We start from the raw sequence: 49,685 nt of genomic DNA, 5'->3' as shown, positions 1-49,685 counted from the left end.
CCGGGTGCTCTCGCCGTCCCACGTCGATCAGGTCGGCGCCGGCGTCGACCATCGCCTCGCGCGCGCGACGGCGTCCTCGACGCGCTCGTACTCGCCGCCGTCGTGGAACGAGTCGGGCGTGACGTTCAGCACGCCCATCACCGCGGTCCGGTCCTGCGGCCACGGGAACTCCCGCTCGGGTGGGCTGTGCTGGATCCCCAACTGCTGGCGGATCTCCTCGCCGAGCCCCGAGAGCCCCCACGGCTGACCCTGCAGCTTCTCGGCCAGCCGCTTGAACTGCGCCATCGTCCCCGAGAGCACCACGTCGTGGAGCTCGCCGCCGGCCCGCAGCGCCGACGCCGAGCACTCGCCGTCGAGCGACAGCATCTCCTGTTTGAGGTACTCGGCCTGGCGCTGCTGGACGCGCGTGTGGAGCACGCGGTGGTCGGCCTTCCCGCGCATCCGCCAGATCCCGGGCTCGGACACCTGCGCCCCGCGCAGGACGGTCTCGGCGTCGTCGATGGAGTCGACCTGTTTGGGGATCTGCACCCGAGTCCACGTCGCCCGAGCCTCGGCGACCGCGTACAGCGACCCGGTGACGAGCAGCGCGTCGTCGTCCGCGGCGTCCTCGCGGGCCAGCGAGAGCGCGTTCGCCACCGAGCCCGTCGAGCGCACGTCGTCGTAGCCGGCGCTCTCGAACGTGCGCGCGAGCACCTCCGGGTCCTCCGCGCGGTCGGTCACGGGCGCGCAGGTCGTCACCCTCGCGCCGTCGGGCAGCGCCGCCGCCATCGCCGCGGTGTCCTTGTCGTGCATCGCGGCGACGACGAGGTGGCAGTCGTCGTAGTCGAACGTCGACAGCGTCTCGGTCACCGTCCCACAGGCCTCGGGGTTGTGGGCGCCGTCGAGCACGGTCAGCGGCGACTGGCTCATCACCTCGAACCGCCCGGGCCAGTCCGCCTTCGCGAGCCCGCGCTCCAGCGCGCCGCGGTCCACGTCGACGCCGAACTCGTCGCCGACCTGCCGTGCGAGCGTGCAGGCGATCCCGGCGTTCATCGCCTGGTGCTCGCCCAGCAGCGGGAGCCGCGCGTCGACGGTCCAGTCGTCGGCGGCGACGCTCACGCCGGCCTGCTGGTGGGTCACCCGACCCTCGTAGGCGACCGTCACGTCGGGATGAGCCTCCGCTTCGGTCGCCCCCTCGCCCGCCCAGTCGTCCTCGCCGACCGTGATCACGTCGCTGGCGCCCAGTTCCTCGGCGACCTCGCGAACGGTCGAGAGCGCGGCGCCCTCGGTGCCGGTGATCAGCGGCCGCCCCTCGGGGGTGACGTGGGCTTTCGTCTCCGCGATCTCCTCGACGGTGTCGCCGAGCACGTTCGTGTGCTCCAGCGAGACGTTCGTCACCGCGCTGGCGACGGGGGCGACCGCCGAGGTGGCGTCGAACTCGCCGCCGAGGCCGACCTCGAGCACGGCCACGTCGACGCCGGCGCGCTCGAACCACCAGATCCCCAGCCCGGTGACGACCTCGAAGAAGGTGAGCGGTGCGCCGTCGGCCGCGCGGTCGACCAGCCACGGCTTCGCTTCCCCGACGAACTCCGCGACCGCCGAGCGGGGCAGCTCCCGGCCGTCGACGCGGACGCGCTCGGTCAGGTGTTCGAGGTGGGGCGAGGTGTACAGGCCGACCGAGAAGCCGGCCTCCCGCAGCGCGGACTCGACCATGCGCGCGGTGCTGCCCTTCCCGTTGGTGCCCGCCACCTGGACGTACGCGGGCCCGTCGTCGGACTCCGGATCGACGCCGACCGCCGCGAGCAACTCCTGTACCGACTCGAACCCGGGCTCCACGCCGAAGCGCCGGAGATCGAACAGGAAGTTCGCGGCCTCGTGGTACTGCATGGGCGACGTTGTGTCCGGTGGGCGTTTGGCCGTTTCGGACGAGCGTGGGGGTTACCGGTGCTAGCTCCAGCTGTCGATCTCGCTCGGGTGGCCCAGTGGCACCGCCCGCGTGCTCTCGTCGACGTGGAGCAGCGCGTCGAACGCGTCTGCGAGCACGGTGTCTGACTCGTAGTCCTCCTCGGGGTCGTACATCCCGCCTGGCTGTCGGACCGGGCGCTCCTCGCGGAGGAACTCGTGCAGGCGGTCCTCGTCGACCGCCGTACGAACGTCGAGAAACAGCGGCGAGCCGTCGACGCGACCGAGTGTCAACCCCACGGAGCCCTCCGGCGCGCCGCCGACGAAACAGTCTCGGAGGCCGTACTCTCCGTCGTCGTCACGGGCCATCGCCTGGTAGGACCCAGTCGCGAAGGAGAACCCCAGTGCCGCGTAAACGTCGCCGTAGCGGTCCGCGAGATGCTGCCCCATCGTGCGCGTCGGCGTGCCTTCGAAGTCGTAGGGAACGCGCTGGACGTGGGCGTTGTGCGCCCAGAGCGCGATTCGGTCGTGGTGGCTCGCGTCGAGCAGCCGAGTCACGCGCTCGGCCATCGCCCAGTCCCGGCGTTTGAGCATCTCGACCTCGGCGTCCGTCGCCCGGTACTCGATCGCGTCCGTCATGGTCTCGCGGTGCAGCTCCGCGCGTTCGACCCGCGCTTCGCTCGTCGCGTCGAGGTACTCGCCCCGACGGTCGTCCAGCGCGTCGCCGAAGGCGTCGACGAACGCACTGGCGTCCGCGACCCGCGAGTCGAACAGGTCGTCGTCGTCCGCATCGAGCCCCCAGTCCGCGAGGCTCTCCAGCGTCTCGCGGTGCCGGTCGAGTAAGGTCGGATCGGCGTCAGCGAGGAACGACTGGAGGGCGTCGGCGCCGCCGACGGCGTACTGGGCGTCGAAGCCGAAGAAGCGGACCCGATCCTCGCGTGGGCGACCGGTGTTGAACTCGCGTATCCACTCCACCAGATCGGCCAGTTCGGTCACGTACCACGGCCAGAAGTACGTCGCCGCCAGCGCCTCGGCCGCCGAGTCGGGAGCGTCCGAGGCGTCCCGGACGTAGCGATCCACCGCCAACGTCTCGGAGTAGTTCGCCTCCAACCCGAACAGCCGGAACCCGTGGTCCGCGACGAGGCGGCGGAACAGGTCGGCCTTGAGCCGGAACTGTTCGTGGGTGCCGTGGGTGGCCTCGCCCATGCCGACGACGGTTGAGTCTGCCAGTTCGTCGGCGACGGGCGTCAGGTCCCAGTCCGCGGCGTCGGTGGAGAGCGGTACGGTGTGATCGCCGAGCACCGCAAGGGTTTCGGCGTCGACGGGGTCGGACATTAGTCACAGCCCCGGCTGGCGCCGTCAAAAACTGTTCGGAGTTCGACGTTTCTGCCGATCGGGACCCGTCGACGGCGGCCGCCCCTGCAACGCCGGCCGTCTCCGGTCGGTTTATCGCCCCGCGGGCGAATCCCCCACCCGTGTCAACCACTGACGATCCGCTCGCCTGGGCGCGGGAGTACACGCCGGTGCTCCAGTCCCTCGGCGACGAACACGAGGACGACGAACCGCTCGACGGCTACACGATCGGTCTCGCGACCCACATGGAGGCGGTGTCGGGCTGTCTGGTCGAGGCGCTCAACCGGGCCGGCGCCGAGGTGCTGTTCACCGCCTCAGAACCCCAGTCGACCCACGGCGACGTGGTCGAGTATCTCGACGCCCAGCCCGGGATCACCGCCTACGTCTGGGAGGGGATGACCGACGAGGAGTTCGACGCGGCCCAGCACGAACTGCTCGAACAGGAACCGGACTTCCTGCTCGACGACGGCTGCGAGCTCATCTCGAAGTGTGTCGCCGACCACCCCGAGGTCGCCGAGACCGTACTCGGCGGCGGCGAGCAGACCACCGCCGGGATCACCCGCGCGGAGGCGATGGACGAGGAGGGCGTGCTCGAGTTCCCCGTCTACGGCGTCAACGACACGCCGATGAAGCACTACTTCGACAACGTCCACGGCACCGGCGAGTCCGCGCTGGTGAACGTCTCCATCACCACCAACACCGTCATCACGGGCGAGACGGTCGTCGTCGCCGGCTACGGCTACTGCGGCCGCGGCATCGCCCGGAAGGCCCGCGGGATGGGCGCCCAGACCGTCGTCACCGAGGTCGAGCCCCGGAAGGCGCTCGAGGCCCACATGGACGGCCACCGCGTGATGTCGATGGACGAGGCCGCCGAGATCGGCGACATCTTCATCACCAGCACGGGCACGCGCGACGTGATCCGCCGGGAGCACTTCGAGAAGATGGCCGACGGCGCCCAGCTCGCCAACGCCGGCCACTTCGACGTGGAGATCGACCTCGACGGGCTCGAGGCGTACGCGGAGACTGTCACGGAGCCGAAGGAGGGGATCACCCGGTACACCACCCCGGACGGCCGGCACCTCAACCTGCTCGCCGACGGCCGGCTGGTGAACCTCACCGGCCCCGCGAGCGAGGGCCACCCGGCGGAGATCATCGACACCACTCACGCGATGATGTTCGTCACCGCCTACGACCTGCTGACCCGCGATCACGGCCTCGGTCCGGGGCTCTACGCCATCCCGGACCGACTGGACCGGGACGTGGCCGAGCGCAAGCTCGACACGCTCGACATCGACATCGACGCCGTCACCGAGGCACAGGAGCAGTACGCCGACGACTGGCGACACGAGGACAGCGCGTTCTGACGGAAAAGCGGCGGGCGGTTCGGGCCGTCCTCAGAACGTCCCGACGCCCAGCGTCGACAGCGCGATCGACGCGACCGAGACGGCGACGGTGAACCCGACCGCGAGCCAGTCCCGGGCCGCGAACGCGGACTCGCGGTAGAACGTCCGCTCGCTCCGCGTGTCGAACCCGCGGGCCTCCAGCGCCATCGACTGCGTCTCGATGTTCCGGAACGCGGTCATGAACACCGGGATCAGTAGCGGGATGAAGCTGCGGGCCCGCTCGATCGGGTTCTTCGAGGAGATCTCCAGCCCGCGCGCCTCCTGAGCCTGCCGCACGGTCCCCGCGGCGTCGAGGAACGTCGGGAACAGCCGGAGCGCGGTGCCGACGGCGAAACAGAACGCGTACGGCAGCCCCAGCCCGCGCATCCCGCGGACGATCTCCTCGTTCGACGTGGTCGAGACGTACACCAGCCCCCCGAGGATGAACGAGGTGATCCGCAGCGAGCGCCCGAGCGCGAACAGCGTCTGTCGCTCGGTGAGGAAGATGGGGCCGGCGTCGACGACGACCGGGCCGCCGCGCTCGACGAACCCCGGCCAGACGACGAGGCCGACGACGAACAGCGCGACGATGATGAACCAGACCCGCCGGAGGTTGCGCAGCCCGTCGCCGATCCAGAGCCCGATCAGCGCCGCGACGAACGGGATCGCGATGAACTCGGGGCGGCCGAACGTGTACGCCGGCACCGCCATCGCCACCAGGAGCGCCAGCTTCGCCCGCGGGTCGAGCCGGTGGAGGAAGCTGTCGGCGTCGACGTACAGCGAGGTGCTGCTCATCGGTCCTCACCCTCCGTCGTCGCCGACGCCCCGTCGCCGACCGGCTCGGCGTCGGCCAGCGCGTCGGCGCCGCCGAGCGCCGTCGCGAGCTCCTCGGCGGTGAGCGCGGTCGGTTCGTCCCCCCGGATCGCGTTCGCACACGCCGCCGGGTGCGGCGGCACGAGGTCGTACTCGGCGAGCGTCGCCTCGTCGCCGAACAGCTCCCGGGTCGGGAGGTCGTCGGCGACGGCGCCGTCACGCATCACCACGGTTCGCGGCGCGTACCGCGCGACAGTGCTCATGTCGTGGGTCACCATCACCACCGTCACCCCCTCCTCGCGGTTGAGTTCGGCGACGAGATCCATGAACTGTCGCTGCTGAGTGGCGTCAAGCCCCGTCGTCGGCTCGTCGAACACGATGACCTCGGGGTCGGTCGCGAGGATGCCGGCGAGGGCGACGCGCTGGCGCTGCCCCTTCGAGAACGCGAACGGGTCGGCGTCGTCGAGCCCGTCGAGTTCGACGGTCTCGAGCGCGCGGTCGACCCGCCGGTCGAGCTCATCGCCCTCCAGGCCGAAGTTCTCCGGGCCGAAGGCGACCTCCTCCCGCACGGTTTCGGCGAAGATCTGGTGGTCGGGGTTCTGGAACACGAAGCCGACTTCGCGACCGATCTCGCCCATCCCGTACTCGGGGACGGGCCGGCCACGGTAGCTCACCGTGCCCGTGTCCGCCTCGTGGAGCCCGTTGAAGTGCTTGGCCAGCGTGGTCTTCCCGCTGCCGTTGTGGCCGACCAGCGCCACTACCTCGCCCTCCCGAACCGTGAGGTCGACGCCGTCGACGGCGGTCACCGGCCCACGGTCGGTTTCGTAGGCGAAGTTGACGTCCGAGAGTTCGAACAGGGGCTCGCCCGGGTCCGCGCCGGTGCCGCCCGGCGCGACGCCGAGGTCGGCCGGCGCCTCGTACTCGGCGTCGGCCGCCTCGACGCGAGCGCGGGCTTCCGCGGGCAGCAACGGGAGGTCCGCTGCGGGCCAGCCGAGTTCGTCGAACGCCTCGACCAGCGGCGGGACGGCGACGCGGGCCGCCGCGAGCGCGTCGGTGTCGGTGAACACCTCTCGGACCGTGCCCGAGCGGTAGGGTTTGCCGTCCTTCAGCAGCACCGCGTGGTCCGCGAGCAGCGCCTCCTCGATCTTGTGGGTCACCATCGCGATGGTGTCCGGCCCCGACCAGTCGCCGCCGGCGGCGTCGCCGGTCGAGAGCGTGTTCACCACGTCGACGATGTCGCGGGTCCTTCGGGTCGAGGTCGCTCGTCGGCTCGTCGAGCACGAGCAGTTCAGGATGGGTCGCGGCGACGCCGGCGAACACCAGGCGCTGTTTCTGGCCGCCCGAGAGCCCCGAGGGCTCGCGGTGGGGCGCCAGGTCGTCGAGCCCCACGAGTTCGAGCGACTGCTCGATCCGGGGCTCGATCTCCGCGGGTGGCACCGCGAGGTTCTCCGGGCCGAAGGCGACCTCGGCCTCGACGCTGGTGCCGAACAGCTGCGACTCGTAGTCCTGCAGCACCATCCCCACGTCGCGGGCCATCTCGCTGACCCGCGTCTCGGTGGCGTCGACGCCGAGCACGTAGACCTCGCCCCGGAACGAGCCGTCGATGAAGTCCGGGATGATCGCGTTGAACGTGCGCAGCAGCGTCGACTTGCCGCCGCCGGAGGCGCCCATCACGACGGTGAACGAGCCGTCGGGCACCGCCATGTCGACGCCCCGGAGGACGGGGCCCTCCCGCTCGTCCGGGTCGGTCTCCCCCGTCAGTTCCTCGGGCTCCGGAAGCGTCGCGTCCCGGACGTAGGAGAACACCACGTCCCGGAGGCGAACGGCGGCGTCCTCGCTGTCACTCATCGCGTGGACACCCGTGTCGGCCGCCGAAAGCCGTTTCCCTTCTCACGCGTCCCGAACGATGGTAGAGAAGTTCTCGCCGGCGATGTACGCCGCGACAGCGGTGACGAGGAAGCCGACGGCGCCGAGGCCGATCTGGGCCGTCGACCCGGGCGCGCCCCCGAGCACCAGCACCGCGATCCCGATCCAGACCAGCGGCACCACCAGGATCGCCCAGGCGCCGGCGGAGTTGGCCCGACCCGGGAGGTCCTCGCTCGGAGCACGTCGGGGTAGAGCAGCCCCATCTCCTTCACGCGGGGGTAGGCGAGGTAGAACAGCGGCGGGCCGAGCACGATGGCCGACACCGCGTTGTTGGTGAGGATGATGGGCCCGAGCACCGAGAACGGTATTAGTTCCAGCGCGTCGACGACCCACGCGATGATCGCCGCACACGCCGCCGCGGCCGCGACGGCGACGGCGACGTACTCGATCAGCTGTCGGAGTTTCTGGTCCCGGAAGTCGGGCTCCTCGCCGCTGGAGAGCGGGCCGAGGTTCCCCCAGAGCTTGTAGCCGACCAGCCCGAAGAAGAAGTTCCCGACGAAGCCGCCGACGCTGCCGGGGCCGAACGTGCCGCCGAACACGTCGCCGATGAGGTTCCCGATCGCCGACCCCCACGCCGCCGCGGGGCCGAACGCGATGCCGAAGAACACCGGAAGCACGTTCGCCGGCCGGACGCTGGTCAGCCCCGGCAGGATCGTGAACAGCTTGAACGGGATCAACAGCGCCGCGTACACCGCCGCGACGACGGCCACCAACATTACCATCCGCGTGTCACGCCACATCGTGAGTAGTTCTCGCATGGAACGGGTGCAAGGCTTGCACAGAAGGGCATAAATCCTCCGTCACCAGGCGGTTGCTATCCACGAACGTGGAAGGCGTGGAAAAAAAAAAAAAAAACGGCCCGTCGATCCGGTCAGTCGTGGCGGAACGCGCGCTGGCCGGTCAGCACCATCGCCAGCCCCAGTTCGTTCGCCGCCGCGATGACGTCGTCGTCGTTCACGGAACCGCCGGGCTGGATCACCGCCTCGACGCCGGCCTCGGCGGCCGCCTCGACGGCGTCCGGGAACGGGAAGAAGGCGTCCGAGGCGACGACGGCGCCCTCGGCGGACTTCCCCTCGGCGTCCTTCTCAGCCTTCGTCGCCGCCAGTTCGACGGCGTCGACGCGGGAGACCTGCCCCATGCCGACGCCGACGGTCTCGGTGCCGTCGGCGATCAGGATGCCGTTGGACTTCACGTGCTTGAGCACCTTCCAGGCGAACAGCATCGACTCGAGCTGCTCGTCGGTCGGCTCGCGCTCTGTGACGACCTCGAGGTCCTCGCGGGTGATCGTGGAGCGGTCGCGCTCCTGGACGAGCCGGCCGCCGACGAGCGCCTTCTCGGTGAAGCGCTCGGTGCAGTCCGCGGGGCCGAGCGTGTTGTCGTCGGTTCGGTCGCCCACGTCGAGCACGCGGAGGTTCTCCTTCTGCGTCAGCGTGTCGAGCGCCTCGTCGGTGTACCCTGGCGCGACGACGACCTCCTTGAACGAGTCGACGATCTCCGTCGCGGTCTCGGCGTCGCACTCGCGGTTGAGCGCGACGATGCCGCCGAAGGCGGACTTCGCGTCGGTGGAGAGGGCGTCGCGGTACGCGTCGGCGAGCGTGTCCGCCGTCGCACAGCCGGCGGGGTTGGTGTGCTTGATCACCGCCGCCGCGGGCGCCTCGAACTCCTTGATCAGGTTCAGCGCGCCGTCGGCGTCGTTGTAGTTGTTGTACGACAGCGCCTTCGCGCCCTCGTTCAGTTGGGGCGCGTGGACGACGCTCGGCTCCTCGCTCGCGTCGCTGGCGTACACCGCGGCGTCCTGGTGGGGGTTCTCGCCGTAGCGCAGGTCGTCCTCGCGGCGGTTCGAGACGGTCCGGCGCGCCGGGAGGTCGCCGCGCACGTCGGTCGCCAGGTCGACGCCCACGGGGCGGCCCTGCTCGTCGCGTTCGATCTCGACGGCGCCCTCGGCGAACCACCGGATGGCGCGGGGGTACGCCTCGAACTCCGCCTCGTGGAGCACGCGCTCCTTCAGCGACGCCTCGTCGTCGTCCTCGAACACCGGGACCGTCTCCTGGGTGACGATCGGGCCGTCGTCGACGGCCTCGGTCGCGACGTGGACCGTCGCCCCGGTCGTCCGGACGTTCGCCTCGAGCACCTGGGCGTGGGCGTCGGCGCCTGGGAACGACGGCAGGATCGACGGGTGGACGTTGAGCACAGTTTCCACACTGTCCAGAAATTCCGGGCTCAACACCCGCATGAACCCGTCCAGACAGAGCACGTCGAACTCGTACTCGGCCAGCGCATCGAGGAGGCGCTGCTCGTGGGACGCGCGTGACTCGTCGTCGCCGCGCTCGACGGCGACGTTCGGGATCCCGCGCTCGTCGGCCCCCTCGAGGACCGGCGCGTCCTCGCCGTTCGCGACGACGACCGAGAGCTCGGCGCCGCCGGGCGAAATGTCCGCAATGTGCAGGAGGTTTCGGCCGCGGTTGCCCGCGATACCGGCGATCTTCATGGTCGAGTTGCCGGGCGAGTGCCCAAAGAGCGTTGCGATCGTGGGGGAGTCGATAGGCACGATCGAGCATAGATAAGCCGGTATTTTCGGTACAACTGCAGCGACGTATGCACAGGTGTGTGCTGTCGCCGGCGAGGGTCCGGCAGGGTTTTGTGACTGCCCGGGCGAGCCTCGGGCATGAAGGAGCTTCCCCGTTCGTCGCCGCTGGCGGCGGTGTCGCCGCTTGACGGCCGGTACGCGGACAAGACCGCTGATCTGGTGCCGTACGCGAGCGAGGCCGCGCTGATCGAGGCGCGCCTGCGCGTCGAGGTCGAGTACCTGCTCGCGCTCGGCGACGCCGACGGCGTCGACTGCGAGATCGACGCCGACGAGCGCGCGCACCTCCGCGCGGTCGTCGACGGGTTCGACGCCGACGACGCCGAGCTGGTCAAACAGATCGAGACCGAAGGCACCGAGCAGTTCGCGGCGACGCGCCACGACGTGAAAGCCGTCGAGTACTTCCTCCGGACCGAGACGCCCGAGCGACTCCACCCGTGGATCCACTTCGGGCTCACCAGCGAGGACGTGAACAACCTCGCCCACCGACTGAACGCGAAGGGGGCGGTCGAGGACGTGCTCCTCCCGGCGATCTCGGAGATCCGCGAGACGCTGACCGCGATGGCCCGCGAGTACCGCGACGTGCCGATGCTCGCGCGCACCCACGGCCAGCCCGCGACGCCGACGACGTTCGGCAAGGAGCTGGCGGTGTTCGCCGCCCGGCTCGGCCGCACGGCGGCGCGCGTGCGGGCGGCCGTCGACGATCTCTCGGGGAAGCTCGCCGGCGCCTCGGGCACGTACGCCGCCCACGTCGCCGCCTACCCCGATGTGGACTGGCGAGCGTTCTCGGCTGCGTTCGTCGCCGACCTCGGCCTCGATCACACCCCGCTCGCGACGCAGGTCAACCCGTGTGACGACCTCGCGGCGCTGTTCGACGCGCTCGCCGGCGTCAACAACGTGCTGCTCGATCTCGACCGGGACGTGTGGCGCTACGTCTCCGACCGCTACCTGGGACAGGAGAGCGCCTCCTCGGAGACCGGCTCGTCGACGATGCCCCACAAGGTGAACCCGATCGACTTCGAGAACAGCGAGGGGAACCTCTCGAAGGCCAACGCGGACCTCACGTTCCTCCGCGACTACGTCACCTCCTCCAGGCTCCAGCGTGACCTCTCCGACTCCACGGTGAAGCGCAACGTCGGCGCCGCCTTCGCCCACTGCCTCATCGGCTACCGCAAGACGGCGACCGGGCTGGGGAAGGTCGTCCCGAACGAGCAGGTGATGCGCGAGGAGCTCGAGAACACGCCGGAGATCATCGGCGAGGCGGTCCAGACGATCCTACGCCGCGAGGGCGACACCGAGGCGTACGAGCGCGTGAAGGAGCTCACCCGGGGCCAGCGCGTGACGCTTTCGGATTTCCGCGAGCTGTTCGACGAGCTCGACGTCGACGAGGACGTGCGCGCGGAACTCCGGGCACTCACGCCCGCGGGCTACACCGGCGTCGCCGACGAACTGGTCGGAGAACTCGACTGACGGCCGTCCTCACTCGGCTACTTCTCCCCTCGCTACTTCGAGGTGGCCGTGATCACGGGGATGTCGACGGACTCCTCGACGCTGTCGGCCGTCGAGCCGAACACCACGCGCTTGAGCCGTCCCTTCGTCGGCGCGCCCATCACGATCGCGTCGTAGTACGCCGACTGCTCGGCGATCGCCGACGCCGGGTCTTCGGCCTCGTACAGCCAGGTGTCGAACTCCTCGAACTCGCCGAGGTACTGCCGCGCCGCCGCGAGGTCGCTGGCGGCCGCGGATCGGCGGTCGGCGTCGGCATCAGGGGGAACCACGGTGAACAGTTCGATCCACGCGTTCTCGCGGACGGCCAGCGCACGCGCCGCCCGGACTGTAAGTTCGGTGTGGGGGCCGCCCGCGACCGGCACGAGGATCGACGCCAGGTCGTCCAGCTCGCCGTTCCCGTTGGCGACGACGGTGTCGATCGGGCTGTTGGCGACGATCCGGTCGGTCGTCTCCCGGCGCAGCCCCGCGCCGGAAGACTCCGTGGACGGCCGCTCGACGGCCACCACGTCCGCGCCAGCCTCGACGGCCTCCTGGGCGACGATGTCGGCGGGCGAGCGGGCCGTCGCGACCGCGCTCTCGGTGCACGCGAACTGGACCGGCGGGCCGTCGGCGCTGGCCGCCGTCGTCGACCCCCCCGTCTCGGGCGCCTGCCCCGGCGAGAGCAGCCGCACGGGTCGGTCGGCCTCCCTCGCGAGCGCGAAGGAGAGCTCACGCGCCTGTGTGTCCTCGGTGGGGTCGAGCAGTGTGCCCAGCACTGGTCGCCCGTTCCGAGCCACTGTTCCGTCCTCACCCATACGCAACTGGTCTATTCCCGATCCACATAAGCGACCCGCAGTAATTCCCGAACGCGGGGGACGGCCCGGAAATTCCGCCAATTTCGAGCGTTTCACCCCGTCTTGCCCAGGGCACACCCGGCTCCAGTCACCGGGATGAAGCTCGGTCCGAGGACGACCAGTCGCCGCCCAGCAGCCGCTCGGTCGCCGTCCGGAGCGCGGTCGCCGCCGCGCGCACCGACTCGGCGTCGACGTACTCCCGCTCGGCGTGAGCGACGGCGCCCTCGTCGTCGGCGAGGCGGCCGGGGCCGAACACGACCGTCGGCGCCGGCGCGAAGTACGACGCCTCCGTCGCCGCCCCGAACGGGCGGACCGCGCCGCGCTCGCCCACCCCCGCCCCTTCGCCAGCGGCCGCCGCGGCGTCGGCGAGCGCGTCGACGACCGGCGCGTCGGGATCGGTGGCGAACGCCTCGAGGAACGGGGTCTCGCGCTCGGTAAGGGAGAACGAGACCGACGCGTCCGCGCCCTCGAGCGCCGCCCGGAGATGCGCCTCGAGCGCCCGGCGGAACCCCGCGGCGGTCTCCGGCGGGACGCTACGCCGATCGACCGTTATCTCGCAGCCGGCGGGCACCTGGTTCGTCGACTCGCCGCCGTCGATCCCGGTGGGGACGAGCGTGGCCTCGCCCAGCTGCGGGTGGGCGTCGACGTCGTCGAACGTCTCGAGCGCGCCGAGGAGCGCCCCCGCGGCCGAGACGGCGTTGACGCCCGACTCGGGGCTTGCGGCGTGGGCGGCGGTGCCCTCGACCGCGATCGTCCCCTCGAACCGCCCGCGAGCGGCGGTACACACGTCGAGGCCGGTCGGCTCGCCGACGACGAACGCGTCCGGGTCGGGCAACTCCGCCCCGAGGGGATCGACGCTGGCCCCCGTCTCGCCGGGGCCGCCGGGCGCGACCTCGCCGGTCAGCAGCGCGTGGGCGCCCGTCGAGAGCAGCTCCTCGTCCGGGGTGATCGCGAGCGTGAGCGTCCCGGCGTCGATATCGGCGTCGAGAAACGCCGCGAGCAGCGCCGCGAGCGAGCCCTTCGCGTCGCAGGCGCCCCGGCCGTGGATCGTGTCGCCGTCGCGCTCGTAGGGAACGTGCGGCGAGACGGTGTCGAGGTGGGTGTTGAACACGAGGTGGGGCCGCCCCGAGCCGCGACTGGCGCGGACGTTCCCCGCGGCGTCGACGCGCGGCTCGAGGCCGGCGTCCCGCAGCGCGTCGAGCAGCAAGTCGCGGGCCTCTCGCACGTCCGTCGTCGAGTCGGCCCGGACCGCGTCGGCGAGGAACTCGATCGGGTCGACGCTCACGGCTCGCCCACCGGCACGGGGAGCTCGCCCGCGAAGCGCTTCTCGGCTGGCCCGCGCAGCCGCGCCGGGCCGTCGTCGGGGACGGCGACGCCGAGTTCGCCGCCCGGCGGGGTTACGGAAACCCAGTCGCTTGTGTTCCCCGGGAGCCGACCGAGGCGCTTCGCCGCGGCGGCGACGGCGACGGCGCCGGTGCCGCAGGCTCGCGTCTCCCCCTCGACGCCGCGCTCGAACGTCCGCTGGCGGAACCCGACATCGTCGCGGTCCGGGGCGGCGAACGTCATGTTCGCGCCGTCGGGGAACGCTTCGGCGTGGCGGATCGGCGGCGCGACGGCGTCGACCTCGACCGCGTCCACGTCGTCGACGAACACGACCGCGTGGGGGACGCCAGTGTTCACCGCGGTGATCCGCAGTCCGGCCGCGGGGGTGCCGTCGAGTTCGTCGAGCGCCGCGTCGACGAGTGGCTCCTCGCCCGCGAGCGGGACCGACCCGGGGTCGAACGTCGGTCGCCCCATCTCCACCGCGACGGCGTCGTCGTCCACGACCGCGCGGCGCCGCCCCGCGGGCGTGTCGATGTCGACCGTCGACGCCCCCGAGCGGTCGGCGGCCCACGCGGCGACACAACGCGCGCCGTTGCCGCACATCTCGGCGATCGAGCCGTCGGGCTGGACCAGCGTCATCGTCACCCTCGCGGGGTCGGTGTCGTCGAGCGAGAGGAACAGCACGCCGTCGGCGCCGCGGCGTCCGTCCCCCTCGCCGACCACGCCCGTCTCCCGGTCGCAGTGCGCGCGGGCGAACGCCGCGCGGTCCTCGACGGCGGAGCCCGCGTCCACGACGACGAAGTCGTTGCCCGCGCCGTCGTACTTCTCGAACGGGACGCTCATGGCTCGTGCTCCTCGGGCCGGCGACTTGACGCTGCCGGCGCGTCGAGGCGGCTCACGTCCGCGAGCGACTCCCGGCGGCGCAGGAGCCCGCCGTCGACGGTGACCTCCGCGGGCCGCGGCCGGGAGTTGTACGTCGACGCCATCTCGTAGCCGTACGCGCCGGCGTTGCCGACCGCGAGCAGGTCGCCGCGCTCGGGTCGGGGGAGCGGGCGGTTCTCACAGAGCAGGTCCGCGGTCTCACAGACCGGGCCGGCGACGGTGACGCCGACCTGGTCGCGGTCGCCCGCGTCCCGCGCCAGGCTCCGGACCGCGTGGTAGGCGTCGTACATCGCGGGGCGGAGCAGCGTCGTCAGACCGGCGTCGACGCCGGCGACGACCGTCCCCGGCGCCTCCTTCACCGTGTTCACTCGGGTCAGCAGCACCCCTGCGTCGGCGACGACGTAGCGACCCGGCTCGATCGCGAGCTGGCCGTCGATATCGCCCAGCGCCTCCCGGGTCGCGTCGGCGACGGCGTCGAGCTCCAGCGGGGGCGCGTCCTCGCGGTACGGGACGCCGAAGCCGCCGCCGACGTCGACCGTCTCGACCGCGACGCCCGCGGACTCGAGGTCGCGGGCGAGCTCGCCCAGCCGCCGGATGAGCTCGCGGTGGTCCGCCAGGTCGTCGCCGGAGATTCCGGAGCCGGCGTGGGCGTGGATCCCGGCGAACTCGAACTCACGGTCGATGCGTGCCGCGAGGTCTGGCGCGCGGTCGAGACCGACGCCGAACTTCGGGTGCCCGCCGGTGACGACCTTCTCGTGGTGGCCGGCGCCGACGCCGGGGTTGACTCGCAGGCGCAGGCGGCCGTCGAAGCCGCGGTCGGCGAGTCGGTCGACCGTGTCCGCGGCGCCGGCGGTGATCGTCAGGCCGGGGGCCGCGTCCCAAGCGTCGACGACGTGGTCGAGATCCCCCGCGGGCGGGTTCACCGCGGTGTAGGTCACGTCGGCGCCGGGGACTCCGGCGTCGAGCGCGCGGCGGACCTCCCCCGCCGAGGCGCACTCGATCGCCAGCCCCTCGTCGTGGACGGTTTCGAGCGTCCGGCGGGCGGTGTGGGCCTTCGCGGCGTACTGGATCTCGGCGTCGGGGAACGCGCCGCGGAGCCGGCGACAGTTCTCGCGGACCGCGCGGGGTCGAACACGTACAGCGGCGTCCCGTACTCGTCGGCGAGCGTCGCCAGTCGCTCGCGGTTCCAGTCCGCGAGTCGTCGGACTGCGGGCCCGCCCTGCGAGTCGGCGCCCGCCTCGTCGTCGCGCTGGTCGGCGCTCATTCCCGGAGCGCGCCCTCGCGCTGGGTCGCTTCGAGCGTCTCCCGCTCCAGGCTCGTGGCGACGACGGCGGGCTTGTACGCCTTCCCCGGGATCAACGCCTCCTCGGAGACCGAGGACTCGACGTAGCGCTGGAACGCGCGGCGCTCCGGCGGTAGTCGGCCGTAGTGGACCTCGTCCTCGACGAGGTCGTAGACCGGAATTCTGGGGGTGAGAAGGGTGTCCTCGGCGACGACGGAGTTCTCGCCGACGACGAATCCCGAGGTGACCCGACAGCCCGCGCCCAGCGAGACGCCGTCCTCGACGACGACCGGCGCGTCCTCGACCGGTTCGAGCACGCCGCCGATCAGCGTGTTCGCGCCGAGCTTGACTCCCTCGCCGATCTGGGCGCAGGAGCCGACCACGTCGTTGGAGTCGACGAGGCTGTCGGCGCCGACGTGGGCGCCGATGTTGACGAAGCTGGGCGACATCATGATCACGTCCTCGCCGAGGTAGGAGCCCGGGCGGAGGACGGTGCCGTCGGGCGTGTTCCGCGCGCCGCGGTCGGCGAGGTCGTCGGTCGAGCGCAGCGGGAGCACGTCGTAGTAGTCGACGTCGCCGTAGCTGCGGGGCTGGGTCTCGCGCAGGCCGAAGTTGAGCAGGACGCCCCGCTTCACCCACTCGACGGCCTCCCACTTCGCGGGGCCGACCTGCTCGGCGGCGCGGTGCTCGCCGGCCTCCAGCGCGGCGAGGAAGGCGTCGAGGGTGTCGATTTCGTCGCCGCCGGCGTCGGCGGCGGTAAGTCCGTTCTGGTAGCGGTGCCACAGGTCCGAGATCTCGGTTTCGAGGCTCATTGGTGGTTGGTGGTGGGTCGGTGGGCAATCAATCCTGCAGGAGGTCGGCGAACGCGTAGCGGCCGGGCTCGCGCCCCGCGACGGCGACGGCGGCGTCCAGCGCGCCTTCGGCGAACACACCGCGGTCGCCGGCGCGGTGTGAGAGCGAGACGGTCTCGCGGTTGCCCGCGAACAGCACCTCGTGTGCGCCGGCCACGTCGCCGGCGCGGCGGGCGTGGACGCCGATCTCGCTGGCGTCGCGGGGCTGCTCGCCCTCGCGGCCGTGCTGGCGTTCGGTCAGCTCCGGGCGCTCGGCCTCGACGTCCTCGACCAGCGTGAGCGCGGTGCCGCTGGGCGCGTCGCGCTTCCCGTTGTGGTGCGTTTCGGTGACCTCCACGTCGTAGCCCCGGAGCGAGGCCGCGGCCTCCCGGATCGCGCCGCGGAGCGCGGCGATCCCCCGGGAGAAGTTGCTGGCGTGGAGCACCGGCACCGACTCGCTCGCCTCGTCGAGCTCACCGAGCGGGTCGGTGTCGTGGCCCTCGAGCCCGGTGGTTCCGGTGACGAACGCGGCGCCGTGCGCGGCGGCGATTCCGGCGTACTCCGCGGTGGCTTCCGGCGCGGTGAAGTCGACGACGGCGTCGACGCTCTCCTCGTCGCGCAGCGTCGCGTCGAGTTGGGTGCCGACCGAGGCTTCGACGGTGACCGATCCGGGCGTCCGGGCGACGGCGGCGACGACCTGCACGTCCGCGCGGTCGCCGGCGGATTCGAGCAGTTCCTCGCCCATCCGGCCGCTGGCGCCGGTGACGACGATCCGGGTCGGCTCGGCCGCCATCAGGCGGGCACCTCCGGCGTCGGCTCCTCGGCGACTGCCGCGAGCGCCTCGCGCAGGTCGGCGCGCTTCTCGGTGGAGAGCCGGGTGAGTGGGGAGCGAACGTGCGGCGGGTGGTCCTCGCGGATCGCCATCGCCTCCGTCACCGGGATGGGGTTGGTCTCGACGAACAGCTCGCGGACGAGGGGGGCGAGCTCGTAATGCAGGTCGCGGGCGCGGTCCATGTGCCCCGCCAGCGCGGCGCCGACCATCGCGCCGGTGCGCTCGGGCTCGACGTTGGCGACGACGCTGATCGTCCCGGTGCCGCCGAGCGAGCAGATCGGCAGCGTGAGCCCGTCGTCGCCCGAGAGGACGGAGAACTGCTCGTCGCTCGTGCGTTCGATCACCTCGGAGACGCGGCCGAGGTCGCCGCTGGCGGCCTTGTACCCCCGAATGGTCGGGTGTTCGGCCAGTTCGGCGACCACGTCGACGGGGACGTTCCGGCCCGTTCGCGAGGGGACGTTGTAGACGATGCTCGGCAGGTCGATCGCGTCGGCGATCGTGCGGTAGTGGTCGAGGTAGCCCGCAGCCTCGGGCTTGTTGTAGTACGGCGATATCAGCAGCACGGCGTCGGCGCCGGCGGCCTCGGCGTCCTCGGCGAGGCTGACGGCCTCGTGGGTCGCGTTCGAGCCGGCGCCGGCGATCACCGGCACGTCGTCGACGGCGTCGACGACCGTCTCGACGACGGCGGCGTGTTCGTCGTGGGTCAGTGTCGCGGACTCGCCCGTCGAGCCGACGGGGACGAGCCCGTCGACGCCGGCGGCTTCGAGGCGCTGGGCGTCGGCGGCGAGTCTGTCGTGGTCGATGCTTCGGTCCTCCCGGAAGGGAGTGGTCATGGCGGGGAAAACCCCGCTGAACGGTGTGGTCATTTTGGTGTCGCGTGTGGCGGTCGCTGCGCGGTGCAGTCGGGAGTCCACCGGCGACCGGGCGCGACACCGGCCGGCAGCGGGAGAAAATCAGCGTTTGCTTCGTTTACCGCAGCGGGGTGCGACAGTCGGGGCTCGGCAGAGGGCCTCGCCGGCGAGTCCCGAAGGTCGCGTCATACTCGGTTCCGGGAGTGCGACACCCATAACGGTTCTGCTCCGTCGTCGCCACGAGACATTTATCCACGGCGGAACACGTCGAGGTATGGTCGATCGGTCCCGCAGGACGCTGCTCGCAGCGGTTGCGGGTGTGACGACGTTGGCTGGCTGTGGCGGTGGTGAGACGTCGTCGACGGTTTCCCCCTCCGACAGTGAGCAGCCGACGGAATCGCCCTCCTCGACGACCACCGAATCGTCGACGGCGACAGCGACGCCACCGCCGCTCGAGACGTCGGATCTAGCGTTCTCAGTGAACGTGGTTCGCCAGGCGAGCGAGGACGCGCCCGGGAAGGTTCGCGCGTCGCTGACGAATCGGTTGGGGAGAGCGGTTCGTCTCGTTGGCGGACACCTGATCCCTGTCAGCGGTGGTGTCGCCGACGGTTCGAACGATGCACTCCTGTTGCTCCCCGAAGAATCGGACCGCATCAACGACTACTCGTGGACGCGAGACGGCGACCCTGAAGGGAGGGCGCGGCTCCGAGACGCGACGTACGATGGCTGCTGGCGTGCCCCCGGCGACGGCTTTCTCCGGACGGATCTCGCGGACGCGGCCGAACTCTCCGACGGCGAGACTGTCGAGGCGGAGTTCTACCCCCTCGCCCCCGCGGGTGCCGACTGCCCACAGGGGAGCTACACCGTTCAGGAGGAGCTTTCGGTCGAGGGGACGGACCAGTCGATCCACACCGAACTCACCCTCGACGTCGCCGCCGAAGGCAGCCTCGCCGTGGAGGGATCGCTCTCCGTCGGCGACACCACGGGATCCGCGTGAGACAGAATTTTTTAACGGGTGCCCGGCAACGAACGGATAATGACCGAGATCCACGAGGGCCAGCGCGTCGCGGTGCTCGCCGACGCGCAGAACCTCTATCACACGGCCCAGAGCCTCTACTCCCGGAACATCGACTACTCCGCGCTGCTCGAGAAGGCGGTGATGGACCGCGAGCTGGTGCGGGCGCTGGCGTACGTCATCCGCGCGGACTCGCCGGAGGAGGAGTCGTTCTTCGAGGCGCTCGAGGACATCGGGTTCGAGCGCAAGATCAAGGAGATCAAGACGTTCGGCGACGGCTCCCAGAAGGCCGACTGGGACGTGGGGATCGTGCTCGACGCGGTCACGCTGGCGGAGAAAGTCGACACGCTGGTGCTCGCCTCAGGCGACGGCGACTTCGCGCGGCTCTGCTCACACCTGCGCCACGAGGGCGTCCGCGTCGAGGTGTTCTGCTTCGAGAGCTCGACCGCCGAGGAGCTGATCGACGCCGCCGACGCGTTCCACGACATGGCCGAGCGCGAGGAGGAGTTCTTACTCTGACCAGCCACGGCGCGTGACCAACCGTCGACGCCATGTCGACGGCACGAACCTGATGCCGTGGCTGTGTGTGACCAACAACGGCGCGTGACCAGCCGCGAGCTCCGTCTCGCGGCACCGGAGCCCACGCCGTGGCTCTGTGTAGCCGCCCCCGGGCTTCGAGACGCTTTTCCCCGGCGCGTCCACCCGTTCGGGCATGGCCAAGACCTCGCGTGCGGACCTGCGGACCACGGCCGACTACCAGTTCGGCCGCGGCGCCGGCGACGCGCTGTTCCCCGCGGAGGCCCACCTCGAGATCGACTACTCCACCGGCGGCCGCCCCAGCCAGATCCACGCCCCCGACGGCCGGCTGGCGTCGATGGGCACCGACGGCCGCTTCACGCTCGGCTTCGCGGGCGGGCGCCGCCTCCACGACCGCCTCGACGCGCCCGCCTACCGCGTCTACGTCGGCGACGAGTCCGAACCGTTCGTCCGCGAGGGCGAGAACACGTTCGCGAAGTTCGTCGACGACTGCGGGCCGGAGATCCGGCCGGGCGACGAGGTGCTTGTGGTCCACGAGGACGGCGAGCTGCTGGGCGTCGGCCGCGCGGAGCTCGCCGCCGAGGGGATGCGGGATTTCGGGACGGGGATGGCGGTGATGGTCCGGGAGGGCGTCGACGAGTACGTTGACGCCGCGGAGTAGCCGTTTTCGGGTCTACAGCCCCAGAGCCGTCAGGATCGGGACGCCGGCGGCGACCGACCCCGCGAGGTAGCCGCCGATCGCGCCGCCGTTGAGCAGCGGCAGCCCGGCGTGGGCGCGTCCCGCGAACACCATCCGTAGCAGGACGAACAGCCCGAGGAACGTGCCGACCATCGCCGCCAGCGCGGGGAGGTTCACCGCGAGGTCGACGCCGAGATCGATCGGCGCCGCCGGCGAGAAGTGGGCGGCGCTGGCGACGAGCACCGTCGGCATCACCGCGTCGCCGAGGCCGATGAAGAACGCGTCGCGGTCGGCCACGTCGGGCCCCTCGCCCTCGACCGCGGCCTCCTCGGAGACCGATCCATCGCTACTGCCCTCGGCGTCGTCGTCCCCCGCATCGCTCTCCTCTTCCGCGTCCTCGTCCGGCAGGATCGAGAACCCCAGCGTCAGCGGGATCACCAGTACCACCGGGACGCGGAGATCCATCACGCCCTCCGCGAGGTCGAGCATGTGCTCGGTGCCGTAGACCGAGATCGCGTCGTACACCGCCAGCACGGCGAGTAGGAGGATCGCCGGCAGGACGCCGAAGCTGATGCCGAACAGGCCGGCGGCGCCGGCGCCCATCACCACCCCGGCGGCGTCGATGACGTACCACTCGGGGTACACCCAGAGCGCGACGGCGATCAGCGCCGACAGCGGGATCGCCGCGATGTCGGGGAGGAACACGCCGAGGACGTACCACGCGAGCAGGCCGCTCGTGAACACGACGAACGCCCGCACCACCCAGTCGAAATCGTACCGGAACGCGGCGAGCATCAGCGCCGTCATCACGAGGATCAGGACGACGTAGATCAGGCTGTTCGTGGGGTTCTGGGGGTTCTCGAACTGCTGGTAGCCGCTGGCCTCGAAGGAGGGGACCAGCGCCAGCGCGCCGAGCTGGACGAGCAGGAAGACGAGCGCCGCGAACGCGGTGCCGCGGAACGCACGGGAGGTCATTGCCGGCCGTTCTCCCGCGGGAGGTTTGGCCGTTGTGGTCGCGCGACGCTACCGGGCGTACAGCTTCTGTCCCACCAGCGCCGTGAGCCCGTCCCGGTCCGCCGGCGACACCGCGACGTACGGCTGTGAGACGGGCCCGAACACGTCGACGACGCGCCCGACCGTGTCGAGGCTCTCGTCGACGACCGTCTGGCCGATCCGGGGGTGGTCGCTACCGGGACAGCGAACGATCGCAAGCCCCTGTGCGGTCCGGGAGACCGTGCCGACCCGCTCCATCAGTCCCGGAGGATCGCGACGTACGCCGCGATCGCCTGCACGAGGTCGTTCTTGCTGGCGTCGTCGGCCCCCTGGACGAGCACGCGGCCGCGCTGTTCGTACTCCCGGGAGTAGCTCTTGTCGCGTTCGACGACGGCGTCGTACCCCACCTGCTGGACCGCCTTGGCGATCTCGTCGACCGTGGGCTCCTCGACCGCCTCGTCGATCGGCACCCGCCGGCCCTCCGAACGGCTGTACGCCGCGTCGATGTACGCGGGGTAGACGACGTTCTCGATCATGCGAGAGAAGAAGCCGTGGTCGCGGAAAGCGGTTTTGGTGCCGCTCAGTCGCGTCGTGCGAGCAGCGCCGCACCCGCGCTGAGGGCGGCGACGGCGGCGACGCCGCCGAAGCCGGGGCCTTCAGTCGTCGTCGGCTGCTCGGGCGTCGGCGTCGACTCGGTCACGGCCTCGGTCGGGGTCGCGGTCGCCGTCTCCGTCCCGACGCTCACCTCGGACTTGGCGGTCCACTCCGCGCTCGCGGCCGCGTCGGGGTGGAACCCTTCGGTCAGGTTCCGCGTGGAGTACACCACCGAGCGCGGCGCGGGCTGGCTCAGGTAGTTCGGGTCGACGACCACGCTGGCGTTGTTCTGGCCGGCGGTCGTCGACGCGTACGGCTCCTGCGTGATCAGGCCCTCGAGCCCCTCCTGCAGCACCAGCATCTCGGGGTTCAGTTCGAGGATCGTCTCGTCGGACACCTGGTAGGGGTAGGAGCTGTTGAACGCCTCGACGGCGAGGTTCGTGCCGCCGGCGGCCTCGACCATCGCGTTGATGAACGTCCCGCCGCCGACCAGCGAGCCGCCGCTGAGGGGGACCAGCAGCTCGGGCGACTCCGTGTCGGCCGTGACTTCCTGTGCGGTCACGACGTTCGCGTTCATCCACGCGTTCGCCTCGGCGGCGCCCTCGCAGTTCCCGGTGAGCTTGCCGATCATCGTCGTCTTGTTCGCCACGTCCTCGATCGAGGTCGCGGCCTCGAACTGGTACACCGTCATGCCGGCGTCCCGCAGCGCGGTGACGGTCTCCTCCGGCACGATGTTGGCCGCGAGCACTAGGTCCGCCTCGGTGCCGACGACAGCTTCCGTGCTGTAGCCGAAGCCGCTGGCGGAGACGTTCGTTCGGCTCTCGGCGTCGGCGAGGTAGTGGGCGTTACTGCTGAGCCCGACGACCTGCTCCTTGCCGCCGATCTCCCACATCGTCTGGGCCGCGCTAGCGCCGAGGGTCGTCACCGTCTCGGGCTTCTCCTCGACGGTCACCTCGGTGCCGGTGGCGTCGGTCGACGTGACGGGGAACGAGCAGTCGGGCACTTCCTGCTGGACCGCCGCGTCGGCGTCGACGCTCGGCGTCGACGCGTCGGGCGCGCCGACCGCGCCGGCCGGCGCGACGGCCGCGAGAAGCGTACACAGTACGATCAGTAGCGTCGTTCGCGTTCGCATCGCCTCCACCTCGCGGCTAGTGCAACAAGTATTTGTCTAACGCAACTCAGGTTTGAGTACATGAGCGTCGCGAGGCGCGCCACCGGCTGGTCGGCGGGCTTAGCCGTCGCGCTCGCCGGCGTCGTCGTCGTCAGCGCGGGGATCGGCCCGGTTCCGGTGCCCGCCGAGACGGCGCTGAAGGCCGTCCTCGGGGCGATCGCGCTGCCGACCATCTCCGGGGGTGAGGTCGTCTGGTACCACCCCTTCGAGTTCTCGTTGCGGAGCTCCCACCGCGCGATCGTGATGCGGGTCCGGCTCCCGCGGATCCTGCTGGGCGCGCTGGTCGGCTTCGCCCTCGGCGCCGCGGGCACGGTGATGCAGGGGTTCTTCCGCAACCCGATGGCCGACCCCTCGATCATCGGCGTCTCCTCGGGCGCGGCGGTCGGCGCCGTCGCGTCGATCGTCGTCCCGGCGTCGATCCCGTTCGGGCTGGGGCTGGAGCCCGCCGCGTTCGCCGGCGCGCTGCTCACCGCCTTCGGCGTCTACGCGATCGCGACCGAGAACGGTCGGACGCCGGTGGCGACGCTGCTGCTCGCCGGGGTCGCGGTGCAGACGTTCCTCGGCGCCGTCACCTCGTTCCTCCTGCTGCAGTCGGGCGAGAGCATGCGCCGCGTCGTCTACTGGCTGATGGGCCACCTCGACAACGCCGGGTGGGCGGACTTCGTCCCCGTGGCCGGTGTCCCAGTGCTGCCGCTGTTCGTCCTCGGCTGTTTCGTCGTCCTGCTCGCGTACGCGCGGGACCTGAACGTCCTGCTGCTGGGGGAGGAGGAGGCCGCCGGCCTCGGGATCGAGGTCGAGCGCACGAAGCGCCTGCTGCTCGCGGTGTCGGCGGTCGTCACCGGCGCCGGCGTCGCCGTCTCCGGCGTCATCGGCTTCGTCGGCCTGATCGTCCCCCACGTGATGCGCCTCGTCGTCGGCCCGGACCACCGGATCCTGCTCCCCACGGCGGCGATCACGGGGTCGGCCTTTCTCGTCGCCGCGGACACGGCCGCCCGGAGCGCGCCCCAGGAGCTCCCGGTCGGCATCGTGACGGCCGCGGTCGGCGCACCGTTCTTCCTGTTCCTGCTGCGCAAACGGAGGGTCCACGAGCTATGACCGACGACACCACCGCCACGGCGGGATCGACCGCGGACGCCGGCCCAGTGCTCTCCATCGACGAGCTCTCGGTCAGCCTCGGTGCGACCGAGGTGCTCGACGGCGTGAGCCTCGACGTGGGTCGCGGCGAGCTCGTCGGCCTCGTCGGCCCCAACGGCGCGGGGAAGACGACGCTTCTGCGCACGGCTCGCGGGACGCTCGCCCCAGACAGCGGGGTGGTCCGCGTCGCGGGCGACCCGGTCGCCGACCTCTCGGCGAAGGCGCTCGGCCGCCGGGTGGCGACGGTGCCACAGGACACCTCGATCGCCTTCTCCTTCGCGGTCCGGGAGATCGTCGAGATGGGCCGGACGCCGCACGTGCCGCGGTTCGGCGCGATGGGCGACGACGACCACGCGACCGTCGAACGGGCGATGGAGCGGACCGAGGTCGCCGAGTTCGCGGACCGGCCCGTGACCGAGATCTCCGGGGGCGAGCGCTCGCGGGTGCTGCTGGCCCGCGCACTGGCCCAGGAGACGCCGCTGCTGCTCCTCGACGAGCCGACCGCCAGCCTCGACCCCAACCACCGACTCCGGACGTTCGAGACGGTCGCGGAGCTGGTCGAGGAGGGCCGGACCGCGATCGCGGCGATCCACGACCTCGACACCGCGGCGCGGTACTGCGACCGGATCGTCGTCGTCGCCGACGGCGGGATCGTCGCCGACGGGGCGCCCGAGTCGGTGCTCACCGGCGCGACCGTCGGCGACGCGTTCGACGTGGACGCGGTCGTGACGCCGGACCCCGTCACCGAGCGCCCGCGCGTGACCGCGCTGGCGGACTTGGACCCCGACGCCGAGCCGGAGATCCCGCCGGTCGACCGCGTCCACGTCGTCGCCGGCGGTGGGCGTGCGGGCTCGCTGCTGACCCGGCTCGACCGCGCCGGCGTGGAAGCGACGGTCGGCCCTCTCTCGGCCGGCGACAGCGACGCCGCGGTCGCCGACGCGCTGGGGTTGGAGACGCTCGAGGTCGGCGCGCTCGAGGGCGTCGACGACGCGGCGCTGGAGCGCCTGGGGGTGCTGGTCGAGCGCGCCGACGCGGTCGTCGTCGCCGACGTGGAGCTCACCGCGGGGCTGGCGCCGGTGCTGTCGGCGGTCGCCGAGAGCGGGACGCCGGCGTACTGCATCGAGGAGCGCCCGACGAACGAGCGGACGCGCGACGAGGCGGCTGCGGAGGCGTACCGCCGGCTCCGGGTCGGCGAGGCCGGCGTCGCGGCGTCGACGCCGGAGCTGCTGGCCGCCCTCGCCTGAGTTCCGTCATCCTTACTCCCGCCGGCCGCCGAAGCCATGTATGGAGCGGCCCTGCGTCGTCGTCGCCCGCGCGGACGGCGAGGCGACCCGACAGCGACTCGCCGAGGCGGACCTGATCGACCAGTCGTTCGGCATCGAGGTCGCCGACGGCGACCTGTACATCCCCGTGACGGACCCCGACGCGGTGCCGGCGGACCTGTCGGTCACCCGGCGGGACGTGCCCTCGCGGACGCCCCAGCGCACGCCCGCGGACCTGCTCGGCTACGAGCCGACGTACGAGCGACTCGGCGACGTAGTGCTCGTCGACGAGGACGACCCCGACCGTGCGGCGGCGATCGCGGAGGCGGTCGTCGAGTCGGACATCCCGGTCCGGAGCGTTCTCAACCGCGACTCGAAAGTGAAAGGCGAGACCCGCGTCCGGGACTGGGAGGTGCTGGCCGACGAGGGCGACGACGGGGCGCCCACGGAGACGGTCCACCGCGAGTACGGCCACGAGTTCGCCGTCGACGTGGACGAGGTGTACTTCTCGCCGCGGCTCGCCACCGAGCGCAACCGCGTCGTCGAGCAGGTCGAGCCCGGCGAGCACGCCCTGGACATGTTCGCCGGCGTGGGGCCGTACGCGATCCCGATGGCGAGCGCGGGCGCGGAAGTGGTGGCCTGCGACATCAACTCCGAGGCGATCGCGTACCTCGAGGAGAACGCCGAGCGCAACGGCGTCGCCGACCGGATCACCACCCACGTCGGCGACGTGCGCGAGCTGACCGAGGAGTACGCCGACTGGGCGGACCGGCTGGTGATGAACCTCCCGCACACCGCGGCGGAGTTCGCCGACGCCGCGGTCGCGTTCGCGGGGGAGTCGTGTGTGGTCCACCTCTACGACATCCAGCACGAGGACGCGCCGTTCGAGCGGGCGACGACGGCGCTCGAAGAGGCGGCCGGCGACGAGTACGCGGTGACGGTGCTCGAGGAGCGGGTCGTGCGCTCGTACGCGCCCCACGAACTGAACGTCTGCCTCGACGCGCGGCTCGACCGGATCGACTGACTGCGCCGGGTTTCGGAACCCTTATGTCCGCGTTGCCGGTACGTGGGGATGGACGCGCCGGAGTAGCTCAGCTGGCAGAGCGATTCCTTCGTAAGGAATAGGTCGAGGGTTCAAATCCCTCCTCCGGCTCTCTACCGCTTGTTCAAAGCCCTTTAGAGAAATCGGTAGCGCTGTAGCTACCCCGGAGGTGGCCGTATGAGCCGCGGTCGCTTCCCGCAGTTCAACGCTGCTGCACAATCCTTCCTCGAGGCAGAAATCGGGCCTGTCGGGCCCTCCGTTTCCTGTGGAGTCGGTGCCTGTAACGCGGACGCCGTCTTCCGCGTCCCGTGGCACTCCGTCGGCGGCGACATCGCCTACTGCGGTTACCACCTGGCACGCTACCGAGCGCACCACCCGGAGCTGTTCGAGCGCGTACAGGCGGCCGTCGAAGAGGATGTGACCGCGCACGCGACGCGCGGGGCACGCTTCCTCACCTTCGAGGAGGTTCCCGAGCAGCTGTTCGAGGAGCAGTTCGTCGCGATCGCGCTGCTCGCGAGCGGCCACGCACTCTACGAGGAGGCCGACCCAGGCGAGCTCGTCGCGTACCGTACCGTCGACCGTGGCCTCGAGACACAGAGCAGTACCGAGGTCGCCCGCCAGCACGCCGGCGAGTTCCTCCAGGACGTCGAGCACCGCCTCGGCGTGCACGCGTGGAGCGACGATGCGCTGGCCGCCCTCTACGGGGGTGAGTCGGCGTGATGTCGAAAGTCGCGCGGTCTCGCGAGCGGATCCGATCCTCGGAGATCGAGCCCGCGGTGTTCGAGGTCTGCTGGCGGCTGTACAGGCGCGGCGAGACGGATCTCCTCGACGGCGGCGTTGCCTCAGCGCGGATCGCCGACGAGCTCGAGGCGAGTCATAGTGCGGCGCGGAGTGCGCTCCAGCGACTGGAACAGCGAGGCGTCATCACCGCGCGCGATGGCGCCGCGCCCGAGAGCCTGCGTGCCCGTCGGTCGTTCGTTCCCACCGCGCTGCTCGAAGGAGGTGCGTCGGCGTGATGTCGATGGCACACGATCCGCGTGGGCCGTCGAACATCGAGCCCGAAGTCTTCGAAGCACTCTGGCGGCTCTACCAGCGTGGCGAGACCGACCTGCTGGATGGCGGTGTTCCCACGCCGCGGCTCGCGAGAGAGCTCGGTCGGACCCGAAAGACCGTCTACGGCGTGCTCCAGCGGCTCGAAGCCCAGGGCGTCGTCCAGCAGGTCCACGGCGCCGCCCCCGAGAACTATCGCGCGCGGCTGTCGTGGGCGCCGACGGCGCTGCTCGACGGAGGTGAGGGACGGTGAGGGAGATCTTCCTTTCTTCCCAGTGTCCCTGTGGCGCCGACGGCGTTCCGCGTAATCGCCCGTACTGCGAGGAGTGTCTCGGCCGGCTTGGGGCTGCCGTCACCGGCGCTCTGGGAGGTGATCGCGATGCCGAGTGAGAACCAGCCGGCCGGCTCCGGGCGTCGCGAGCAGTTCCCAGGCCTTCGTGCGGACCTCGGCGAGGATCCCGCCCGCTGGCTCGATCGGGATCTGTTCAGCCACGGCGTCACTCGCCTGGAGGCGCGCGACGCGCCCGCGTACAACGAAGCGAGTCAGCACGTCGTTCGCGACACCGATGTCTCGGCGCCTGGCGAGCTGATCCGCGACCGGATCAGCGGCATCGACGAGATCGCCGTCGCCCGCGCGTGGAAAGCGATCGAGCGACGCCTCGAACGCACGCCCGAGGGCGGCCGTGACGTGGTCATCGGCTACCTTGAGGACCGAATCGACGAACTCGAAGCCAACGGCGAGCGCCAGCTTCCCGGTCTCTCCGAAGACGAACTTCGCGAACTCGGCGTCGAGAAGTTCGAGGCCGTCGAGAAGGGCGACGTCGTCTTCCGCGGCCCCGACGGTGAGGTCACGTCCCGAACGGAGGGCACCAGTGCGAGTCAGAAGCTGGCCGCGATGGCTGAGGGAGGTGCGGGCGAATGAGCGACCAGGATGCAGGCGAGGTGTTGCAGGGTCACGAGCAGGACCCCAAGGACAACGAGTACGCAACACCACCCAAAATCTGGCGCCCGCTCGCCCGTGCCGTCGGCGGCTTCGATGTGGATCCCGCCAGCGGTGCCGAGCCGGTTCCCATTGCGTCGACGCGGTTCACCAAACAGGATGACGGCCGCCGCCAGCCGTGGCACGGGGCCGTCTGGCTGAACCCGCCGTGGAGCAGTACCGGCGACGGGAGTGCGAAGGAGACCTGGCTGCGGAAAGCGCGGAACGAGGCAGCTCGTGAGGCCGTCGACGTCGTCGTTGGCGTCCTGCCAGCCGATACGTCCGCCCACTGGTGGCACGACCACGTTATGGACGCCGACGCACTCTGTCTCGTCGGCCCTGGGCGGATCTCTTTCATCGGCGAAGACAGGAACCCGAGTTTCGCCCTGGCACTGTTCGCCTTCGGCGAGGTCACGCAGGCGTTGCTCGACGCAATGGACGGCCTCGGATCCGTGCTCGTCGACGGCGCTCGGCACGATCCAGCGCCACAAACGCGGTTCGGAGGTGAGTCGGCGTGACCGACGCCACCACCGAGAAGCACTTCGAGACCGCCGAGCGGGAGCCCAGCCTCCGCCTTCGCGAGCAGTCCTTCGAGGACAGTCCCAATCGCTTCGTCCGCCTGGAGGAGCGCCGGCGCGATGGCTGGACTCGCGTCGGCAGCGTCGAGTTAGGCTACGGGCCGGCTGATGCCCGTGGCATCTGTACCGACGAGGTCCTCGCCGAGTGGGCGTATACGGAGTTCCACAACAGCGCTCGGGTTCGTGTCAGTCGCCGTCTCACGAAACACTTCGATTTCGACACCCTCGAAATCGTCCTCGAAGAGCAACGCGAGGAAGTTCTCGGCGTCGGGGAGAGTGAGGAGTACGACTGGCAGCCAGTCGACCTGTGGCGCTTCGAGAGCCCGCGAGGTGGTTCGGCATGACTGTCCGTCCGAACCCCGAGGCGCCGATCGTCGGCAGCGCGCCCCACGAGCTCCGCGCGAACCTCAACTTCTCCGAACGCGGGCTGTCAAACTCGATGGCTGCCTACTGGGCCATCTGTGGCCTGATGCGCCAGCACGGCGGTGGGACCACGGTCGAGACCGAGATTCCCTGGACCGTCGAGCCGCATCCGGCGGCGCCCGTCGACGACGACGAAGAGCCGATGGAGTCCGTCGAGATCTCGCTGTACTACGGGACTGATGACGACGGCAATCCAGCGGGGAAGATCGCCCCGCATCCCGAGTTCGATCTCTCGCAGGATCGCGGGATGTGGGAGCCCCGGATCAACGTCGAAGGCTTCGGCGAGCGGAAGGCCGACTTCCACGTCCGGCCTCGGTACGCCGGGATGGAGCACGTCGATACGGGCACCGACATCGCGAGTCCGTTCGATCACGATCACCAGCCCGACCGCGGGTACAACGTGCACGTCGAGGGGTCGAACCTCGAGCCCGACGAGTACCTCCACGTTCTCCAACACGCGTGCAAGGCGCTCGCGGAGGATGTCGACGAGAACTGGGGCGACGATCGCTTCGGCGAGCCGCTCCCGACGTCGAACATCATCCAGTACGAGCGCTACCTCCGGCTCTCCCGGAAGCTCTCGGAGAAGCTCACGCGACAGGGTGGGGCCTTCCACTCGCTCGCGATGTTGCTCTCCGATCAGGCCGGCTCCAAGGGGGCGTTCTTCTGGGATAACCGCGATGTGCAGGGCCACATGAGTCGGCTCCTGCACGACTCCTCCAGTTCCGGGACGATGATCCCTGGCCACCAGCACGGTGGCCAGCTGAAGTCCTACCACCCCGAGAACGTCCACAGCGATCCAGAGGATCCGCTGTACTACCCGAAGTTCGGCGCGCTCTACACCGGGCAGATGAACCAGGTCACGCTCAACGACTCGACGGCGTCGTGGTCCGAGCGTCACGAGCTTGGTCGCGAGCTCGAGGAGCGGTTGGTGAACGTGCTCGCGTGGTCCGGCATCCCGATCGACCCGGACGCACTGGGTGCCGAGACCGAGGAGGGCGTCGGTGCGTTCGTCGAGGACTGGCACTTCCGTGCCGAGCCGACTGACCTGGCGCCCGAGCTCGCCGATGATCCGACGCCGGCAATCGAGCGCTCCCAGGAGTCGATGATCGTTCGCTCCCTGCAGCGCATGACCAACTCCGGGCTGGATCTGACCGAGCAGCTGATCGCCGATGGTGGTCATGCTCGGTACGACGACCTTGCCGATGGCGCCGAGGTGTCGGCGTCGACGGTGTATCGCTGGCTCCAGCGGATGGGTAAGGCCGTCGAGTCCGACAACGGCGTGATCACGTTCCACTCAGCAAACCTTCGCGAGCAGTTCCAGGAGATCGTCGGCCGGACGGCCACGCAGTTCGTCTCGACGATCGACCACGCGATGCGCCGCGCCGATACCGTCCTCGAGAAGGATGCCTACCAGCGCACGGCCGGCGACGCCTTCGAGAACTGGCGCCAGAAGTGGGATGCCGAGGTCGTCGACGATGGTGAGGTCCTCGAGCTCGGCACCTGTCTCCCGCATCCCGATCGTGGGTCCGAGGCGCCCGTCGACGCCGGCGACGTCACGAAGGACGGGCTGGAGGCGTGGACGGATGCCGGACGTGGCCCCGGGATGTTCCCGCAGACGGTTCACTGGCACGACGAGGCCGGCGATCCCCATCGCGAGGATCCGAACGAGTTGATCCAGGCGGCGAAGACTGATCGTGTCCCTGAGGGTGTTCGGAAGCTCGCCGAGCGGACGTTCGCCGGTCTCGACGTCGTCGACGCCATCTCCGAGGTCAAGCGCATGATCGACGCCGGCGCCGGCTGGAGTGCCGACGAGATCCAGCTGGCTGTCGAGGAGGCCGGCTTCGACATCGACGTTCGCGACGCCGCCGAGCCCGACTTCGAGATCCCCGAGACGCCCGGCTAGCGCGGCGACTGGTGAGAGGCATCTCTATCCAACACCCCTAGTTTCCGGCCTCGCGCGACAGAATTCCCCGGATCGTCACACTTTGCTGATGGCTTTCCAGCTCGAGAGCGCCGGCGTCGACGGCCGCGTTTTCAGCGGGTGGGCAATACCCCTTAGGCGGTGTCCCTAACGGGACAGGGACAACAAAATACACCGCCCCGCCCCCTCTATTTCTCAGATGGTTCCAGTTGAAGCACGGGAAGCGAGGGTCCCTCAGGCTTGGCTACAATGCGTTTTGCGAAAACGTTCAGGGAGACCATAGTATCCAATTGAAATCGCATGACTACAAGGTCGGTGCAATCGAATAATTTGTAGAGGTGGGCGAAGCTTTCCGCAATCGTTGACTATTCTGGGAATGCGCATACTCATTTCCAGTAGTTAGCTGCTAAGTTGTTTGCAGTGATATTTATACAGTATGGCACAAAAACCTCGAACATGAGTGAACGGGGAAACGGGTCTAGAGAGTCAGAAGATGGCGACGACAAGTCAGCTACGGTTGAATCACCCGCTGAAGAGAAAGAAGTTGAATTTGAAGATGAACCGATCGGCGCGTCACCTGAGGAGGTTGCGGACTCAATAGATACCGCAGTAGGTTCAGGAGCTCTAGCAGAGGTTCTCTCTCGATATTCCCCCGATCAATTCAACGATTTAGTTGGGGGGCTAACCGATGAATATCGAGCAAGTGCAAAAAGAGAATTCAAGTTCCGACTAGCCGCAATGGTCCTCAGCATCGTTCTTGTTTGTGGACTCTTCGCTGGATTACTCTGGTTCTCGATTAATACTGGCACGAACGGGGGAGCTGTGATTTTCTTCGCGGGATCGATTGCAGGCTACTTCATGAGGTTAGCAACTGATCTAGCTTAAGCCATCACATCAGAGATGGGGGAGAGCATGTCCCCTTGCCGCAGTAGATTCTGCTTCACATCGTCGTTACCGGTCCAAGCCCTTTCCCGATCAGTATCACTTTCCAGAAGATCGACTTCCTCTAGTTGGATCATGTATCTAGAGAGCTTGAACTTCTTCTGTGCTCGGTTGTTCCCTGAGTATGATTTCTCGATCTCCTCACGGAACTCCTTCTCGGTGATCGAAGGAGTGCCATCATCTACTAAAATGGCTTCTTGGTAGTAGTACCCTGCTAGAACGAGGTACGGCCCCAATATTTCCCGGATCGTTTTGATATTCTCCGCACCTTTCTCGAAGAAGTGGGCCAGTGCGGCGTTTAACATCTCAGGACGGGTATCCTGGTCTGCCTGAATCTCTATGAATATATCATCAGCCACGATCTCATCGCCGCGCTTTCGAACCAAGCTCACGTCTTCCAGCATCTCAGCGTACTCTTGGTATTTCTCTTGGTCAGCTCCGTTCATCTCGTCGAGAGTGTCCTCTTCGATTGGCCCCTCAAGAATAAGGTGTGACAGAATGTCGGATATTGGGGTGTACCTGTGTTCCGGGAAGGGTAATTTGGAGAACCGCCCAGCTGAAGAACGAACGAGTGCTTTCTCGACTGCTTCCTCTATCTCTCGTTGCTGACGACGAATCCTTCGCTCAATCTCATATACGTGGGATCGATCAGCTACTTCACCGGTGGTGGAGTCTATCCGGATCTCACCAACCTTCTCTTCAGACATGAACTTCACATCCACCGGACGCTCTCGTTCCCCGTCGAAAATCACCCGTGGCATCGTAGTCACCAAGGGGAAGACATAGACCTCCTCAGTCTCTTTGGGCTCGCCGAGATGAGGTAAGTTCCCGATCTCGAAAGCGAGGACCTCCTCCGCGTTCAGGCGGGCCTCCCTCTCGCTGATTACCTTCGGTTCCCCATTTTGTTCTTCTTCGATGCTCATGGTGTTGAGGTAATTGGCTTTTGACCGGATAGTGACTGCTGCTCACTCGCCTCTACGGTGATGATTCGGTTTAGCTTTGTGTCCCACGCATCTTTAACAATTCCCTTTTTCAGAGTCTTTTGCCGGCGATCCCAAGGGTTGGCAATTGAAACGTGACTCTTTGACATCCCGGTTATCACGATGGCATGCTGTCCGTCTGTGGAGTCCAAGCCCTGAATTCTCTTCGCGTCAACAACGACAATCGTAGGCATTCTCCGCTCTAGCCCCCCATCGATTATACTCTCGAATCCGTTATGCGGAGGGGAGCGCTTCCAGTAATTCATATCCATTTTGACCACTCCGAGATGTTCGGAAAGAGACTCAATGTCATCAGGAGATGGCGCCCAACCCGAATCACGTATCGTGACGTGGTCATCCTTCAAATCTTGAGCCGTGAGGAGATTAGTACTGTCCCGAACGTCTGAGGACGGATGCACCTCTGAGCAGTAGGTTAGAACCATTTCCATTGCGTACAGAAGGCACTCATTCTCTCGATTCGGTTGGGTTCTAATTGGAACGTGAAGGGCATCGATCCCGCCCACCTCAAGCTTGTGTTCATTCATCTGTTTAGTGGTCCAAAAGCAGACTTATCTGCCATTTGAACAGCCCGCATAAATAATTATTTGTTAGCCAATATCTCAAAACCGAATAGATATTCTTCGTGTTCCGCGTTCTAGCCATTGCTCCTAATCTAGTCCGGGGTCGGGCCATCGATTTCCCCGAAGCGTCCATCATCGTGATCCACCCTGTTCCCGCGTGGGAACCGTCTTAGAACGTCTGAATAGGCAATCATAGAAACAAAAATATCGTTCCTTTCGGTCGCGGATTCCATCCGCAACGAAGGGTCGGCGCCCTGACTCGGGCGCCTCCAGCATCGCCCCGCCACCCTAGCGGAGGCTCGCGTTCGAGCGCTTCGCAGGGTGGCACGCCGTCGGAACTAACCCTTCTACGGCTTCACACCCACCCATGCCTCAGCGCAGCCGGTCGAACAATCCAGTCGTGCGCATCGTCGAGTAAAATACGTCGCCGAAGCAGCCCGACACCATCCCTGCTGGGCGAGTCAAGATGCACCCTCGCGAGGGTTCCGTCGACGTCCACGCCGTCGAAGATCTGCTGGCCGATGCTGTCGAAGATGGAGAGCTTGAGCGAACTGACAAGGGCTATCGAACCTAACCATACCAATTAAATGATTTTGACATAACAATACTCTATGGGCATAGATGAGGTTGGGCCAGAATGGTTTAGCCATTCAATTCATCCATTACACACCACAATAACGAGAATCCGGTTCCCCAATGAGGAGGGTCATGCCACTGGATTCTACTATAATTTTGAAGAGGAGACATACCTTATAACCAATAGGCATGTCATAGCACCTCAAGAGGGGAGTTCTCCGGATTCTATGCGTATTTTTACTCGAAGTCATCCGGTTCCAATTGAGAGGGAATTCCACGACATTGATGTTGCAGAGGGGGAAGGGGAGGATTGGTACGGACATGAGTCGGAATTTGATATTGCCGCGGTCCCCCTCGATTTCAATCTCGATTCGATTAATCCGCGGATTGGAATCGAGGACGATCGCGACCCGGAAACGGGGAGTTTAGCATTTAATAAGGAATCCATTCTATCTGAGAAAGATAGGGTCCTAGCTGGGGACAGGGCTCAAATCGTCGGTTATCCGGGACAGTACGTCGACAAAGATTTTGACTTCCCGGTTATGAGAGATGCAATCATATCGACCAACTACGGTCTCCCGTATAACGGAACACCGATGTTCCTGACGGATGCTCGAATGCACCCAGGGATGAGTGGAAGTCCTGTCGTTGCAGGGCCTGTAACTCTCATCACTTACGGTGGTATCGATCTTTGGGGGCCTGCCTACAAGCTACTAGGAATTCATTCCTCAACGCTAAAACAACCTGTTCAGGAGGGCGAAAACGAACGGATGTGGCTAGATCTCAACTCTGCTTGGTACGCTGAACTAATCGAAGAGATTCTACTCGCCTCAGATAATTAAAGCTCGCCGGCGCTCCCCAATTTGATGAATCGTCGTGAGGGTCTGCCGGATGATGTTCGACGTGGCCTCTGCGACTGAACAGTAACTCGCAGCATCGTTGAGGTACCCTAGGATGTCGACGGGGTCGAAGTTGCTCAATTGTCGCAGCTCATCCCTCTTGGTGGTCAAACTCCCCGAATGAGTATTCTCCCGTCCGCACTACCCGATACTTACTATCAAACTCCAGTACGTCGTTCTTCTCTAGAGCGTCCTCCAACCACTCGCGAGCATTGTCGGCGTCGAACCCTTCAACAGTCGCCATCTTGACCAGTTCCTCGACGTCGAGGGCAGGGTTCTCCGCGATCAGTTCCACGATGCGCTCGTAACCGTTGCTGCTCACACTAATCCAACCTCCTCGAAAGCCTCGTTGACGACGTCGGGCGTCGGCGCGTTTAGATAGGGCTCGATTGCTTGGAACGAGTCCCAGCCGCCGACCTGCATCACCACTCGTGGGTTAATCTCCTTCTCGACCAGGAGACGCTGGGTAAATCGACGACGTAGGTCGTGGGAACTGACTTGCCGGAAGTGGTCGCCGGTTTGGCCAGCGCTGCCTCGGCGGTCCACTTCACAACGTCACGGACGCCGCCCTCGGTGAGGTCGAGGCCGATCGACGTCGTCCGCTCCCGGGCCGCGGCCGCCAGAGTCCATTCGACCAGCAAAGTACGCGGGGTTCTAGGAGGCTAGGCCGTCAGGACGTGAGACAGAGAGGTTATGGGGCGGGGATGTGTGGGCCGTCGCATGACCGTCACCTGTGCAAGATGTGACAAAGAGGCCGACGACGGGACGCAGAAGTGCCCCCGGTGCGATTACCGCCCGCAAAAGTCCATGCAGGTTATGGGTGCAGTCATCTTCATCATTGGCCTCGTGACGAGTGTCCTTCTGGTCGGAATCCCGATAGCCATTTTTGGAGCCTATCGGCTATTCAAGGGACGAAACCTTACGATAGAGTCTGAGTACGGACTTTGATCGGTTCGTCTTCACACCGGCTGGGGCCGGCTGTACTTGGAGGAAGAGGTCGACGCCAATCTATTTCGTCCGCTGCCAGCACCGCGGTCGCCCGAGGCCGTGAGACCCAGAATGTACGCGGGGTTCGGTAAATGGTTCAGTCTGATTTTGAAGCCGCAGGGAATGACCCACGAGCCCAGAAGGTAGTTCGAGCCGTAGAGCGATTCCTCACGGCACTTCGGAAACGAGCACCCCGAAGGCACGCTTCAAGAGTCGTTCACTCTGGAACAGTACTACAGGGCAAAAAGGTCCGACAGAGTCCGGAGCGCTTCATCGTCGAGCACCTGGTCACCGACGTAGCCGACGCACTCGGCTACGACTACCGACCACAACCGAAAGGAATTGCAGGTCTGGGTGGCCGAATCCCAGACTTCGAGGTGCTAAACGCTGATGGTGTCGTCATCGGCGAGGTAAAGAAGCCGAACCAGATCGAGGAAGCCCGAGATGAGGCGTTCCAGTATCTCGGCGATATTTCGGGGCGCCCAGCTGCGGGAATTGCTACTGACGGATGGACATGGGTTCTGCATACTTCATCTAAGCGGGGTTCGGAGCCAATTTACGACTGTCACCGGCCCCTCCGTCCCGTGATGAAGAGAATATGGACCGAGAAGTACGAACGATCCGAGCGTGCGTCTCGGCTTAAACTCCGAGAGGAGGCACAGGAGTTCGTTTCGGAGCTGTCAATCGAGGCGCTAGATAAGAAGAATCAGATGGGAGAATGAACCTAGTATGTCGACGACAGGCGTCAAGGCCTCCAAGATTGTTAGGTCCGATAAGAATGTGGAGCTTAAAAGGTTGAACCAATAATCTATACTGGTAAGACAATGATCGAATACATCTCATTGATTGTTAATTCGGCATTGAGCATCGCACTCGTCTATCTTTACCGTGAAAACAAGAATATTCAAGATAGACAAACAGACATAATGGCAAAGCAACATGAGATGAGAGAATTATCTCATAAACCAGAGCCGATACTGGATAGATGGGTTATATTTTCAGATGAAGATGACTCATCCTCATCGATCGCAGATTATGGGATGAGAATCACTCTTTCAAATATTGGGGAAGGGCGTCTCACAGACATCCGCTACGGCATATGGGTTAAATTCATAGAGAAGTCGGAGTTTGAACAAGCAGAAGAGAAAATGAGGGATGGAATTGATTCACTTGGTTACGGAGCTCCCCTCGGTCGACCGGGTGATAGATCCTCATCCAGCAATTATTTAGAACCTAATGAGAAGGCGGTGGATTTCTCTGCTCCACAGTTGGTCCCGAGTTCTAATGGGGGATGGGTACCCTTTACACAATGGGCAAAATCGGAAGAAACAACAGATAATCTCGCAATTGCGTTTTCGGTAATGTACTCTGACAAGATGGGAGAGCATCAGACAGTCATCACGGATATGTCGGTTAGACACTATGAACGGGGAGATGAATTCTCAGAGGTAATGAAAAGGACCCCCAAGCTATGGATCAACCCGCAAGAAGAGATGACCGGACAACCAAAAGTGAATTAGCCCACTTCACGTTACTAGAGTTTTTACTACAACCACTCCACTTTCCCACGCTCCCGCACTTGCGCCTTCTCCGTCGCGTCGCCGCGATAGTGGTTGAGGAACGTATCAAGGTCGTTCCAGCCACCCCACCGCAGCGCGATCGTCTCGTCGACATCGGCGTAGGCCAGCTGCCCGGCCCAGGTGCGCCGGAGATCGTGGAACGTCAGATACCGCCAACGATCTTCGCCAGTCTCATCGATCAACTCCCCTCGTGCGGCCTCAACCCAGTTCCGAAGCGCTCACGTCGAACGATCGACGAGGACCTCGCCGCCGTCGACGCCGCCGAAGCTCGCTGCGGCGTCGACGAGATCTGCGAGCGCGTCAGGGATCGGCGCCTCGCGGTACTTCTCTCCCTTCCCCTCTGGAACCACAAGTATCTGCCCCGCCTCGCCACCATCGACGGCGTGGTCCGGCGTGACTGCAACGATCTCGTGAGTCCGGAGTCCACACTCTGCGGCGAGTTGAAACGCGCCCTTTCGAAACGGGTCGTCGACGACCTCTAGCAGCGCGTCGACCTTCCGATTCCCCCCGGTTCCCAGAAGTTCGCCAAAGTCACTCACAGAAGTATTGAGGTTCAGGAGCCGAAATCGCTGAGACCAGACTGCTCCCCGATGTCGATCTCCTCCAGCAGATCAGCTGAGTCGTTCTGCGGGTTGTTCACCCGTTTCGACACGGGATAGGCACGAAGATCACCCGGGTAAGGCTTGCAGAGGGTCTGTAGCTCGTCGACGCCGGCCCCGTTGAGCCAGTTCTTCTCCTCTCCGGGCTCAAGGATGACGGGCATCCGGTCGTGAATGTCAGCGACGACGTCGTTTGCCTCCGTCGTGAGGATCGTACAGGTGCCAACTGCCTCTCCCTTCTGCTGCCAGGTATCCCAGAGTCCAGCGTACGCGTATGGCTCCCGATCTGGCCGCTCGATGCGGTACGGTTGTTTGCTGCCACGTCGCCCCTTCCACTCGTAGAACCCATCGGCGAGCAGCAGACATCGGCGCTTCTCGAAGGCGTCCCTGAACATCGGTTTCTCGACGGAGGTCTCCGAGCGCGCGTTGATCGGTCGTGGGACGTCGTCTGGATCCTCGGCCCAGTGCGGGAGCAGCCCCCACTCGAGGTGACCCATCGTCTCTGGTGCGTCGTTCGTAATGGCGACGAGATCCTCCCGAGGAGCAATGTTGTACCGAGGCTGATGGTGACACCGTCTGACGGAGACGCTCCGAACCGGTTGCTTAGGGTGCCGACCTGGGCAGCGAGGGACGTCCGACCACACATATGACTGCTGAGGGAGTGGCCCGGCTTAAGAGTGAGGCCTTCAACTGTTGATCAAGAAAGTTCAATAGGGGAGTCTCAACGTGAGGCAGGCGACAATAGAAAAGTCGCCCAACAGTCACTCATTGAGTGGTTCACCTGTGCTTACTCGTTAAGAAAACACTTCTCAGAATATCAAATGATTAGCAGCAGAACTATTAGTAGGTTGCGTGATAACGAATAATTAGAGATAATCGCCATCGGATTCAGCAGCCTAAAACCAACAATCGATGATGAATCAGTCATTGTCTGAGCCTTCGCTGATGTCTTGTAGATACTATGGAAGACATCGTTGAGAATGCGCTCAAAAATGCTGAGCAAGAATCCCGAGACCTGAGCGATAGCAATGACGATACAAATGATTTTGTCGATCCCCGGGTTGTCATTGTGGGCTGTGGAGGCGCGGGAAACAACACCGTAAACCGCCTGTATAATATAGGGGTAGAAGGTGCAGATACCATCGCGATCAATACGGATAAAAAGCACCTAAAGATGATTGAGGCCGATACGAGGCTTTTGATCGGAAAATCTCTTACAAATGGACTTGGTACTGGGGGCGATCCGGCCCTAGCTGAGCGTGCCACTGAGATGGCTCAGGGAACGATTCAGAGCATATTGGATGGAGCAGATCTTGTCTTTGTCACTGCAGGCATGGGGGGAGGAACCGGGACCGGTGCAGCTCCAGTAGTCTCGAAGATCGCCAAGGAGCATGGTGCTATCGTGGTCGGAATGGTCTCGACGCCGTTCAACGTCGAGCGTGCCCGTACTGTAAAAGCCGAAGAAGGACTGGAGAATTTGCGGGACAGGCCGACTCTATAATCGTCCTAGACAACAATCAGCTACTTGACTACGTACCTAATCTTCCGATCGGGAAGGCATTCTCGGTAATGGACCAAATCATCGCCGAGACTATTAAAGGGATTTCAGAGACGATTACCGAACCAGCTCTAATAAACCTGGATTACGCAGACGTTGCCACTGTTCTTAACCAAAGTGGCATAGGAGTGATGCTTGTTGGTGAAACGGAAGATATGAACAAAAGTGAGGAAGTGGTGGACGACGCACTGAACCATCCGCTACTTGATGTCGACTATAGCAGTGCGAGCAGTGGGATGATCCACATTACTGGGGGCCCGGACCTATCTCTAAAGGATGCAGAGACTATCGCCGAGAATATTACGGAACGACTTGAAGCTGGCGCGAACATAATCTGGGGCGCTCGCATCCAAGAAAATTATCAAGGAAAAGTGAGAGTTATGGCAATTATGGCTGGTATAGAGGATCATCTGCTTTTTGAAGCAAACACACAAGATCGGGCAGAAGGGTCAGGTGAAACAATGCGCGACTCACCCACAGATTCGTCAGTTAGTGTTAACGAAGGCGTGGGAGTTGATAGCAATGGAGGCGATGATGGAGTAGATGATACCACGTAAGGAAGGAGGGATGTGATTTTGTGTAGGATAACTATTTTGTATTGGTGATATAAATCCATAGAATATGCCGGAAGAGGAGGCGGATGAAAATGCGCCCTTTGGTGCTACGGATGATCATCCGTCGGCGGAGGACCAACTTGGTTTTGGACCCTATGTTTCTGCTGTCAAATATTTCCTTACTCATGAGGAGACTACTGCCCCGCTAACGCTTTCTATTGAGGGAGAATGGGGAAGCGGGAAGTCTTCCTTTATGAAACAATTACGAAAAGATTTGGAGGAAGAGGGAAAAACTACAGTAGAATTCAATCCGTGGCGGCATGAAGGCCAAGAAGCGCTTTGGGCCTCCTTCGCGATTACTCTTGTAAATTCACTCAAACAAAGCGCTTCCCTCACCCAACGTCCTACGCGCTACACTGAAATCACTGGGAGACGGCTTCTCTCTGAAACGAGCAACGCATCACTGATCAAGCTCGCATCTGTTTTTATTCTAACCGTCATTGGTGTCTGCATATCCCTGTATATTTGGATTGAAATTGGAATCGACTGGATAATCTCGGTTTTCTCTACAAATGATATGGGTCTGCGTTTCTGGCTGGGGACAAGTGGGGTTATTGTCGGGGCTGTTGCAGTTGCCGATCTTGGGAGGCGAGCCTATGATGTTTGGACTACATCAATAAACAAATCGTTCGAACAACAGTTCGACAACTCCTCTTACAGAGAACGGACAGAGTTCTTGGAATCGTTCCAATCCGACCTGGAACGGATTCTAGATGTATACGCTCCTGGTGAGCCAGTCTATGTATTCATGGATGACCTTGACCGCTGTACTGTCCCGCGAGCGGCTGATCTGATGCGGTCAATTAACCTAATGGTCTCGGATGACTCTAACGTGGTTTTTGTTCTCGGATTAGATCGTGCACGCGTTGCAGCAGGAATCACCGCGAAGCACGATGAAATTCTTGATTATTTGGAAGATGAACCCGATAACGATGACTCCATTGATTTTGGATACCGATACTTGGAGAAATTCATTCAAATTCCGTTTGTTGTACCCGAACCAAAGGGAGAGGACATTCAGAGACTCGTTAGAGAGGATGTCCTCGACGCTGACGTGGATGCTGAGCAGACAAATGAAGAGGACATCGAATCTCTTTGGGAAAGAGATCTTGCGCCTCGTTTCGAAACGACGCTTGATGATATTGTAGAAATGGCAGCTCCCGCACTAGGCAATAATCCAAGGCAAGTGAAGCGGTTCCTAAATTTATATCGGCTAAGAGCCGTCATTGCCGAGTCTGAGGGACTTCTTGCCGGAGTAGGGGATAACCCTGTTGGAGATATGATTACATTGCCTCAGTTAGCAAAATTTGTTGTTATCAGTATTCGCTGGCCCTCGTTCGTGACAACAGTGGCAAACGATCCTACAGCCCTCAATCGTGTGTCAGGATACGCAAATGGGGAGGAATACAATATTGAAGAATATGACGTGCTCAAGTCGTGGGCAGACACCGATGCATTGCTGGAACTATTGGCCCATGGGGCGGGGAAGCGCTATCGAATGGAAAATGTGTCAATCGTCGATTTGAAAAGGATTTCTCCCCGAGTTGACCGGCCCGCACGCTCGGATCAGGAGGAGATGGAATACCGTGTACAAATTGCATTCTTCGACGAGGCTTCGTATGATCCGGATACTATCCAGACAGAGTTGCGGGCGGTTTCTGATGCATTAGATATCGATTTACAACTTAGTGTTTTCCACGATGCGAAACAAAAGCCGGTAGCGGAGGTCAGTGAATTGTATCACTCCTTCATTTGGATAGTGGATCCGAGCCTACTCGCCAAAACGTGGTTCCAGAGACTCTGTGAGAATGCACCCGAGCAACTCCAGATCATATCGTTAAATCCTCAGACAGAGTTCATCGATTCCCCCATATCTCGAAGTGTTTGGGCTGTTGATTCACTTGAGGGTCTTACAGAAGTTCTGGAGGAACAGCTCAAAACCATTGATGCAATCAACGAGAGCGGCGAAACACAATGGGAAGAGTGGCAACGTTCTCTTGCAGAACTTCGTGATATGGATGACACGGAAATTCTCGACTGAGCCAGATCCCAACATGAGATATTATCGCGAGGATAATCTTGTTGAATACGTCGGTACTATCGTATTGTTTTCGTACGACTCGGCGAAGTCAGGAGTTTGGAGTACTAATAAACTCACCCTGCCAAAGTCAGGGGTATTTGGTAGGTTATGCCCCTGAATTTATAACCAATCAACCTTCGTACGCTCCCTCGCCTGCGCCTTCTCAGTCGCCTCACCACGGTAGTGGTTGAGGAACGTATCGAGGTCGTTCCATCCGCCCCACCGAAGTGCAATCGTCTCGTCGACATCGGCGTTGGCGAGTTGCCCAGCCCAGGTACGCCGGAGATCGTGGAATGTCAGGTACCGCCAACGGTCTTCACCAGTCCCATCGGCCAACTGTCCTCGAGCTGCCTCGACCCAGTTCCGAAGTGCTCGCGTCGAACGATCGACGAGGACCTCGCCAGCATCGACGCCACCGAAGCTCGCTGCGGCGTCGACGAGATCTGCGAGCGAGCCGGGGATCGGTGCCTCGCGATACTTCTCACCTTTCCCCTCAGGGACGACCAGCATCTGCCCCGCTTCCCCACCGTCGACGACGTGATCGGGCGTGACCGCGACGATCTCATGAGTCCGAAGCCCACACTCAGCCGCGAGCCTGAACGCGACCTTCCGTAGCGGGTCGTCGACGACCTCGAGCAGCGCGTCGACCTCGTCACGACTCAGCCACACTCGGCGACCAGCCTGATCCTCGTACTCTTCGGTCATCATGGATAGCTTCCCCTTTGCCGGCATCCCGGAAGAATCTCCGTCGAGAACGGTCGAAATTGGTCCGGATTAGGGGTGTCATCGGCGCTGATCGAGCGTCGAGCTTCCGATTCCCCCCCGATTCCCGGAAGCCGGTTGGTATGAGACACACCCGCAATTCAGCCTTACTATAGAATGAACGAGCCGAGGAATGGGGTGGGAGATCTGGGTTCCAATTATTGGACAATGGCTCAAGAGATATCAGTGATGTTTGTGATACGTATCTACATTTGAAACAGCTAAAATTACTAGACAATTCGTTATCGATTCCACGTCTTACTCGACTGTTGAATTCTCACCCCGAAAAAGACGGGAGAAAATAGAGGATAGAGGCGCTAAAAACGCTGTTTTAGGTGAGATTCAGGAGTAATTACTATTGGTCTTAAGCTATTCAAGTAATGTGTGACCCGCGACATTCCCGAGGACATGACAGAGGGCCAATGGGCAGACCATTACGCGCAGAATGAAGTAACAACCACCCACATTGAGGCTGGAAGCTCCGGAATATGTGAGGTATGCGAGGATTATGGTAAACGAGTTGAGCATCATATCAGCTATGAGCCTGAAAAAAACGATCTACGTCTGCAAATCTTGTCACAACAAAATTCACATGAGTGAAGAGTTCCGGGCCGACCTAACTCCCGAAAATGTACCAGAGGATCGCCAGTGGGAGTAGAGGCTACATCAACTGTACTTACCGAATCGTTGCATCAAATCTAAGCGGGTTATTACCTGCTATTTTGGGTAATACATCCGCTCAATAGGTGTGAAATTGAACACCGGGGCCATTCCAGTTCATAGAGATATTCTGAGCACCGAGTTGAATATTGAGTCTATTTTGATCAAGGGGCGTATCAAATTCCCAGTCGAAACGTCATATCAGAGCTTACGTGCAACCTCTAATTTGCGCGCTGTACCTCGTTCCTCGCCTGGAGCAGAACATTGGCTACATATGCTGCCCCGGAGGACATCTCTTCCAATTCTTCATCTTCAACTTCATATTTTATCGAATGTGCCATTGCATCACCATTCCCCTTGAACTCCCAAATTTGATCGATGAGAGCGTTGGTCAAATTGTCCGAATACTGGCTCAATTCGCTTCTACTGTCATCAAACTCACTGATCAGGACTGAGAACCGATGAAATTGGCTATTGTCATTATCATAGAACTTCTCAATGCTGTCCGTTCCATAATGCCCTCTGAGTATCTCAATGATGGTATTCTCCAATAATTTGCGATATAGGACCAATACAGCGCTATTGGCTCCAATTCGATAACATCGGTTTATTTCCTCAACTGTCTGCCGGTCAAAGGAACCAGTGACGTAATCATCATCAACAAAAACGCCTTCTCGGATTACCATTCCGTCATTGCCAGTCCAAGGGTAGCCAGCACCACAACTGCGACAAAATAGATCTAAATCTCCTTGTGTAACATCTTCAGTTGGTATGTTCTGCTCTGAAGCAATGATTTTCTGGTCACTACACTCGGGACATTCAACAATGCCCTCAGCTCCGCAGTCTTGACAATACTGATATTCCTGGATATATTCGGGATTTGGGCTTGTGTTCAGTATGTGGCCATTCCGGCAAATCTGAGCATAAGTTGTCATTCAGAACTCCAGACCAATCCCATCACTAAATAAACTTTGCAATTTAATTCCCAAGCTTTGCAAGGGTTTGTATACTTACTCGGTTATCTCGGCCGGGTTGACTGACGTGGTTCGGAAGGTTAGAATCTTCTGCCCATAGGTGGATCACCTGTACTTACCGAATCTTTGCATCAAATCTAGGTGGGTTATTACCTGCTATTTCGAGTGAAACATCCGCTCAATAGGTGTGCCCACCAACCAGCCTGATGACAGTGATTAGACTATGTGTGATTAGGAACGGGATGGTCATTAAAAACGTAAATAGAGGCCAGTATCAGAAGAGTATCACCCTTCCAACCGGGCATTTTTACATGAGTCGATCCCTATTTTCAATTGTGATTCGGGATGCCGGCACCTACTGCTAAAAACGGCTGGGAGCGTGCGATTAAGATCATCGGCATTCCCTCGTTTGGCATCCTCTTTGCTGTCGCTATCACGCTCAAACTTCACGGATCAATTGCCGCCGGTCTCGTCCTCAATGTAGCCACACTCATCACCCTTCTTGGTGTCGCTGCGGGTGCTACTTTCTGGCCTGCCGTATACACGGGTATGATTGCAATAGGTGGGACCTTCCTCTTCTTTATCACTCCCAGTATAATGTCCCAGCTTGTTCACCCGGCCTTATCCGCTGTGAACCAACTCTTCGTTCTCGGCTTCCTAGGGTACATCTGGCTCGTATTTCTTGGGAAACTGGGTTTCGTTGAACCGCGGAAGTGATTGGGGAAGCTGCCCCCTGTAGGCGGGAACTGTGACTAGGTTGTATACATCACCTGTACTTAGCAGAAATAGCGCGCGCTCCAATCCCGATATGGAGAAGATAAATTCGAACGGGTGTGGGAACACGCCTAATTCAGCCTAGATAAATCCCCTCTGAAGGATCACTAATTCTTCCCCTATGGTTTCGGCTCCCATTGTCACGTTCGCCGGAATCCGAACCCTTCAGAACTGATCCCGTGGACTCTCCCCGCTTCCAACCAGTGAACGCCGATTAGCTCCGTCTCAGCCTCTTCACGTTTGTGCTGGGCGTCATGCTCGCCAAGTTCTGTGTACGAGTACAGTAGCTTCTCGTCACGATTCCGCCGGTGATGATACAGCCGTGACTTGAGGTTCGAACTCTGCCCGATGTATTCCAAAGGGGGTGCACCACCCTCTCGCCAGATCCGGTACAGCGCGTCATCTGTCGGGAGCGACGTGTCTACCACGGCGAGCTGTCGTGGCGCCGACCAGGAGAGGCCCATCCAGTCACCTGAGAGAATGGCCTCGCTACGGCTCCAATCGAGCGGACCGACGCCAGATTCAGCGTTCGATTCCGTCTCACCCGGTTCGAGTGGTCCACCGCGTTCTCCACCGCTTCGATATGTCGACTGCCGATAGCCGTCGATTATTCGGCCGAAGTTCGCCGTCGGACTCTCGCCTCTTTCGCGGCGGTATACAGCGATCAGGGCGTCTTCGAACGCCTTCCGGGACTGCTTATCCTCGGCGAGCGTCGGCGTCGTGACTGAGACCTCCAGTTCCTTGCCGTCCTCTTGTTGGACGGCCCAGAGACACGGAGCCGCAGTGTGCGGATCACGGTAGGGCATCTCGTCGGCGAACGCCCCATGGGCAAGCGCTCGGACCCGGCCACGGAGGCTACGTCCCGTCTCGCCGATGTACTCCAATCCCGGCCGCTCCGGGTGGCGTACGCGGTACAGCCCTTCGTCTGTCGAGAACGTCGACAGATGGTCACCGTTGGGGTCGAGGGGGCCCCAGTCCGTCCAGTCAGCGCCGAGCCAGTTGTTGGCGTAGAACTCAGGCTCGTTCATTATTCGTCATTCTCCTCACTCAATGCGGTCGCGTAGTATCGGATGAACGACTTCGTCTGTGTCAGGGCGAAGTCACTGTCACGTCTCAGAGCTGGTTCAATCCCTGTCCGGTCCTGAGCGTGTGAGAACAGCCCGAGGAACCGCTTCTCGAATGTCTCGAGCTGCGCCTGTATCCTCTCCAACTTCTGCTCGTCGACGGCTGCAGATAGGACCGATTCGTCGATGTGCTGTAGCGACTCGATAGCGTCTCGACAGAGCGCTACAGAATCTTTGTAGTCACCCTCATCGTGTCTTCGCTGAGCTCGCTCTACGGTCGCTTGGGCGTTCTCAAGAACGTCATTCGTCTTTGTACCTGCGTCAAGAGGAACTTTCACGAATCGAGCGTCGTGGTAGTCCATCGTTTCCAGAATATCCTGCCATTCGCTTAGAGCAGGGTCAAAATCTACATTCTTCGTGACTCTGTCCGTCGACTTGTTCCCGCTGTTGGAAACAATATCGAGGACGTACTCGATCTCGAAGGATAGGTCCCCTCCCTCGCGGACTTCCTCAATCTGTTCGAGCGCTTCCCTACTCAGATCACAGTCTGCACTGAATTCGGTTCGGTTCGTTCCGCTGGCAACCGGTTTCTCTGTCTGAATCGTCGGGAGGTCATACCTCGTCATCCCATCGTCGAACGTAACTTCTCCATGCGCTGCTATGGATCGGACACTGTAGTTGGATATGTCGAACCACAGTTCAGACTGAAACCGAAGCCGAGGGACTAGCGAACCGTAATCTGCCAAGATACTCTTTGCCTCTACATGTGTATTCTTGGAAAAATCGGCCATAGGGACAGATGATCCCGATACGTAATCAGGGTTGTGTGTCGGGGGGTCTCCCCTTATGCACTATTCGGGCAGTTCAGGTTCGCCCCGTAGCATCTCCGTATCGATAACGGAGATCTCTTCGTTCGAGGGCTGATCGAAGTCCACAGAGTCAACGACCAGAACGCCACGAAGCGTATCCATCTGATCTTGCAGATACCCCTGGGCATTGGCACCCTCCCTGGCGTACTTGAGGTACTCCAATAGCTCTTTGAGACCGTCAGTGAAGGTCTGCTCACTGTTTGTGTACTTCATCTCGCCGATGAGCAGCTCCGTCAGTGAGTCCGCATCACCGCTCGTGTCGTACACCTCGATGAGTAAGTCCGGACGTCCGTCAAACAGGTTGCGGCCCACATCTCGGTCAATACTCTCTTTGGCCGCTTGCACATGTTCATCCAGCATCTCCCGATATCGGCGGAGATACTCCGGCATCGGCGGCTCGACGTCGTCGATCGACTCCGAAAACGCAAGGTCACCGCTCGTGTCGTGATAGACCTCAACCCGCGTCGTCTCCGACTCCATCCGGGCGATCGCCTCACTGGTGTCCTGGATTGGCTGTAACCCGACGTCGAAAGCGCGTCGAACGACGCCAATGAGTTTGAACACACCGAACAACTCGAACAGGGTCGGGACGTCGTTTGGCTCGACCAGGGTTTCCGATAGAAGCGAGCTGACTTCCTCGTCATCAAACTCATCGGCCTGAAGCTGCTGGTACTTATTGAAGAGGTCGTAGGCCTGTGTATAGAGTCGATCTCGAGAGGTTCGGGCTGCGTTCAGCGTTCGGGGATTGATCCTGATCTCGTCATGGTCTTTGATACGACTGAGGTGGATATTCCGTTCGAAGATCCGCTCCATATCTCGCACTAAATCTTCGTCCCATCGGTCCATCCGCCAGTCATAATCTATCCGCTTGATGTCCTCAGTAACGGTTTCGTAGATGATGCCGAGTAGCTTCTTCAGGACGAGATTTTCGGGGATGTCGTACTCTGAATACGGCGTGTTGCAGACGAAGAGTGTCTTGTTACCGTAGCTTTGCGTGTTCCGGAGCTTCGTCGTCGCCCCCCAATCAATGCGCCCCTCAATTTCCCCACGGCTGATGGTCTGAGAACGCTGAGTCTCTTTGTTGATCTGCCGGATCCGCTGTGGGAGCTGCTGAATAAACTTGACAACTGGCTCCGAGAGAACGAAGTGTACTCGTTTGAGACGCCGGAAGTCATCAATCTCCAGATCGGCAAAATCCAGCTTCTCTGAGAGCTGCCGCTCGTTAATCGCCCCTCGACTGAGGAAGGTGACGAACTCGGAAGCGGTCTCCGAGACCAGTTCCTCTGGGGGCGTCTTACTAGTCATCGTCACTGAGGTCGATGTCGAAGAAGTCCTCAGCGTGAACTCGGAGATCGTCTTCACTCACGCTTGGCGCGACCGTTTCCCCGGTGTCGACGGCTTCCCCATCTGTAAGCGAGAGAATGAGACTCTCGAGCTCCCGCGGCCGCATTCCTTCGAGCTGGGGGAAGACCATCGAAACAACGGCATCAGTCAGCGCTTCCGACCGATATGCTGGCTCATATGCCT

General features: G+C 64.0%; 50 protein-coding genes, 1 tRNA gene and 4 pseudogenes (1 of these 55 cut by a window edge). 24 read left to right on the top strand and 31 right to left on the bottom strand.

Annotated features, from left to right (window positions below; genetic code table 11):
• Positions 1–27: 27 nt before the first annotated feature.
• Together ACP95_RS05865 and ACP95_RS05860 are read right to left on the bottom strand one after the other, a co-directional pair.
• A complete protein-coding gene (locus tag ACP95_RS05865) occupies positions 28–1,866 on the bottom strand; it encodes a bifunctional folylpolyglutamate synthase/dihydrofolate synthase (RefSeq protein WP_049980309.1) in 1,839 nt (612 codons plus the stop codon).
• A 60-nt stretch (positions 1,867–1,926) separates the two neighbouring features.
• Positions 1,927–3,216, bottom strand: a complete 1,290-nt coding sequence (locus ACP95_RS05860; protein WP_049980308.1) for an erythromycin esterase family protein — start codon at positions 3,214–3,216, stop codon at positions 1,927–1,929.
• A 140-nt stretch (positions 3,217–3,356) separates the two neighbouring features.
• On the opposite strand from ACP95_RS05860, the gene ACP95_RS05855 reads away from it, so the two are divergent.
• Positions 3,357–4,598 carry an adenosylhomocysteinase gene (locus ACP95_RS05855; RefSeq protein ID WP_049980307.1) on the top strand — a complete coding sequence of 414 codons (1,242 nt, stop codon included), beginning with the start codon at positions 3,357–3,359 and terminating at the stop codon, positions 4,596–4,598.
• 30 nt (positions 4,599–4,628) lie between these two features.
• On the opposite strand, the gene ACP95_RS05850 is transcribed toward ACP95_RS05855, so the two are convergent.
• The 5 genes and pseudogenes from ACP95_RS05850 to purH form a co-directional block, all read right to left on the bottom strand.
• Positions 4,629–5,411, bottom strand: a complete 783-nt coding sequence (locus ACP95_RS05850; protein ID WP_049980306.1) for an energy-coupling factor transporter transmembrane component T family protein — start codon at positions 5,409–5,411, stop codon at positions 4,629–4,631.
• Complete coding sequence (locus ACP95_RS05845) at positions 5,408–6,652, bottom strand: energy-coupling factor ABC transporter ATP-binding protein (protein WP_202593787.1); 1,245 nt, start codon at positions 6,650–6,652, stop codon at positions 5,408–5,410. Before ACP95_RS05845 ends, ACP95_RS05850 begins: the two co-directional genes overlap by 4 nt.
• Before the next feature lie 97 nt (positions 6,653–6,749).
• A pseudogene (locus ACP95_RS16610) lies at positions 6,750–7,100 on the bottom strand (ATP-binding cassette domain-containing protein); the annotation flags it as partial.
• A 173-nt stretch (positions 7,101–7,273) separates the two neighbouring features.
• Positions 7,274–8,113, bottom strand: coding sequence for a QueT transporter family protein (locus ACP95_RS05840; protein WP_202593786.1), 840 nt, complete (start codon positions 8,111–8,113; stop codon positions 7,274–7,276).
• 113 nt (positions 8,114–8,226) lie between these two features.
• On the bottom strand, positions 8,227–9,843 hold the full coding sequence (gene purH, locus ACP95_RS05835; RefSeq protein WP_049980304.1) for a bifunctional phosphoribosylaminoimidazolecarboxamide formyltransferase/IMP cyclohydrolase: 1,617 nt from the start codon (positions 9,841–9,843) through the stop codon (positions 8,227–8,229).
• A 177-nt stretch (positions 9,844–10,020) separates the two neighbouring features.
• On the opposite strand from purH, the gene purB reads away from it, so the two are divergent.
• Complete coding sequence (purB, locus tag ACP95_RS05830) at positions 10,021–11,409, top strand: adenylosuccinate lyase (RefSeq protein WP_049980303.1); 1,389 nt, start codon at positions 10,021–10,023, stop codon at positions 11,407–11,409.
• A 32-nt stretch (positions 11,410–11,441) separates the two neighbouring features.
• Here the strand turns inward: purB and ACP95_RS05825 are convergent, their stop codons facing one another.
• The 7 genes and pseudogenes from ACP95_RS05825 to dapA form a co-directional block, all read right to left on the bottom strand.
• Complete coding sequence (locus tag ACP95_RS05825; RefSeq protein ID WP_049980302.1) at positions 11,442–12,242, bottom strand: universal stress protein; 801 nt, start codon at positions 12,240–12,242, stop codon at positions 11,442–11,444.
• Between the two features lie 127 nt (positions 12,243–12,369).
• Complete coding sequence (locus ACP95_RS05820; RefSeq protein WP_049980301.1) at positions 12,370–13,566, bottom strand: M20/M25/M40 family metallo-hydrolase; 1,197 nt, start codon at positions 13,564–13,566, stop codon at positions 12,370–12,372.
• The gene (dapF, locus tag ACP95_RS05815; protein WP_049980300.1) at positions 13,563–14,447 is read right to left on the bottom strand and encodes a diaminopimelate epimerase; all 885 of its coding nucleotides are present in this window, start codon (positions 14,445–14,447) and stop codon (positions 13,563–13,565) included. Before dapF ends, ACP95_RS05820 begins: the two co-directional genes overlap by 4 nt.
• A pseudogene (gene lysA, locus ACP95_RS05810) lies at positions 14,444–15,750 on the bottom strand (diaminopimelate decarboxylase). Before lysA ends, dapF begins: the two are co-directional and overlap by 4 nt.
• Positions 15,747–16,580 (bottom strand): 2,3,4,5-tetrahydropyridine-2,6-dicarboxylate N-succinyltransferase, encoded by an 834-nt coding sequence (locus ACP95_RS05805; RefSeq protein ID WP_049980299.1) that lies wholly within the window; start codon positions 16,578–16,580, stop codon positions 15,747–15,749. The pseudogene lysA and the gene ACP95_RS05805 overlap by 4 nt, the downstream one beginning before the upstream one ends.
• Positions 16,581–16,608: 28 nt before the next feature.
• The gene (dapB, locus tag ACP95_RS05800; protein WP_049980298.1) at positions 16,609–17,391 is read right to left on the bottom strand and encodes a 4-hydroxy-tetrahydrodipicolinate reductase; all 783 of its coding nucleotides are present in this window, start codon (positions 17,389–17,391) and stop codon (positions 16,609–16,611) included.
• A complete protein-coding gene (dapA, locus tag ACP95_RS05795; RefSeq protein ID WP_049980316.1) occupies positions 17,391–18,296 on the bottom strand; it encodes a 4-hydroxy-tetrahydrodipicolinate synthase in 906 nt (301 codons plus the stop codon). The genes dapB and dapA overlap by 1 nt, the downstream gene beginning before the upstream one ends.
• A 259-nt stretch (positions 18,297–18,555) precedes the next feature.
• Between dapA and ACP95_RS05790 the strand changes: the two genes are divergently transcribed.
• From ACP95_RS05790 to ACP95_RS05780, 3 genes are all read left to right on the top strand, one after another.
• Entirely contained in the window at positions 18,556–19,278 is a 723-nt protein-coding gene (locus tag ACP95_RS05790; RefSeq protein ID WP_049980297.1) for a hypothetical protein, read from the top strand.
• A gap of 39 nt (positions 19,279–19,317) precedes the next feature.
• Positions 19,318–19,815, top strand: a complete 498-nt coding sequence (locus tag ACP95_RS05785; protein ID WP_049980296.1) for a LabA-like NYN domain-containing protein — start codon at positions 19,318–19,320, stop codon at positions 19,813–19,815.
• A gap of 193 nt (positions 19,816–20,008) precedes the next feature.
• Complete coding sequence (locus ACP95_RS05780; protein ID WP_049980295.1) at positions 20,009–20,494, top strand: PUA domain-containing protein; 486 nt, start codon at positions 20,009–20,011, stop codon at positions 20,492–20,494.
• 12 nt (positions 20,495–20,506) lie between these two features.
• Here ACP95_RS05780 and ACP95_RS05775 read toward each other — a convergent pair whose 3' ends face one another.
• The 4 genes from ACP95_RS05775 to ACP95_RS05760 are packed head-to-tail and all read right to left on the bottom strand — an operon-like array spanning position 20,507 to position 23,231.
• Positions 20,507–21,487, bottom strand: a complete 981-nt coding sequence (locus ACP95_RS05775; RefSeq protein WP_049980294.1) for a presenilin family intramembrane aspartyl protease PSH — start codon at positions 21,485–21,487, stop codon at positions 20,507–20,509.
• Between the two features lie 48 nt (positions 21,488–21,535).
• A complete protein-coding gene (locus ACP95_RS16310) occupies positions 21,536–21,763 on the bottom strand; it encodes an H/ACA ribonucleoprotein complex subunit GAR1 (protein ID WP_049980293.1) in 228 nt (75 codons plus the stop codon).
• Positions 21,763–22,041, bottom strand: coding sequence for a signal recognition particle subunit SRP19 (gene srp19, locus ACP95_RS16305; protein ID WP_049980292.1), 279 nt, complete (start codon positions 22,039–22,041; stop codon positions 21,763–21,765). The genes ACP95_RS16310 and srp19 overlap by 1 nt, the downstream gene beginning before the upstream one ends.
• Before the next feature lie 44 nt (positions 22,042–22,085).
• Positions 22,086–23,231 carry a PGF-CTERM-anchored ABC transporter substrate-binding protein gene (locus ACP95_RS05760; protein ID WP_049980315.1) on the bottom strand — a complete coding sequence of 382 codons (1,146 nt, stop codon included), beginning with the start codon at positions 23,229–23,231 and terminating at the stop codon, positions 22,086–22,088.
• Positions 23,232–23,291: 60 nt separating this feature from the next.
• Here ACP95_RS05760 and btuC point away from each other — a divergent pair, with 60 nt between their 5' ends.
• From btuC to ACP95_RS15670, 12 genes are all read left to right on the top strand, one after another.
• Complete coding sequence (gene btuC / locus ACP95_RS05755) at positions 23,292–24,365, top strand: vitamin B12 ABC transporter permease BtuC (RefSeq protein WP_049980291.1); 1,074 nt, start codon at positions 23,292–23,294, stop codon at positions 24,363–24,365.
• On the top strand, positions 24,362–25,648 hold the full coding sequence (locus ACP95_RS05750) for an ATP-binding cassette domain-containing protein (RefSeq protein ID WP_154018475.1): 1,287 nt from the start codon (positions 24,362–24,364) through the stop codon (positions 25,646–25,648). Before btuC ends, ACP95_RS05750 begins: the two co-directional genes overlap by 4 nt.
• 40 nt (positions 25,649–25,688) lie before the next feature.
• On the top strand, positions 25,689–26,690 hold the full coding sequence (locus ACP95_RS05745) for a class I SAM-dependent methyltransferase (protein ID WP_049980290.1): 1,002 nt from the start codon (positions 25,689–25,691) through the stop codon (positions 26,688–26,690).
• Between the two features lie 56 nt (positions 26,691–26,746).
• Positions 26,747–26,819 (top strand) — tRNA-Thr (locus ACP95_RS05740).
• Positions 26,820–26,885: 66 nt separating this feature from the next.
• Entirely contained in the window at positions 26,886–27,428 is a 543-nt protein-coding gene (locus tag ACP95_RS05735) for a hypothetical protein (RefSeq protein WP_049980289.1), read from the top strand.
• Positions 27,428–27,724: a GntR family transcriptional regulator gene (locus ACP95_RS05730; RefSeq protein WP_049980288.1), complete on the top strand. Its 297-nt coding sequence runs from the start codon at positions 27,428–27,430 to the stop codon at positions 27,722–27,724. The genes ACP95_RS05735 and ACP95_RS05730 overlap by 1 nt, the downstream gene beginning before the upstream one ends.
• 5 nt (positions 27,725–27,729) lie before the next feature.
• Positions 27,730–28,011: a helix-turn-helix domain-containing protein gene (locus ACP95_RS05725; protein WP_161782058.1), complete on the top strand. Its 282-nt coding sequence runs from the start codon at positions 27,730–27,732 to the stop codon at positions 28,009–28,011.
• Positions 28,012–28,137: 126 nt separating this feature from the next.
• Positions 28,138–28,680: a hypothetical protein gene (locus ACP95_RS05720; RefSeq protein ID WP_154018474.1), complete on the top strand. Its 543-nt coding sequence runs from the start codon at positions 28,138–28,140 to the stop codon at positions 28,678–28,680.
• The gene (locus tag ACP95_RS05715; protein ID WP_082224599.1) at positions 28,677–29,255 is read left to right on the top strand and encodes a DNA N-6-adenine-methyltransferase; all 579 of its coding nucleotides are present in this window, start codon (positions 28,677–28,679) and stop codon (positions 29,253–29,255) included. The genes ACP95_RS05720 and ACP95_RS05715 overlap by 4 nt, the downstream gene beginning before the upstream one ends.
• Complete coding sequence (locus ACP95_RS05710) at positions 29,252–29,659, top strand: hypothetical protein (protein ID WP_049980285.1); 408 nt, start codon at positions 29,252–29,254, stop codon at positions 29,657–29,659. The genes ACP95_RS05715 and ACP95_RS05710 overlap by 4 nt, the downstream gene beginning before the upstream one ends.
• Complete coding sequence (locus ACP95_RS05705; protein WP_049980284.1) at positions 29,656–31,641, top strand: DUF7845 domain-containing protein; 1,986 nt, start codon at positions 29,656–29,658, stop codon at positions 31,639–31,641. The genes ACP95_RS05710 and ACP95_RS05705 overlap by 4 nt, the downstream gene beginning before the upstream one ends.
• Positions 31,642–32,115: 474 nt before the next feature.
• Positions 32,116–32,544, top strand: a complete 429-nt coding sequence (locus ACP95_RS15670) for a hypothetical protein (protein ID WP_154018473.1) — start codon at positions 32,116–32,118, stop codon at positions 32,542–32,544.
• On the opposite strand, the gene ACP95_RS05700 is transcribed toward ACP95_RS15670, so the two are convergent.
• Together ACP95_RS05700 and ACP95_RS15665 are read right to left on the bottom strand one after the other, a co-directional pair.
• Entirely contained in the window at positions 32,541–33,524 is a 984-nt protein-coding gene (locus ACP95_RS05700; RefSeq protein WP_049980283.1) for a hypothetical protein, read from the bottom strand. The genes ACP95_RS15670 and ACP95_RS05700 overlap by 4 nt on opposite strands.
• Positions 33,521–34,126, bottom strand: a complete 606-nt coding sequence (locus ACP95_RS15665) for a hypothetical protein (protein WP_154018472.1) — start codon at positions 34,124–34,126, stop codon at positions 33,521–33,523. The genes ACP95_RS05700 and ACP95_RS15665 overlap by 4 nt, the downstream gene beginning before the upstream one ends.
• A gap of 647 nt (positions 34,127–34,773) precedes the next feature.
• Between ACP95_RS15665 and ACP95_RS15275 the strand changes: the two genes are divergently transcribed.
• Complete coding sequence (locus ACP95_RS15275) at positions 34,774–35,580, top strand: S1 family peptidase (RefSeq protein ID WP_082224598.1); 807 nt, start codon at positions 34,774–34,776, stop codon at positions 35,578–35,580.
• Positions 35,581–35,728: 148 nt separating this feature from the next.
• On the opposite strand, the gene ACP95_RS05695 is transcribed toward ACP95_RS15275, so the two are convergent.
• Together ACP95_RS05695 and ACP95_RS16525 are read right to left on the bottom strand one after the other, a co-directional pair.
• On the bottom strand, positions 35,729–35,959 hold the full coding sequence (locus ACP95_RS05695; RefSeq protein WP_049980282.1) for a hypothetical protein: 231 nt from the start codon (positions 35,957–35,959) through the stop codon (positions 35,729–35,731).
• Positions 35,956–36,221: pseudogene (locus tag ACP95_RS16525) on the bottom strand (site-specific integrase); the annotation flags it as partial. The gene ACP95_RS05695 and the pseudogene ACP95_RS16525, both read right to left, overlap by 4 nt.
• A 136-nt stretch (positions 36,222–36,357) precedes the next feature.
• On the opposite strand from ACP95_RS16525, the gene ACP95_RS05685 reads away from it, so the two are divergent.
• The 3 genes from ACP95_RS05685 (at position 36,358) to ACP95_RS15655 (ending at position 38,144) form a co-directional block, all read left to right on the top strand.
• Complete coding sequence (locus tag ACP95_RS05685; RefSeq protein WP_049980281.1) at positions 36,358–36,585, top strand: hypothetical protein; 228 nt, start codon at positions 36,358–36,360, stop codon at positions 36,583–36,585.
• Positions 36,586–36,716: 131 nt separating this feature from the next.
• On the top strand, positions 36,717–37,346 hold the full coding sequence (locus ACP95_RS15660) for a hypothetical protein (protein ID WP_154018471.1): 630 nt from the start codon (positions 36,717–36,719) through the stop codon (positions 37,344–37,346).
• Between the two features lie 102 nt (positions 37,347–37,448).
• The gene (locus tag ACP95_RS15655) at positions 37,449–38,144 is read left to right on the top strand and encodes a hypothetical protein (protein ID WP_154018470.1); all 696 of its coding nucleotides are present in this window, start codon (positions 37,449–37,451) and stop codon (positions 38,142–38,144) included.
• 26 nt (positions 38,145–38,170) lie between these two features.
• On the opposite strand, the gene ACP95_RS05680 is transcribed toward ACP95_RS15655, so the two are convergent.
• The 3 genes from ACP95_RS05680 to ACP95_RS05670 are packed head-to-tail and all read right to left on the bottom strand — an operon-like array spanning position 38,171 to position 39,447.
• The gene (locus tag ACP95_RS05680; RefSeq protein WP_049980280.1) at positions 38,171–38,386 is read right to left on the bottom strand and encodes a tyrosine-type recombinase/integrase; all 216 of its coding nucleotides are present in this window, start codon (positions 38,384–38,386) and stop codon (positions 38,171–38,173) included.
• Between the two features lie 36 nt (positions 38,387–38,422).
• Positions 38,423–38,743, bottom strand: a complete 321-nt coding sequence (locus ACP95_RS05675) for a hypothetical protein (protein WP_049980279.1) — start codon at positions 38,741–38,743, stop codon at positions 38,423–38,425.
• Positions 38,744–38,757: 14 nt separating this feature from the next.
• Positions 38,758–39,447 carry an SOS response-associated peptidase gene (locus tag ACP95_RS05670; protein WP_237560407.1) on the bottom strand — a complete coding sequence of 230 codons (690 nt, stop codon included), beginning with the start codon at positions 39,445–39,447 and terminating at the stop codon, positions 38,758–38,760.
• A 317-nt stretch (positions 39,448–39,764) separates the two neighbouring features.
• Here ACP95_RS05670 and ftsZ point away from each other — a divergent pair.
• Together ftsZ and ACP95_RS15265 are read left to right on the top strand one after the other, a co-directional pair.
• Positions 39,765–40,918, top strand: a pseudogene (ftsZ, locus tag ACP95_RS15270) (cell division protein FtsZ).
• A gap of 64 nt (positions 40,919–40,982) precedes the next feature.
• Positions 40,983–43,016 (top strand): KAP family P-loop NTPase fold protein, encoded by a 2,034-nt coding sequence (locus tag ACP95_RS15265; protein ID WP_082224597.1) that lies wholly within the window; start codon positions 40,983–40,985, stop codon positions 43,014–43,016.
• Positions 43,017–43,175: 159 nt separating this feature from the next.
• Here the strand turns inward: ACP95_RS15265 and ACP95_RS05665 are convergent, their stop codons facing one another.
• Together ACP95_RS05665 and ACP95_RS15260 are read right to left on the bottom strand one after the other, a co-directional pair.
• The gene (locus ACP95_RS05665) at positions 43,176–43,763 is read right to left on the bottom strand and encodes a tyrosine-type recombinase/integrase (RefSeq protein WP_049980312.1); all 588 of its coding nucleotides are present in this window, start codon (positions 43,761–43,763) and stop codon (positions 43,176–43,178) included.
• Between the two features lie 935 nt (positions 43,764–44,698).
• Positions 44,699–45,412 carry a DUF2321 domain-containing protein gene (locus tag ACP95_RS15260; protein ID WP_082224596.1) on the bottom strand — a complete coding sequence of 238 codons (714 nt, stop codon included), beginning with the start codon at positions 45,410–45,412 and terminating at the stop codon, positions 44,699–44,701.
• Between the two features lie 384 nt (positions 45,413–45,796).
• On the opposite strand from ACP95_RS15260, the gene ACP95_RS15650 reads away from it, so the two are divergent.
• Positions 45,797–46,168: a hypothetical protein gene (locus tag ACP95_RS15650; RefSeq protein WP_154018469.1), complete on the top strand. Its 372-nt coding sequence runs from the start codon at positions 45,797–45,799 to the stop codon at positions 46,166–46,168.
• A 197-nt stretch (positions 46,169–46,365) separates the two neighbouring features.
• Here the strand turns inward: ACP95_RS15650 and ACP95_RS05660 are convergent, their stop codons facing one another.
• The 4 genes in view from ACP95_RS05660 to ACP95_RS05645 are tightly spaced (at most 60 nt apart) and all read right to left on the bottom strand, a layout consistent with a single transcriptional unit that may run on beyond the window.
• A complete protein-coding gene (locus ACP95_RS05660) occupies positions 46,366–47,253 on the bottom strand; it encodes a GIY-YIG nuclease family protein (protein WP_237560406.1) in 888 nt (295 codons plus the stop codon).
• Entirely contained in the window at positions 47,253–48,080 is an 828-nt protein-coding gene (locus tag ACP95_RS05655) for a hypothetical protein (RefSeq protein ID WP_154018468.1), read from the bottom strand. The genes ACP95_RS05660 and ACP95_RS05655 overlap by 1 nt, the downstream gene beginning before the upstream one ends.
• Before the next feature lie 60 nt (positions 48,081–48,140).
• A complete protein-coding gene (locus tag ACP95_RS05650; RefSeq protein ID WP_049980277.1) occupies positions 48,141–49,463 on the bottom strand; it encodes a hypothetical protein in 1,323 nt (440 codons plus the stop codon).
• Positions 49,456–49,685, bottom strand: partial view of an AAA family ATPase gene (locus ACP95_RS05645; RefSeq protein WP_082224595.1) — the end only. Its footprint extends 1,552 nt past the window's final position; the window shows 230 of its 1,782 coding nt (coding positions 1,553–1,782); the start codon falls outside the window, past its right edge; the stop codon is at positions 49,456–49,458. Before ACP95_RS05645 ends, ACP95_RS05650 begins: the two co-directional genes overlap by 8 nt.

Source organism: Halolamina rubra, assembly GCF_000739555.1.
Classification (GTDB): Archaea; Halobacteriota; Halobacteria; order Halobacteriales; family Haloferacaceae; genus Halolamina; species Halolamina rubra.
Note: the sequence above shows the minus strand (reverse complement) of the source record. Positions and strands in the feature narration are given on the sequence as shown.

What these genes read in the sequence shown, in the direction of transcription:
- ACP95_RS05865 (WP_049980309.1), bottom strand. Translation starts at nt 1,866, where the DNA reads ATGCAGTACCACGAGGCCGCGAACTTCCTGTTCGATCTCCGGCGCTTC.
- ACP95_RS05860 (WP_049980308.1), bottom strand. Translation starts at nt 3,216, where the DNA reads ATGTCCGACCCCGTCGACGCCGAAACCCTTGCGGTGCTCGGCGATCAC.
- ACP95_RS05850 (WP_049980306.1), bottom strand. Translation starts at nt 5,411, where the DNA reads ATGAGCAGCACCTCGCTGTACGTCGACGCCGACAGCTTCCTCCACCGG.
- ACP95_RS05840 (WP_202593786.1), bottom strand. Translation starts at nt 8,113, where the DNA reads ATGCGAGAACTACTCACGATGTGGCGTGACACGCGGATGGTAATGTTG.
- purH (WP_049980304.1), bottom strand. Translation starts at nt 9,843, where the DNA reads ATGAAGATCGCCGGTATCGCGGGCAACCGCGGCCGAAACCTCCTGCAC.
- purB (WP_049980303.1), top strand. Translation starts at nt 10,021, where the DNA reads ATGAAGGAGCTTCCCCGTTCGTCGCCGCTGGCGGCGGTGTCGCCGCTT.
- ACP95_RS05825 (WP_049980302.1), bottom strand. Translation starts at nt 12,242, where the DNA reads ATGGGTGAGGACGGAACAGTGGCTCGGAACGGGCGACCAGTGCTGGGC.
- dapF (WP_049980300.1), bottom strand. Translation starts at nt 14,447, where the DNA reads ATGAGCGTCCCGTTCGAGAAGTACGACGGCGCGGGCAACGACTTCGTC.
- ACP95_RS05805 (WP_049980299.1), bottom strand. Translation starts at nt 16,580, where the DNA reads ATGAGCCTCGAAACCGAGATCTCGGACCTGTGGCACCGCTACCAGAAC.
- dapB (WP_049980298.1), bottom strand. Translation starts at nt 17,391, where the DNA reads ATGGCGGCCGAGCCGACCCGGATCGTCGTCACCGGCGCCAGCGGCCGG.
- dapA (WP_049980316.1), bottom strand. Translation starts at nt 18,296, where the DNA reads ATGACCACACCGTTCAGCGGGGTTTTCCCCGCCATGACCACTCCCTTC.
- ACP95_RS05790 (WP_049980297.1), top strand. Translation starts at nt 18,556, where the DNA reads ATGGTCGATCGGTCCCGCAGGACGCTGCTCGCAGCGGTTGCGGGTGTG.
- ACP95_RS05785 (WP_049980296.1), top strand. Translation starts at nt 19,318, where the DNA reads ATGACCGAGATCCACGAGGGCCAGCGCGTCGCGGTGCTCGCCGACGCG.
- ACP95_RS05780 (WP_049980295.1), top strand. Translation starts at nt 20,009, where the DNA reads ATGGCCAAGACCTCGCGTGCGGACCTGCGGACCACGGCCGACTACCAG.
- ACP95_RS05775 (WP_049980294.1), bottom strand. Translation starts at nt 21,487, where the DNA reads ATGACCTCCCGTGCGTTCCGCGGCACCGCGTTCGCGGCGCTCGTCTTC.
- ACP95_RS16310 (WP_049980293.1), bottom strand. Translation starts at nt 21,763, where the DNA reads ATGGAGCGGGTCGGCACGGTCTCCCGGACCGCACAGGGGCTTGCGATC.
- srp19 (WP_049980292.1), bottom strand. Translation starts at nt 22,041, where the DNA reads ATGATCGAGAACGTCGTCTACCCCGCGTACATCGACGCGGCGTACAGC.
- ACP95_RS05760 (WP_049980315.1), bottom strand. Translation starts at nt 23,231, where the DNA reads ATGCGAACGCGAACGACGCTACTGATCGTACTGTGTACGCTTCTCGCG.
- btuC (WP_049980291.1), top strand. Translation starts at nt 23,292, where the DNA reads ATGAGCGTCGCGAGGCGCGCCACCGGCTGGTCGGCGGGCTTAGCCGTC.
- ACP95_RS05750 (WP_154018475.1), top strand. Translation starts at nt 24,362, where the DNA reads ATGACCGACGACACCACCGCCACGGCGGGATCGACCGCGGACGCCGGC.
- ACP95_RS05745 (WP_049980290.1), top strand. Translation starts at nt 25,689, where the DNA reads ATGGAGCGGCCCTGCGTCGTCGTCGCCCGCGCGGACGGCGAGGCGACC.
- ACP95_RS05735 (WP_049980289.1), top strand. Translation starts at nt 26,886, where the DNA reads ATGAGCCGCGGTCGCTTCCCGCAGTTCAACGCTGCTGCACAATCCTTC.
- ACP95_RS05730 (WP_049980288.1), top strand. Translation starts at nt 27,428, where the DNA reads ATGTCGAAAGTCGCGCGGTCTCGCGAGCGGATCCGATCCTCGGAGATC.
- ACP95_RS05725 (WP_161782058.1), top strand. Translation starts at nt 27,730, where the DNA reads ATGGCACACGATCCGCGTGGGCCGTCGAACATCGAGCCCGAAGTCTTC.
- ACP95_RS05720 (WP_154018474.1), top strand. Translation starts at nt 28,138, where the DNA reads ATGCCGAGTGAGAACCAGCCGGCCGGCTCCGGGCGTCGCGAGCAGTTC.
- ACP95_RS05715 (WP_082224599.1), top strand. Translation starts at nt 28,677, where the DNA reads ATGAGCGACCAGGATGCAGGCGAGGTGTTGCAGGGTCACGAGCAGGAC.
- ACP95_RS05705 (WP_049980284.1), top strand. Translation starts at nt 29,656, where the DNA reads ATGACTGTCCGTCCGAACCCCGAGGCGCCGATCGTCGGCAGCGCGCCC.
- ACP95_RS15670 (WP_154018473.1), top strand. Translation starts at nt 32,116, where the DNA reads ATGAGTGAACGGGGAAACGGGTCTAGAGAGTCAGAAGATGGCGACGAC.
- ACP95_RS05700 (WP_049980283.1), bottom strand. Translation starts at nt 33,524, where the DNA reads ATGAGCATCGAAGAAGAACAAAATGGGGAACCGAAGGTAATCAGCGAG.
- ACP95_RS15665 (WP_154018472.1), bottom strand. Translation starts at nt 34,126, where the DNA reads ATGAATGAACACAAGCTTGAGGTGGGCGGGATCGATGCCCTTCACGTT.
- ACP95_RS15275 (WP_082224598.1), top strand. Translation starts at nt 34,774, where the DNA reads ATGGGCATAGATGAGGTTGGGCCAGAATGGTTTAGCCATTCAATTCAT.
- ACP95_RS05685 (WP_049980281.1), top strand. Translation starts at nt 36,358, where the DNA reads ATGACCGTCACCTGTGCAAGATGTGACAAAGAGGCCGACGACGGGACG.
- ACP95_RS15660 (WP_154018471.1), top strand. Translation starts at nt 36,717, where the DNA reads ATGGTTCAGTCTGATTTTGAAGCCGCAGGGAATGACCCACGAGCCCAG.
- ACP95_RS15655 (WP_154018470.1), top strand. Translation starts at nt 37,449, where the DNA reads ATGATCGAATACATCTCATTGATTGTTAATTCGGCATTGAGCATCGCA.
- ACP95_RS15265 (WP_082224597.1), top strand. Translation starts at nt 40,983, where the DNA reads ATGCCGGAAGAGGAGGCGGATGAAAATGCGCCCTTTGGTGCTACGGAT.
- ACP95_RS05665 (WP_049980312.1), bottom strand. Translation starts at nt 43,763, where the DNA reads ATGATGACCGAAGAGTACGAGGATCAGGCTGGTCGCCGAGTGTGGCTG.
- ACP95_RS15260 (WP_082224596.1), bottom strand. Translation starts at nt 45,412, where the DNA reads ATGACAACTTATGCTCAGATTTGCCGGAATGGCCACATACTGAACACA.
- ACP95_RS15650 (WP_154018469.1), top strand. Translation starts at nt 45,797, where the DNA reads ATGCCGGCACCTACTGCTAAAAACGGCTGGGAGCGTGCGATTAAGATC.
- ACP95_RS05660 (WP_237560406.1), bottom strand. Translation starts at nt 47,253, where the DNA reads ATGAACGAGCCTGAGTTCTACGCCAACAACTGGCTCGGCGCTGACTGG.
- ACP95_RS05655 (WP_154018468.1), bottom strand. Translation starts at nt 48,080, where the DNA reads ATGGCCGATTTTTCCAAGAATACACATGTAGAGGCAAAGAGTATCTTG.
- ACP95_RS05650 (WP_049980277.1), bottom strand. Translation starts at nt 49,463, where the DNA reads ATGACTAGTAAGACGCCCCCAGAGGAACTGGTCTCGGAGACCGCTTCC.